This is a genomic window from Pseudomonas cyclaminis (assembly GCF_015163715.1).
Lineage (GTDB): Bacteria > Pseudomonadota > Gammaproteobacteria > Pseudomonadales > Pseudomonadaceae > Aquipseudomonas > Aquipseudomonas cyclaminis.
The window spans coordinates 1-40,707 of the sequence record NZ_JADDUM010000021.1; the positions used below are offsets into that span (position 1 = coordinate 1).

The 40,707-nt window shown below is 59.4% G+C and carries 40 protein-coding genes, 2 pseudogenes and 1 riboswitch; of the genes and pseudogenes, 27 read left to right on the forward strand and 15 right to left on the reverse strand.

Going from position 1 to position 40,707, the window contains the following annotated elements; all coding sequences use genetic code 11:
* The first annotated feature begins 72 nt into the window (after positions 1-72).
* On the forward strand, positions 73-459 hold the full coding sequence (copC, locus tag IQK56_RS02315; RefSeq protein WP_150675877.1) for a copper homeostasis periplasmic binding protein CopC: 387 nt from the start codon (positions 73-75) through the stop codon (positions 457-459).
* Positions 456-1,334, forward strand: coding sequence for a copper homeostasis membrane protein CopD (gene copD / locus IQK56_RS02320; RefSeq protein ID WP_193901523.1), 879 nt, complete (start codon positions 456-458; stop codon positions 1,332-1,334). Before copC ends, copD begins: the two co-directional genes overlap by 4 nt.
* Here the strand turns inward: copD and IQK56_RS02325 are convergent.
* The 3 genes from IQK56_RS02325 to IQK56_RS02335 all read right to left on the reverse strand — a co-directional run bounded on the left by IQK56_RS02325 (position 1,331) and on the right by IQK56_RS02335 (position 3,372).
* A complete protein-coding gene (locus tag IQK56_RS02325; protein WP_150762039.1) occupies positions 1,331-2,197 on the reverse strand; it encodes a DUF6279 family lipoprotein in 867 nt (288 codons plus the stop codon). The genes copD and IQK56_RS02325 overlap by 4 nt on opposite strands.
* A gap of 66 nt (positions 2,198-2,263) precedes the next feature.
* Positions 2,264-2,986 (reverse strand): TorF family putative porin, encoded by a 723-nt coding sequence (locus IQK56_RS02330; RefSeq protein ID WP_099584053.1) that lies wholly within the window; start codon positions 2,984-2,986, stop codon positions 2,264-2,266.
* Positions 2,987-3,192: 206 nt separating this feature from the next.
* Complete coding sequence (locus tag IQK56_RS02335; protein WP_003193095.1) at positions 3,193-3,372, reverse strand: hypothetical protein; 180 nt, start codon at positions 3,370-3,372, stop codon at positions 3,193-3,195.
* Between the two features lie 788 nt (positions 3,373-4,160).
* Between IQK56_RS02335 and IQK56_RS02340 the strand changes: the two are divergent.
* A pseudogene (locus IQK56_RS02340) lies at positions 4,161-4,586 on the forward strand (phage portal protein); the annotation flags it as partial.
* A 141-nt stretch (positions 4,587-4,727) separates the two neighbouring features.
* Here the strand turns inward: IQK56_RS02340 and IQK56_RS02345 are convergent.
* Together IQK56_RS02345 and IQK56_RS02350 are read right to left on the reverse strand one after the other, a co-directional pair.
* Positions 4,728-4,997 carry a hypothetical protein gene (locus IQK56_RS02345; RefSeq protein ID WP_150760423.1) on the reverse strand — a complete coding sequence of 90 codons (270 nt, stop codon included), beginning with the start codon at positions 4,995-4,997 and terminating at the stop codon, positions 4,728-4,730.
* 338 nt (positions 4,998-5,335) lie between these two features.
* Positions 5,336-5,599 carry a DUF3077 domain-containing protein gene (locus tag IQK56_RS02350; RefSeq protein ID WP_150760436.1) on the reverse strand — a complete coding sequence of 88 codons (264 nt, stop codon included), beginning with the start codon at positions 5,597-5,599 and terminating at the stop codon, positions 5,336-5,338.
* 757 nt (positions 5,600-6,356) lie between these two features.
* On the opposite strand from IQK56_RS02350, the gene IQK56_RS02355 reads away from it, so the two are divergent.
* The 3 genes from IQK56_RS02355 to IQK56_RS02365 all read left to right on the forward strand — a co-directional run bounded on the left by IQK56_RS02355 (position 6,357) and on the right by IQK56_RS02365 (position 9,285).
* Positions 6,357-7,193: a CvfB family protein gene (locus IQK56_RS02355; RefSeq protein WP_150675872.1), complete on the forward strand. Its 837-nt coding sequence runs from the start codon at positions 6,357-6,359 to the stop codon at positions 7,191-7,193.
* A 51-nt stretch (positions 7,194-7,244) separates the two neighbouring features.
* Positions 7,245-7,643: a DUF2177 family protein gene (locus tag IQK56_RS02360; RefSeq protein WP_122305451.1), complete on the forward strand. Its 399-nt coding sequence runs from the start codon at positions 7,245-7,247 to the stop codon at positions 7,641-7,643.
* Positions 7,644-7,842: 199 nt separating this feature from the next.
* Entirely contained in the window at positions 7,843-9,285 is a 1,443-nt protein-coding gene (locus tag IQK56_RS02365) for an NCS1 family nucleobase:cation symporter-1 (protein ID WP_099584056.1), read from the forward strand.
* Here IQK56_RS02365 and IQK56_RS02370 read toward each other — a convergent pair.
* Positions 9,197-10,402, reverse strand: coding sequence for an MFS transporter (locus tag IQK56_RS02370; RefSeq protein ID WP_150675871.1), 1,206 nt, complete (start codon positions 10,400-10,402; stop codon positions 9,197-9,199). The two genes, IQK56_RS02365 and IQK56_RS02370, sit on opposite strands and share 89 nt — an antisense overlap.
* Positions 10,403-10,506: 104 nt before the next feature.
* On the opposite strand from IQK56_RS02370, the gene ptrR reads away from it, so the two are divergent.
* The 4 genes from ptrR (at position 10,507) to IQK56_RS02385 (ending at position 14,713) form a co-directional block, all read left to right on the forward strand.
* Positions 10,507-11,400 carry a putrescine utilization regulator PtrR gene (gene ptrR, locus IQK56_RS02375; protein ID WP_122305454.1) on the forward strand — a complete coding sequence of 298 codons (894 nt, stop codon included), beginning with the start codon at positions 10,507-10,509 and terminating at the stop codon, positions 11,398-11,400.
* A 142-nt stretch (positions 11,401-11,542) separates the two neighbouring features.
* On the forward strand, positions 11,543-11,665 hold the full coding sequence (locus tag IQK56_RS31380) for a PA1414 family protein (protein ID WP_003193089.1): 123 nt from the start codon (positions 11,543-11,545) through the stop codon (positions 11,663-11,665).
* Between the two features lie 245 nt (positions 11,666-11,910).
* Positions 11,911-12,513, forward strand: a complete 603-nt coding sequence (locus IQK56_RS02380) for a peptidoglycan recognition protein family protein (protein WP_122305455.1) — start codon at positions 11,911-11,913, stop codon at positions 12,511-12,513.
* Positions 12,514-13,150: 637 nt separating this feature from the next.
* Positions 13,151-14,713, forward strand: a complete 1,563-nt coding sequence (locus tag IQK56_RS02385; protein ID WP_193862562.1) for a Rossmann-fold NAD(P)-binding domain-containing protein — start codon at positions 13,151-13,153, stop codon at positions 14,711-14,713.
* A gap of 61 nt (positions 14,714-14,774) precedes the next feature.
* On the opposite strand, the gene IQK56_RS02390 is transcribed toward IQK56_RS02385, so the two are convergent.
* From IQK56_RS02390 to speB, 4 genes are read right to left on the reverse strand one after another with little or no spacing between them, the layout of a single operon-like run.
* Entirely contained in the window at positions 14,775-16,157 is a 1,383-nt protein-coding gene (locus IQK56_RS02390) for a sodium:solute symporter family protein (protein WP_150760418.1), read from the reverse strand.
* Positions 16,158-16,179: 22 nt separating this feature from the next.
* Positions 16,180-17,694, reverse strand: a complete 1,515-nt coding sequence (locus tag IQK56_RS02395; RefSeq protein WP_122305459.1) for a purine-cytosine permease family protein — start codon at positions 17,692-17,694, stop codon at positions 16,180-16,182.
* Between the two features lie 21 nt (positions 17,695-17,715).
* Complete coding sequence (locus tag IQK56_RS02400; RefSeq protein WP_122305460.1) at positions 17,716-18,138, reverse strand: YybH family protein; 423 nt, start codon at positions 18,136-18,138, stop codon at positions 17,716-17,718.
* Positions 18,138-19,088 carry an agmatinase gene (gene speB / locus IQK56_RS02405; RefSeq protein ID WP_122305461.1) on the reverse strand — a complete coding sequence of 317 codons (951 nt, stop codon included), beginning with the start codon at positions 19,086-19,088 and terminating at the stop codon, positions 18,138-18,140. Before speB ends, IQK56_RS02400 begins: the two co-directional genes overlap by 1 nt.
* A gap of 183 nt (positions 19,089-19,271) precedes the next feature.
* Here speB and IQK56_RS02410 point away from each other — a divergent pair, with 183 nt between their 5' ends.
* Both IQK56_RS02410 and IQK56_RS02415 read left to right on the forward strand, forming a co-directional pair.
* Positions 19,272-20,165 (forward strand): LysR family transcriptional regulator, encoded by an 894-nt coding sequence (locus IQK56_RS02410; protein ID WP_003175387.1) that lies wholly within the window; start codon positions 19,272-19,274, stop codon positions 20,163-20,165.
* Between the two features lie 6 nt (positions 20,166-20,171).
* The gene (locus IQK56_RS02415) at positions 20,172-20,765 is read left to right on the forward strand and encodes a tRNA-uridine aminocarboxypropyltransferase (RefSeq protein ID WP_150760416.1); all 594 of its coding nucleotides are present in this window, start codon (positions 20,172-20,174) and stop codon (positions 20,763-20,765) included.
* 6 nt (positions 20,766-20,771) lie between these two features.
* Here the strand turns inward: IQK56_RS02415 and IQK56_RS02420 are convergent, their stop codons facing one another.
* Positions 20,772-22,181 (reverse strand): glycerophosphodiester phosphodiesterase, encoded by a 1,410-nt coding sequence (locus IQK56_RS02420; protein WP_150760415.1) that lies wholly within the window; start codon positions 22,179-22,181, stop codon positions 20,772-20,774.
* Positions 22,182-22,302: 121 nt separating this feature from the next.
* Here IQK56_RS02420 and cysM point away from each other — a divergent pair, with 121 nt between their 5' ends.
* From cysM to IQK56_RS02445, 5 genes and pseudogenes are all read left to right on the forward strand, one after another.
* Positions 22,303-23,205, forward strand: coding sequence for a cysteine synthase CysM (gene cysM / locus IQK56_RS02425; RefSeq protein ID WP_193862564.1), 903 nt, complete (start codon positions 22,303-22,305; stop codon positions 23,203-23,205).
* Positions 23,205-24,556 (forward strand): annotated as a pseudogene (gene rlmD, locus IQK56_RS02430) (23S rRNA (uracil(1939)-C(5))-methyltransferase RlmD). The gene cysM and the pseudogene rlmD overlap by 1 nt, the downstream one beginning before the upstream one ends.
* A gap of 121 nt (positions 24,557-24,677) precedes the next feature.
* A complete protein-coding gene (relA, locus tag IQK56_RS02435; protein ID WP_099584066.1) occupies positions 24,678-26,921 on the forward strand; it encodes a GTP diphosphokinase in 2,244 nt (747 codons plus the stop codon).
* On the forward strand, positions 26,921-27,754 hold the full coding sequence (gene mazG / locus IQK56_RS02440) for a nucleoside triphosphate pyrophosphohydrolase (RefSeq protein ID WP_150760435.1): 834 nt from the start codon (positions 26,921-26,923) through the stop codon (positions 27,752-27,754). Before relA ends, mazG begins: the two co-directional genes overlap by 1 nt.
* A gap of 25 nt (positions 27,755-27,779) precedes the next feature.
* On the forward strand, positions 27,780-28,325 hold the full coding sequence (locus IQK56_RS02445) for a DUF2058 domain-containing protein (protein WP_150675863.1): 546 nt from the start codon (positions 27,780-27,782) through the stop codon (positions 28,323-28,325).
* Between the two features lie 178 nt (positions 28,326-28,503).
* Here IQK56_RS02445 and IQK56_RS02450 read toward each other — a convergent pair whose 3' ends face one another.
* The 4 genes from IQK56_RS02450 to purM form a co-directional block, all read right to left on the reverse strand.
* Positions 28,504-28,692, reverse strand: a complete 189-nt coding sequence (locus tag IQK56_RS02450) for a hypothetical protein (RefSeq protein WP_003175379.1) — start codon at positions 28,690-28,692, stop codon at positions 28,504-28,506.
* A 271-nt stretch (positions 28,693-28,963) separates the two neighbouring features.
* Positions 28,964-29,677: a DUF3108 domain-containing protein gene (locus IQK56_RS02455; protein WP_122305467.1), complete on the reverse strand. Its 714-nt coding sequence runs from the start codon at positions 29,675-29,677 to the stop codon at positions 28,964-28,966.
* Positions 29,678-29,685: 8 nt separating this feature from the next.
* Positions 29,686-30,336, reverse strand: a complete 651-nt coding sequence (gene purN, locus IQK56_RS02460) for a phosphoribosylglycinamide formyltransferase (RefSeq protein ID WP_150675862.1) — start codon at positions 30,334-30,336, stop codon at positions 29,686-29,688.
* Positions 30,336-31,394, reverse strand: a complete 1,059-nt coding sequence (purM, locus tag IQK56_RS02465) for a phosphoribosylformylglycinamidine cyclo-ligase (RefSeq protein WP_122307942.1) — start codon at positions 31,392-31,394, stop codon at positions 30,336-30,338. The genes purN and purM overlap by 1 nt, the downstream gene beginning before the upstream one ends.
* Before the next feature lie 342 nt (positions 31,395-31,736).
* Between purM and IQK56_RS02470 the strand changes: the two genes are divergently transcribed.
* The 10 genes from IQK56_RS02470 to IQK56_RS02515 all read left to right on the forward strand — a co-directional run.
* Positions 31,737-32,777, forward strand: a complete 1,041-nt coding sequence (locus tag IQK56_RS02470; protein WP_193862566.1) for a DUF2066 domain-containing protein — start codon at positions 31,737-31,739, stop codon at positions 32,775-32,777.
* Between the two features lie 35 nt (positions 32,778-32,812).
* Positions 32,813-33,886 (forward strand): AI-2E family transporter, encoded by a 1,074-nt coding sequence (locus tag IQK56_RS02475; protein WP_032887781.1) that lies wholly within the window; start codon positions 32,813-32,815, stop codon positions 33,884-33,886.
* 203 nt (positions 33,887-34,089) lie between these two features.
* Positions 34,090-34,794 carry a DnaA regulatory inactivator Hda gene (gene hda / locus IQK56_RS02480; RefSeq protein WP_099584072.1) on the forward strand — a complete coding sequence of 235 codons (705 nt, stop codon included), beginning with the start codon at positions 34,090-34,092 and terminating at the stop codon, positions 34,792-34,794.
* Between the two features lie 213 nt (positions 34,795-35,007).
* Positions 35,008-35,652 carry a C40 family peptidase gene (locus IQK56_RS02485; protein WP_122307940.1) on the forward strand — a complete coding sequence of 215 codons (645 nt, stop codon included), beginning with the start codon at positions 35,008-35,010 and terminating at the stop codon, positions 35,650-35,652.
* A 144-nt stretch (positions 35,653-35,796) separates the two neighbouring features.
* Positions 35,797-36,333 carry a C40 family peptidase gene (locus IQK56_RS02490; protein ID WP_112196391.1) on the forward strand — a complete coding sequence of 179 codons (537 nt, stop codon included), beginning with the start codon at positions 35,797-35,799 and terminating at the stop codon, positions 36,331-36,333.
* A gap of 54 nt (positions 36,334-36,387) precedes the next feature.
* A riboswitch (cobalamin riboswitch) is annotated at positions 36,388-36,640 on the forward strand.
* 79 nt (positions 36,641-36,719) lie between these two features.
* Positions 36,720-37,331 (forward strand): cob(I)yrinic acid a,c-diamide adenosyltransferase, encoded by a 612-nt coding sequence (cobO, locus tag IQK56_RS02495; RefSeq protein ID WP_150760411.1) that lies wholly within the window; start codon positions 36,720-36,722, stop codon positions 37,329-37,331.
* Positions 37,328-38,692, forward strand: a complete 1,365-nt coding sequence (locus IQK56_RS02500) for a cobyrinic acid a,c-diamide synthase CobB (RefSeq protein WP_193862568.1) — start codon at positions 37,328-37,330, stop codon at positions 38,690-38,692. Before cobO ends, IQK56_RS02500 begins: the two co-directional genes overlap by 4 nt.
* On the forward strand, positions 38,689-39,339 hold the full coding sequence (bluB, locus tag IQK56_RS02505) for a 5,6-dimethylbenzimidazole synthase (RefSeq protein ID WP_150675859.1): 651 nt from the start codon (positions 38,689-38,691) through the stop codon (positions 39,337-39,339). Before IQK56_RS02500 ends, bluB begins: the two co-directional genes overlap by 4 nt.
* Positions 39,336-40,244, forward strand: a complete 909-nt coding sequence (gene cbiB / locus IQK56_RS02510) for an adenosylcobinamide-phosphate synthase CbiB (protein ID WP_193862570.1) — start codon at positions 39,336-39,338, stop codon at positions 40,242-40,244. The genes bluB and cbiB overlap by 4 nt, the downstream gene beginning before the upstream one ends.
* Positions 40,237-40,707: aminotransferase class I/II-fold pyridoxal phosphate-dependent enzyme (locus tag IQK56_RS02515; protein ID WP_193901526.1), on the forward strand; the 471-nt coding region annotated here is incomplete at its 3' end. The genes cbiB and IQK56_RS02515, both read left to right, overlap by 8 nt.

Sequence of the window (40,707 nt, forward strand, 5' to 3'; positions counted from 1 at the left end):
CGGCGTGCGCCTGTGGTTTTGAGCTTTTTCCTATACCTATAACTCGCCGCCTGGAGCGGCCTGGAGCCTTGCATGTCTGTGTTGAAAACTGCGTTAGCGGGCGGTGCGCTGTGGACTGGATTACTCTTCAGCCTGCCGGCCTCGGCCCACCCGAAACTGCTGTCGTCCATTCCGGCGGCCGGCGCCCAGGGCGCGGCGCCGGCCGTGATTGAGCTGCGTTTCTCGGAGAACCTGCTGACGCAGTTCTCAGGCGCCAAGCTGACCATGACCGATATGCCCGGCATGCCCAATTCGCCGATGCCGGTGAAGGCCAGCGTGGCAGCCAGCGCCGACCCCAAGGTGATGCTGATCAAACCGGCGTCCATGCTGACGGGCGGCACCTACCGGGTCGACTGGCGGGCAGTGTCATCCGATACCCATCCGATCACCGGTAACGTGGTGTTCAGTGTCCAGCCATGAGTGAACTGAGCCAAATATTGCTGCGCTTTGCGCTGTATCTGGACTTGATGCTGGTGTTTGGCCTGGGGCTTTTTGGCCTCTACGGCCTCAATGCTGCACAACTTCCTTTGTTGAATTTCAAGAAGCTGCTGGGAGGGACGGCGAGCCTTGGCGTGCTGCTTTCGATCGCGTCGATGTTAAGCATCACCCAGGCCATGAGCGGCGCCACGGATTGGCCGACGTTATGGCCGCACCTGCAGATGATGCTGACGCAGACTGACCTGGGCTGGACAGCGTGCCTGCGCATTGTGGCGCTGGTGCTGGTCACCTTTGTCAACCTGCCTCTGGCCACGCTGTTTGGCGGTGTCGCACTGGTGACCCTGATGTGGACCGGGCACGGCGCGATGCACGAGGGCGCGCCTGGGGTGTGGCACATGCTCAGCGACAGTGCGCACCTGTTGGCGGCGGCGGGGTGGGTGGGCGCGTTGGCGGCGTTTGGACTGTTGCTGATGCGCGCATCATTGGGAGATGCCCGCCGCGTGGAGGCATTGGCTGCCGCACTGGCGGGTTTCGAGCGCATAGGTGCGGGGTTCGTCGCCGTGCTGATCGTCAGCGGCGTGGCGAATTATCTGTGGGTGGTCGGGCCGAATCTGGACGGCCTCACCGGCGGTATCTATGCGCGCCTGTTGAGCCTGAAACTAGGCGTGTTCGGCGTGATGCTGGGGCTGGCGGCGCTCAATCGCTTCCACCTGACGCCGTTTCTGCAACGCGCCGTGGCAGCGGGCGACCCGGCGCCGGCCATTGCCGCGCTGCGGCGCAGCATGGCCCTGGAGTTCGGCGCCGTGGTGCTGATTCTTGCACTTGTGGCATGGCTGGGCACTCTGTCGCCTACTTAGGACTCGGCGCTCTTCAGGCATTTGAGTGCCTTGAAGTCACTGCGTACGCCGTCGATTTTCTGCATGAGTTTCAAGCGTTGCTGCGGCGTACTTTCTGCCATCACGTCGACAATCAGGCTGCGCGCCGCGGCTTCGGTCTGGGCGTAAGCCGCACGATATTGCGGGGTCCACAGGCTTTCGCGGTCCACCAGCAATTGCTGCATTTTCTTCGGGAAGTCGGTGCTGTGGCGTTGCTGCACGGCGTCGATAAATTGCGCCTGCCAATGGGCGCGGTTGCCGATCCATTCCTGATTCTGCTCGCCCAGGGCGATGGACCAGGCGGTGACACGATTCTGCTGGCTGGTGCTCAGCGGGCCCATCCAGGTGTCCAGGCGTTTATTCATGCGCTCGGCGCGGTCCTTGATTTGCTGAGCCAGCGGCGGCTTCAGGTAATCGTCTTGGCGTTTGCGCAGGTCCTTGGCCAGGGCGTCGTTCATTTCCTTGACCTGTTGATCATCCAGCCCCTGGAGCAGTTCGATGGCCGAGGGAGTGATCTCACGGGCGATTTCAGCAATGGCTTGTTCGGCTTCGGCGGTACGCGTCTTCAGCGCCGCGTCGGTGACCTGGTTGTCGTCGACCATCTGTTGCAGGCGATCGAGCCAGTCCAGGTAACCGGGCAGTTGCGTGGTGCAGTGCCAGGCCAGGTGCTCCTTGAGTTTGTCGTTGAACCAGCTCTTCTGCCCGGCGTTCATGTCCAGGTAGTCATTGAGGGTCCAAGGGATGATCACGTCCAGGTTGCGATAGGCCAGCCCCACGCGATTGCAGCCGGCGAGCGCCAGGCTCAGGGTCAGGAGTACCACCAGCAGTTTGAGCCGACGCAGCATGGGCGTGTCCTTGGGCAGAGAGAGTCAATGCATGTGAACCCGCGCCGGGCGCGACAGTTCAGCCCATCAATAAAACGAGCGCACGGCCTTCAAGGTCAACAGGCCGTCGCATTGCGAATTGTGTCCGGAGTAGGCCGAGCAATCGCCGCCGCTGAGGCTGGAATCGCTGTAGATCAGGTCCAGGTCGATGCCCTTCCAGGCACGGGAGAATTGCACCGACCAGTCGCTGAAACTGCTGATGGTGCCGCCGTCTACCGAAGCCGGCGTGCCCAACTGATGAGTGGTGTACTTCATGCTGACGCCGATGCCGAAGGGCTGGGTGCCGCCAAGATCGGCAAAGATTGTGCTGTCCTGGCGGTCCGGGTCGTTGCTGAAAGAGGCGCCGAAGCGATTGCCCAACAGGTTCAGGCCGCCATAGAACTCCTGGCTGTCGAGGGGGCTGAGCTTGGGGTAGCTGTAGTGGATCAAGCCGACTTCATAGCCGAGCGTCTGGTCGAAGGGGTGTTTGAAGCCCATGTAGGAATCGACTTCGAGAGTGCTCGCCGAGGACAGGCCCATGTTGGGCGAGAATTGGCCGAAGTACAGGCCACTGTCGTGGCTGAGGTCCAGGCCGCCGTGGAAAGAATCGCTGCCCGGCGAGGTCGGCTTGACCAGGCCCTGGGCCATGCTGCGGCTGGGGGTGGTGCCCAATTTCAGGTCGAAGTCGCCCAATTCGCGCTGGAAGATCTGCGCTTCGGCAAGAGGGCAAGCCACTAATGTGCTGACCAGAAAAATGCAGGACTTGAGCATGCTTCACTCCATGAAAAGCGAGGAGCAGTAATGGAGAACATCGGGCAGATGCCCGTGCTAGACGTGTGCAAGGATACCGACGAATGCCAGGCGATGAGGCCCGTTCGTCGATTAGCGCAATATTGAATATAGGGGGAGGGTGCTTCGGGCTCTAGTCCTAGCGCCTTGAAGGCAAGACGCTTAGGGACCAGGTGTGCTGCGCGGTATTACTTTTTACCCAGGCTGATCTGCTTGGACGGGCCGAAAGTCTGGCCGCTCACGCCCTTGGCAATTTGCTGGATTTCACCACCGGATTTGAGGAAAGCAGCGATTTGGCTGTTGATCGATTCGCTGGTTTCAACGGCGGGAGCTGGCTTTGCTTTGCTGTTGGATGCTTTTACGCGCATGGCGGCCACTAACCTGTAGAAAATTAACTTGGCCAGGCATCGTACAGGAAATACTTGACAATTGCTTGGCAAATATCCCCTTGGAATAAGTCTCACGCCCGGAAATGGCCACCGTTCATCTTTGAAATAAGCAGCTAACTTGCTGTTTTAGCTCGAAACCCGGCGGGTAGTCGGTGGCGGCGGCACGGCCAAATCAGGTTGACCGATCAGACGAGCGGGGCAGTGCCATTGGAACGCCACCCATCCCGTAATTTTTGCGGCGCGCGCATACGGTTTAGAAGGCGGCCCACGCAATAAGGGCATTGGAAAAACTTGGTAGCCTCAATATAGCCAAGGGCAGCAGCTTTATCTGCTGTGCTCTACGAATGCGGAGTATTGAAATTTCCAGATGCTTCCGTTCTGAATCTCTAACTAATATCAGCGTGCATCATTTCGTCACACTCAAAATGAAAATTAATCTGCACATCTTAGTGCTGTAAAAGACGCTGTTTTTTCTTAAAAAAGCTGCGGAGTTAATGGCTTTTGGCGCTCGAACGCTCTTTCTTGGGGCTCTTGCTGTCGGTTGGTAAGTCTCTGTCGACTCGTTCGATCCAGTACGTTTCTTCAAAGCCTCTCCCGGTCCTGCAAGATGCGAAATCATTAGTACCCCATACAAAGCCACAGCGGGCCTAGCCCTACTGCAAACAGCGCCCCAGCCTCTGCCGGTATAAGCACTCGCCAACCCCCCCCATACCCGCAGTCCGCAAGGGCCCGGATGACTGCCTCAAAGTCTCGGCTAGAAGTGGCGCTACTTACAGCGCAAAACCAACGTACTGGGCCAAGTGCTGGAACTGGAACACCTGCCCGCATTGAACATGCGCAGAAAGGTCGGCGGTGGCTTCGTGCTGCTGATGCCCGGCGGCAAGTACCTGCATTTTGAAGAGGATCAGGTTGAGAATGTGATGGACGACGACGTGGAACAAAACATCTATGGCGTGCCCGACTACCTGGGCGGCATGCACGCGGGATTCATCTTCTACACCAATAATCTGAACCTATCGGAGGCGGATGAAGAGCGCAGGCAAAGCCAGATCGGATCGAGCAAGGGCGTGGGGGGGGGTTCGGTCGTTGTTTGTGAACATTCCGGGGGGCGGGGATAAGGCGATTCAGATTATTCCGATGGGGGACCTATTGCGACGAAGGATGAGTTTGAGCGGATTAAGAACATCACGCGATGGACTTTAAAGTAAAATTATAATTCTATTGTTGAAGATCAAAATAGGAATTAAGGTGTTTTGTGGTTTAAACGCAGCTATTTTTAATAGCACGCTGGACTGCAAGTCAGCGTGCTCTCAAGAGAAATCTAATACAGTTGTTTAGCTTGTGCGACCGCCATTGTAATATTCATCCCAGATCCATTGGGGCGTGTCATCCCCAGGTGGTTTCGGGGTGTAAGTGGACGGCTCAATTGCAGGTTCTCCACTGAGGTGCAAGCTGCAAACACGAACGTAGTCTTCTTTTGTTTTGACATTTTCACGGTTGAGAATTTCCAAAGCTTCACTCACCTTCCGTATGTTTGTGCTTGGATTTTTAACCATCCCACTAGCTAACATATTCAAATCGCCGGTCACGAGTCCGATAACCATAATAACCTCCACATTTATTAAGGTAAGATGCCATTCAAAGTTAGTTCAAAGTTAAGGTATTGATACCTGTGATAAATGACAGTATTTAAGAACGGTTTGTTATTAGCATTGGTGCTTTCGCGTCATAAATGTTTGAACGCGGGTTAGGGGGCACACCCTTCACTTGGAAAGTACTGTGGAACTGGCGTAAAAAGCACTACGGGCGGCTAAGCGTCGCACTCTGAGTACGCCAGCTTTGAAGGCTAGCCGCCGCTCAAAAAACCTTACCGTTCAATTTTCCGAGCTCTGTAAGCTCGCGTCATTCAGGCGCCCGGAGCTATGCACCGGGCGCGAAGTGCTTACTGCGAATCCCGTGCACTTGGCTCGAAGGAAAAAAGCAGATTATCGATGATGGCCTTGCCCATTTCACCCAAGTAATGCGAGGCGAACGCGAATTTCTCTGCTCGGGAGTCGATGGCGGCCTCCAGCGAGAGCATTTTTGCGTAGTAGAGGACTTGCGATGCGTGTTCAAGGGCCTCCCGAATTGGGACGCCTGCGTTGACGCGGAAGAGTTTTAGATCGCTTTTGTTCTCTCCGCAGTCTGCGAAGGTTACAGAGCCGATGGTTTCGACTGGGGGGAGGGTTGCTCATTGCTGATCTCCTGATTTTCGGAGGTTCTGAGCGGGCGGTGCGGGTTGAATCGAGGTTTTTTCGTACGGCATTAGCGTGCTCCTTGGTACTACCCAAAAGAGCTGCCAGTCACGATTCCAAGCGTGAGGGTGGCAGCTGTACGCAGGTTGGAATCCGAGAAGAAGCGCCTCGGCAGGCACAAGGCCTCCCACGCACAGCCGCCAAAAAGCGCAAAGCCCAGGCACAAAAAAAGCGCCTGCTCATTGTTTGACGACGCTATAGCGTCTTCTTTCTCGGGATTCCACGCCCGGTCGCTGGTGCAGCGACGTGAAGGAGGTTGGCGCGATGGGATGAAGGCTGCAACTAGCTGTGGATACCTTGCTTAGGCTGGCGATCTTCGGTTCCCAATACTGATGGCGAGGGATCAGTAGCAAAATTTCCATTAGCTGCTGGGCCTTGAGCGCTTCCACTTTGAATATGACCATGCGTTATGCGCATTTTAGCCTTGGGCATTTGGCAGAGGTGGTGAACCTTAGCCCCTTGGCAATCGACCGTGGACATTTTGTGGAGGATAGCCGTTGGATTGTGAAGGACGAAGCGAACGATGAGAGTACAATCGCTGCATAGTGGCGATAGGATTTGTTTTATAACTGTATGAAATTAATGGAATAATTTCTATTTTTTAGGGTTTTCTCGAGTGCGCGCTGCGCTGTTTACGCCGAGAAGGCCGGTTTTTTGAGGGTATTGGAAATGGCTCTAGTCGGGCGCTACAACAGCTTACAAGTGGTAAAACACACTAACTTCGGTTTGTACCTGGATGGTGCGCAAGATGGCGAAATCCTCTTGCCTAATCGGTATATCCCCAAAGATATTCCCAGTGAAGATGAAGACTGGCTTAACGTTTTCATTTACCTGGACAGCGATGACAAACTTATCGCCACCACCGAGAAACCCAAAGTTCAAGTCGGCGAATTCGCCAGTTTGAAAGTGGTGGAAGTCAACAGCATTGGTGTATTCCTCGATTGGGGTTTGCCAAAGGACCTGTTGTTGCCGTACTCGGAAGAAAAACGCCAGATGACCGCCGGTGAATATTGCGTGGTGCACGTCTACCTCGACAAGCACACCAGGCGCATCACCGCCACCGCACGTCTTGATCGCTACCTGGACAAGACCCCGGCCAACTACGTCGTAGGCCAGGAAGTCGACCTGCTGGTGGCCGAAGCCACTGACATGGGCTTCAAGGCGATCATCAATAACAAGCACTGGGGCCTGATTCACAAGAACGAAGTGTTCAAGTTCCTGCGCCCGGGCAAGGAAGAGAAAGGCTTCATCAAAGAGATCCGCGCCGATGGCAACATCAGCCTGAGCCTGCAACCGGTTGGCCAGGAAGCGGCCTCCAGCCTCAATTCGAAGATTCTTGCCAAGTTGCGCGAAAACAACGGCACGTTGCCGGTCAGCGATAAAAGCGACCCGACGGTAATCAGCAACTTGTTCGGCGTCAGCAAGGGCAACTTCAAGAAGGCTATTGGTGCGCTCTACAAGCAAGGTCAGATTGTGATCCACGCGGATCGTATTGAACTTAGCTAAGTAGGGTTTGCTCTTCTGTAGGAGCAATGGGCTCCTACAGAGGTTGCGTCAATGTCCAAAAAATCTGTGTTCGCTTACCTCGGCACCTTGCTTGCTTTCCTGGTGCTCGACGGCCTGTGGCTCGGCGTCCTTATGGGCCCCACTTACAAATCCCTGCTGGGCCCGCTGATGCTTGATCAGCCCCGCCTATTGCCCGCAGTGCTGTTCTATCTCCTGTATGTCCTCGGTTGTGTGGTGTTCGTGGTCTTGCCCAGCATCAGTTGGCAGCGCGCAGCGCGTATGGGTGCGCTGCTGGGGCTCGTGGCCTATGGCACCTATGACCTGAGCAACTGGGCCACGCTGCAAGGCTGGGCTGCTGGGTTGGCACTGATGGATATGGCCTGGGGTACCTTTTTGACGGCGGTATGCTGCACGGTTGGGCATCTGTGTGCACATCGGGTGCACCGATGATTGTGTACAGGATTTATGTGCACCGTTGCTGAGCGTGGTCCCCACCACGAAGGTACCTTCAGCTCCTTTGAAACGCCGTTGTAGAGGGATTGTGTGCTATTGGCACGTATTCTGCTGACTGTCTCGTATACAAAACTTGCCGCCTTCCGTATGCATCCCCGCGACGGAAGCGCAGGCCGGTATGACGAGGAGCCCAGCGATGACCGAACAATTGCCCAAAGGCTACAGCCCACGCCTGTACAACCAGGATCTGGGCCCGCTGCCGCAGAAATGGAACTGGTACAACATCTTCGCCTTCTGGATGAGCGACGTGCACAGCGTCGGCGGGTATGTATTCGCCGCCAGTCTGTTTGCCCTCGGGCTGGCCAGTTGGCAGGTGTTGATCGCCTTGCTCGCCGGTATTTGCATCGTGCAATTGATCGCCAACCTGGTGGCCAAGCCGAGCCAGCAGGCCGCCGTACCTTACCCAGTGATCTGCAGGCTCGCCTTTGGTGTCTTTGGCGCGAATATTCCTGCGGTGATTCGCGGTCTTATCGCCGTGGCCTGGTACGGGATTCAGACCTACCTGGCGTCCAGCGCGTTGATCATTGTGGTTTTGCGATTTTTCCCACAGATGGCGGTGTATGCAGAGCCGCATTTCGCCGGGCTGTCCTACCTGGGCTGGTTTGGTTTCCTCAGCCTTTGGGTGCTGCAAGCGGCAGTTTTCTGGGCCGGCATGGAGTCCATCCGCCGCTTTATCGATTGGGCGGGGCCGGTGGTCTATGCTGTGATGTTTGCCCTGGCCGGTTGGATCGTATGGAAGGCGGGCTGGTCGAACATCAGCTTTACCCTGGCGGAAAAATCCCTGTCGGGCTGGCAAGCGTTCGGCCAAGTGATCGTGGCCACTGCGCTCGTGGTGTCGTACTTCTCAGGGCCAACCCTGAATTTCGGCGATTTCAGCCGCTACTGCCGCAGCATGCAGGACGTGCGACGCGGAAATTTCTGGGGCTTGCCAGTGAATTTCCTGGCGTTCTCCCTGGTGACCGTAGTGATCGTCTCGGGCACTTTGCCGGTGTTTGGCGAGATGCTCCACGACCCGATTGCCACGGTGTCGCGTATCGACAACAACATGGCCGTGCTGCTGGGTGCGTTTGCCTTTGTGACCGCGACCATCGGTATCAATATCGTCGCCAACTTCGTGTCCCCGGCGTTTGACTTCGCCAACGTCGCACCGAGCAAAATCAGCTGGCGCGCCGGCGGCATGATCGCGGCGGTCGCCTCGATCTTCATCACCCCATGGAACCTGTTCAACAACCCGCTGATGATTCACTACACCCTGGATATCCTCGCGGCGTTTATCGGGCCGCTGTTCGGGATCCTGCTGGTGGACTTCTACCTGATCAAAAAACAGAAGATCGACGTGGATGCACTGTTCGATGACAGCCCAAGTGGCCGCTATTACTTCGACGGCGGCGTGAACTGGACGGCGGTCAAGGCCCTGGTGCCCGCGACACTGGTAGGCGTCGCGATCACCTTCACCCCGGCGTTGCAGGGCATGGCCAACTTCGCCTGGTTTACCGGCTGCTTCCTGGGAGGGCTGTTTTTCCTGGTGCTGGCACGGCGCGAGCAGGTGCGCACGCAAGCGCCGCTGGTTGCCGGCTGACCAATATTCCTCCCGCCAGGAACAGGCCTGTGCCGGCAATTACCAATGCCGGTCGCAGGCCACCGCTGAGGTGGCTGCTCACCGACGCCAGCAAGGGCCCGCTCAATTGGCCGATGGCAAAGCTGGCGGTCAGCAGCCCGGTACTGCGCTGGTAGCCGTGGGGTGCCACCTCCCGCAAGCGCGCCATTACGAGCTGCATGCAGGCCAGGAATGGCCCACCGCACAACAGAACCCCCAGTGCCAACCCCCAGCCATTACCCAGCAAGCACGCGAACACCCCGGCCGCTTGCAGCCAGAGGGTGGTCATCAGCCAGCGGCGGGTAGTGTCCGGGTCTTTGCGACGCAAGGTCGCCACCCCCACGCCCACTGCTGCGAGCAGGCCGAAGCACGGCCAGAACAGATCGGCTTGCCAGGCGCCTTTGAACTGGGCGCTGGCCATCTGCGACAGGAAGGTGGCTGGAATGATGTAACCCAGTCCGAAGAGTACATAAATCCAGCACAGGTGCGTGATGCTGCCATTACTGCCCGCGTCGTTGTGGCTGGTGACAGCGGCGCTGGCGCAGGGCTGCGGCAAGAACGGCAGGATCGCGAGCAACATCACCAATGCCACCGCGCCATAGACCAACCATAAGGTGGCGGAATCTTGTCCCAGCAGGTTTGAGCCGAGCGCCAATAACCCGGTCAATAGAATCCCCAGGCCCGGCCCGGCAAATACCAGGGCACCGAGGCGCGGCCGTCCGGCGGCGAGTGCCAGTGGCTGGCTCAAACTGGTGATCATCACCAAGGCCCAGGCGCTCGCCACACCCGTGCCAAAGCGCAACAGCAGGTGCGGCCAGAATGCGTGGGCCCAATACGATGCAAAGGTCAGCAACACACATAACCACAGCCCGCCGTACAGACGACCGCGCACATGGCGATGGCCGCGGGCGAAAATCGAATCCACCGCGCCCACGAAATAGCCGAGGTAGTTGGCGGCGGCGATCAGACCGGCGCCGGTCAGGTCGATCTGCCCTTCGCTGAGCATATGGGGCATTTGCGGGGTGAGGGCGAAGCGGCCAATGCCCATGGCCATCATCAGGGCGATGGAGCTGGCGAGTAAGCGAATGAGGGGTGACATGGTCAGGTGTCCTGCTGAGAAACGAATGACCGTCAGCCTAAGGTGCATTGACTTTCTGTAAAATTGAATAATAGTGAGCAACTTGTTCAGTTTTGGAGAAAGGTATGGAGTTCAGTCAATTGCGGATTTTCCAGGCCGTGGCGCAAGAGGGCTCCATCACCCGTGCGGCAGAGCGCCTGCACCGCGTGCCGTCGAACTTGTCGACCCGTCTCAAGCAAATGGAAGAACAACTCGGCGTAGAGCTGTTCGTGCGTGAACGCCAGCGCTTGCAGCTTTCTCCGGCGGGCAAGATATTGCTGGACTACAGCACTCGCCTGCTGGCTCTGCACGACGAAGCCCACGGCGCGGTGCAGGGTGGGCAACCGGCTGGCGATTTTGTGCTGGGCAGCATGTACAGCACCGGCGCGGTACATTTGCCCAAGCTGCTGGCGCGTTATCACAAGGCCTATCCGATGGTGAATTTGCAGGTGCAGTCCGCACCCAGCGGTGAGCTGCTCGAAGGTTTGATCACCGGGCGCCTGGACGCCGCGTTTGTAGACGGCCCGCTGACCATCGCCACACTGGACGGCGTGCAGCTGTGCGAGGAAAAACTGGTGCTGATCTGCGAAGCCGATCACCCGCCCGTGCGTGGTCCCCAGGATGTTGCCGGCCGCTCGGTGTTCACGTTCCGACGCAGTTGTGCCTATCGTACCCGCCTGGAAAGCTGGTTTGCCCACGAGCGCGTGGCCATGGGACGGGCGATCGAGATCGAGTCGTATCAAGGCATGCTCGCTTGCGTGATTGCCGGTTCCGGGGTGGCGTTGATGTCCCAATCCATGCTCGACAGCCTGCCGGGCAAGGACAGCGTGTCCGTTCATCCGCTGACCGGGCAATTTGCCACTGCGACCACCTGGCTGATGTGGCGAAAGGGTATGCTCGGCGCTAACCTCAATGCGTGGATTGATCTGCAGCAGGTCGGTCAGCCGGAGGTCATGAAAGACAGTCGCGCCATTGCTTGACCGGTTCGTCAGCATTTGGATGGATTTGGTAATAGTTCGTTGTGGTTTCGTTCAAGCAATACGTAGGACTTAGGGCTACTATCAATGTAGGAAAGGGCGACAGAACATGCGCCTACCAGCATTACCCTCAAAGGGGGCAACCATGAAAGAGAAAATTCAAAACTGGCTCCATGATCTGGGCGTTGCACTGGGCTTGATCGAGCCTCCGCTGCAGCCGGTGCCGATTCGTACGGATGATGAGCAGCGGCGTCCACGTCGTAGGTAAGCCCCGCGGCGCTCACACGATTGCGGCGTTGATCGTGCGGGCGTTGATGGCGTTGATGAATCTTCGGAGCCTGTCGTGTGTTCCGCCCGTAGCATGCAGGCGCGGATTTCCTTGTCGTTTTTAATGCCTGAATCCATAGTGAGTCAGGCACCGCCGTCGGATATTTCTTCTTATCTTGTAATCCTGCCTTTTTCCTTATTTGACCTTCTATATTTTTGTTTCCAGGAGGACAAATAGGCGTTGAGATGTCGAGCATTGATAGCGAAGGAATGATGGTTTCCGATCAGGTTAAGCCTCGTCGGTTCCAGTCCATAGAACATGGCGATTTACGCAGCGTACGGGCATTGGTCGTCCATCAGACAGACGCGCCGACTGCACAGCACACTTTCAATGGCTATCGATCCAAGGGAAGTGGCGCTCACTTTTTGGTTGAGAAGGATGGAGTCATTTACCAGACCGCCAGTTTGAGAAAGCGCTGTTTTCATGTTGGGCGCTTTATTCGATCCAAGTGCCTGGCAAACGACAAATCAACGTGTGACACCACTCAAATCAACAGCATTCAGGCGCTCACCTGGACGCTGCAGATCAGAGCGCTGGATAAATACGAGCGTACCAAGAACTATCCGGATCGTTACCCCATGAACTCTGACTCCGTAGGCATCGAGTTAGTGGGGAAGCATCTGGATGCGGTTCGTTACGAGGCGATTACGGCGATGCAGAATCAATCCCTTCAGTGGTTGGTGTCCGAGTTGTATCGCCATTTCAGCCTGACGTCGGCAGACGTCTACACCCACCCGCAAATCTCATATAAACATCCCGGTGAAGCCAGTAGCGCGGTGTGGCAATGAAGTGTTGGCACTTGTCCTTGAGTCTGTGGGTATTGCTCGTGGGGTGCGCTGCCCAGTATCAGAACATTAAGGACGTTTCTATCGCAGGCTTCCAATCCGACGAGCCGGAACGCTGTCGACCCTCCGACGTGAGCCTTGATGAACGGCAGATAACGTCCTTTTTCGAGCGGGCCACGGGTATTGATGGCCGCACGCTGCATGACCACTATGAGTGGGCGCCTTGTTACCTTGAAGGCACATTGAACTATAGGGGAGAGGCATGCACGTGGCGCGTCAGGGCGGGGGCCACAGGCGAAATTCAGTGCGCGGCGCAGGAACAGTATTTTGGATGCAACACGTGTGGCGATTTGTTTTGAGTCTATGCCGGTCGGCCAGACTTTGAAGTGGAAATGTCGGAATTGGACTACTAAGTTGTCGGAATCTGCTGGCTTATTTGTTTGTATAGATAGGCGTAGGTTGAGTTTCACCAAGCAAAGATTTGTATCATTTGTAGCCCTGCACATTTCTACTCATTAGAACGTAGAGGTAGGAGATTTTCCGGAGATAATTCAAGTGCATTTCCTTAGTGCCCAGACTTTATTGAGTTTGTCTCCCTCGAAACTTTAGTGAGCAAGTCAGAATCGTTGGAGGCAAAATTATGAGGCTCTCTTCCGTTCCGCCAGTTGCCGCCTCACTTATCGCCATAAGCGACACTATTTTACATATCGCACCTGTGTCGAGAGCCTGGCGGACTGATGCCCCCAGCAACGTTGTGTTTCTTCCTCCGACATTAGCCAAGCAAGCTCTGCTCCTGCAAATTGGACTCCTGCGCCCCCAGGCAATCGTTGTTGGCGACCAGGCCATTGATGCAGACGTCATTGATCAATGGCGTATATCTCACCCGTTTGGAGAACTCTATTTAGTTCGTAGAGGTACGAGTCTGGATAAGATGCGGTTGGATTTATGCGAGTCCAACGGCATTCAAGTGGTCAATACGCCTGGGGTCAACGCGCCCCATGTTGCAGCCTATATCACCCACTGGTTGTCACTGGCCGATGGCTCCATACCCCATGACATCCGTGTGCTGGGATACGGCACTGTGGGCAAAGAGTTGGTCAGGCTGTTACTTGATCGAGAGCCGGATGTTCGGATTAAAGTGTTGAGCCCACGCGGTCTGGCGCCGGGAACTGTCAGTACAGCTTGTTCCGATAGTCGCGTGTCATTTGTAACAAACTGGTTTGAGGCGCTGCAGGACGCCAGTGCTGTCGCCATCTGTTTATCCCTGAATGATGAGTCCACCTATCGTATCGACCAGGCCCTCATTGAGTGTATGCACAGGCACGCTCGCTTGATCTGCGTCGCTAAGCCGGACGTGTTCAGCGACGATGCTCTACAGGTCCTGTCAGTGGCTGAAGATATCCAGCTTGTCCTGGATTACGGGCCTACGACACTGGATGCGTTTCGGATGCGCACACACGCGCTCGGTTGCAGTGTCGCCGCGTGGCGCCGACCCGCGACGCTGACTGCACAGGCGGCAACCAGCGAAGACTGTCATTGCGACCTCGATTATGCCGTCTCTGTTCAGTTGAGCCTGATGGCCTTGCGCGGCCTTGTGAGACGCAAGCTTGCACACTCACTGACGATCCCTTCCCATCCGGCATCCGCCAATGCGCCGCGCGTGTCGATCATCGGCAGGGGGATTAACGGCTTGCTCCAAGCCGTGATGTTTCGCTTGGCAAATTATCAGGTCACGGTCTATGGAGGAAATCAGGAAAGTGATGGTGCCACGCGTAACAACGTGAATACACGCCATCCACTTCCTGAAAGTCAGTATTTGGCCGTGGAATGCAATGGCGCAGGTATCGAGTTGTTCGAACGGTTTCTGGCCGACAATCCATCGCTGGCATGGCTCGTTGGTACCTACAGGGAGGGTGCCAGTAGCGTAGAAGCCGTCATCGAGATACAGGCGCTGTTGCAGCGCTCTGGTGTTCAGTTCATGCCTTGGCATTTGAGTCTGATGCAAACTTCTGAGTTGAGCAGAGAACACTTCGTTGTGACAGTCGGGGTGGAAGAGGAAGGCGTCTCGATAGTTTATCGGTCTGCGTATACGCCAATCGCCGCCGGAGGAACCTATGCCGCGGGCACAACCCAAGGATTGGTCTGGGCCTCCCTGGTCCAGGAAATCATTCAGGCACACCAAAACCTGTCCGTTGAACGATAAAAAAACGGGCGCGACATCCGACGTCGCGCCCGCTGAAGAAACCGTTTCAATGCTTTGGACGTCAAGCCACCGGAGTCGCCACCGCCTGCGGCCGACGCGACAACAAGCTCACCAGCACAAAACTCACCAACCCAACCGCCAGGCTGTAGTAAATCGGCGTGTTCGCATCCAGCCCATCCTTGAACATGAACACTAACGCCGTCACAAAGCCCAATGCCATGGACGTAATCGCCCCCGACGTGGTGGCGCGCTTCCAGAAGATCGCCCCAATCAACGGGATCAACATGCCGCCGACCAACAGGTTGTAGGCCAGGGTCAGCGCGCTGATCACATCGCTCACCACCAGTGCGATACCCAGCACCGCGATGCCGGTCAGCATCGTGAACAGGCGATTGATATTCAGGCTCGATTGTTTGCCGCCACGCAAACGCGGCAGCAGGTCTTCGGTCAGTACCGTGGAGGCGGCCAGTAAACCTGCGCTGGCGGTGGACATCATCGCCGCCAGTGCTGCGGCAATCACCAGGCCACGAATCCCGTCCGGCAGCGACATTTTAACGATGGCGGCAAATGCGTTGTTGACGTTGTCCAGGTCCGGAATCAACACATGGGCGGCCATGCCGATCAGGGCACAGGCCAGGCCATAGAGGATGCAGTAGAAACCGGCGAAGGTGCCCGCGTACTTGGCGACCTTTTCGTCGCGGGCGGTGAACACCCGCTGCCAGATGTCCTGGCCGATCAGGATGCCGAAGAAGTAGATCATGAAGTAGGTGATGATCGTGTCCCAGCCGATCGCGGTGAAGCTGAAACTGGAGGCCGGCAACTTGGCCACCAGTTCATCCCAGCCGCCGACGCGGTACAGGCAGATCGGCAGCAGGATAAACATCAGGCCGACGGTCTTGATCACGAATTGCACGATATCGGTAAGGGTCAGCGACCACATGCCGCCGATGGTCGAGTACACCACCACCACACCACCGCCCAGCAGCACCGAGATCCAGAACGGCAGGCCGAACAGCACTTGCAGCACGGTACCGATGGCCAGGATCGAGGTCACCCCGATCATCAGCGCGTAGGCCAACATGATCACCGCGCTGGCCTGGCGGGCCATGGGGTTGTAGCGTTTTTCCAGCACCTGGGTGACGGTGAAGATCTTCAGCTTCAACAATGGCTTGGCCAGGAACAGGTTCAGCGCAATGATCCCCATGCCCAGCGCGGCACACAGCCAGAAGCCGGAGATGCCATGCACATAGCCCAGGCGCACGGTGCCGACGGTGGATGCGCCGCCCAATACCGTGGCGGCCATGGTGCCCATGTACAGCGTCGGGCCCAGGTTGCGGCCGGCCACCAGGTAGTCTTCGTGGGTCTTGGCGCGGCGCATGCCGTAATAGCCGAGCACGAGCATGCCGGCGGCGTAGATGAGTACGACGAATAAATCCAAAGCCATGACGGCGAGTCTCCGATATTTTTTATTGTGCTGAAGGCGCTTGCAGTGCAGAAGGAGCTTGCTGCGGTGAGGGCGCTTGCTTTGGCGAGGGGCCATAGACGGCCGCCGGTTCCGGAAACAGCCGCAGCAACGTCAGATACACCACCGACGCCAACCCCAACGTCACCGGCAGGCTGATATCAATGCCCTCGGCCAAATTGCCCAGCGGCCCGACAAACTGCCCCGGCAAATTGACGAAGCACAGCCCCACCAGCGCACTCGGAATCCATGCTCCCAGCCCGCGCCAGTTCCAGCCATGGCTGAACCAGTAGCGCCCGCCGGTTTCACCACGGGTGAACACTTGCAGGTCATCCGGGCAGTAGAAACCACGACGCACGATCAGGCCGATGATCATCATCACCATCCACGGCGTGGTGCAGGTGATGATCAGCACGGCGAAGGTCGACACGCTCTGCACCAGGTTGGCGGCGAAACGTCCGATAAAGATGAAGGCAATCGACATCACCCCAATCAGCAACGTCGCCTTGACCCGTGAGAGCAGGCGCGGGAACACGCTGGACATGTCCAGCCCCGTGCCATACAGAGAGGTCGTGCCGGTGGACATGCCGCCGATCACCGCGATCAGGCACACCGGCAGGAAGAACCAGGTCGGCGCCACCGCCAGCAAGCCGCCGACGTAGTTGTTGGCCGCGATATAGTCCGGTGCCTTGATCGCGACGATGGTCGCGGTGGCCAGGCCGAACAGGAACGGGATCAAGGTGGCGATCTGAGCCGCAACCACTGCGAGCATGATGCGTATCTTCGGCGTCTCACGCGGGATGTAGCGCGACCAGTCACCGAGGAATGCGCCGAAGGAAATCGGGTTGCTCATCGCTACCAGCGCTGCGCCGATAAACGCCGCCCAGAAGCCGGTCTGGCCCATGGCGACGCTGCCCGCGAAGTGGCTGTCAAAGGCGGGCGCGAACGCGAAGATCCCCAGCAGAAACAGCAGGCTCGCCGCCCATACCGCAATGCGGTTGACCCACAGCATGAAGCGAAAACCGTAGATGCACACCGTCAGTACGAGCAGGGCAAACAGGCCATAGGCCAAGCCCAGGGTCAGGTCAGTTTCCGGCAGGCCTATCAGACGTTTCGCACCACCGACCAACGCATCGCCTGAACTCCACACCGACAGTGAGAAGAAGGCAATCGCCGTCAGCAATGACAGAAACGAACCGACAATCCGCCCGTGCACGCCAAAGTGCGCCCCGGAAGACACGGCGTTGTTAGTGCCATTGATCGGGCCGAACAGGCCCATGGGCGCCAGGATCACAGCACCCACCAGCACGCCCAGCACAATCGCCCAGACACCGGCCTGGAATGACAAGCCAAACAGCACCGGGAACGAGCCCAGCACGGCAGTGGCAAAGGTGTTGGCACCGCCGAAGATCAGGCGGAACAGATCCTTGGGGCTGGCGGTACGTTCGTGGTCCGGGATCTGTTCGACCCCGTTGGTTTCAATCTTGCGAATACTGTTTTGGTTGTTTTTATTATTCATGATCAGCTCCGATCACATTGGCTAAGGGGGCGGCAGCCCTTCCGGCACAGCGGACAAATGTTCGTGACAGGCCAGCCACAGGCCTTCTTGTTGTTCTGTGCGTAGCCCTTGCCTTTTGAAGACAATGGTCTCGCGTTCCTGGCTAAAGAATTGCTCCCCGTTCATGCGCAGCTCGGTGGCCACGTCATGCACAAATATCGCCACGTCACCCTGCAGGCTGACAAAGGCATTGCTCGAGGTGCACGACAGCACCTCGAATCCCTCTTCCGTGCGCCAGCTGTCCCACAACGCCTGGTAGGCATCGCGACTGAGCAGCGGTTGGGGGAGGGTGTAGAACACAAAGCTGGCGTCGGCCGTGAACGCGCCGAAGTAGGCAGCGCGATCATTGCGGGCGAAGGCCGCCACCAGGTCGGCGGCGGCTTGCAGCACCTCTTGCGTGCTCATCAGCGATGCGCCACGCCGGGCAGTACGCAGAGCATCTCGTACAACAAGTTGGCGCCGAGCAGTGAGGTGTTGCCGGTGGTGTCATACGGCGGCGAAACTTCTACCAGATCACAACCAATCAGGTCGAGGCCCTGGCAGCCCCGGATGATCTCGATCGCCTGGATGGTGGTCAGCCCGCCGATTTCCGGGGTGCCGGTGCCGGGTGCCCAGGCCGGGTCGATGCCGTCGATGTCGAAGCTCAGGTACACCGGGCCGCCGCCGACTTTTGCGCGCACTTCGGCCATCAACGGCGCGAGGGAGTGGTGCCAGCATTCTTCAGCCTGGACCACACGGAAACCCTGTTTACGGCTCCAGTTGAAGTCTTCGGCGGTGTAGCCTTGGGCCCGCAGGCCAATCTGCACTACGCGGTCGCAATCGAGCAGGCCTTCTTCCACGGCGCGGCGGAAAGTAGTGCCGTGGGCGATTTTCTCGCCGAACATATGGTCGTTGACGTCAGCGTGCGCATCAATGTGCACCAGCCCGACCTTGCCGTGTTTCTTATGAATCGCCCGCAGGATCGGCAGGGTAATGGTGTGGTCACCGCCCAAAGTCATGGGGACCACGTTGTGTTCGAGGATCTCGTCGTAGGCTTCTTCGATGATGCGCACGGCGTCGAGCAGGTTGAAGGTGTTGATCGCCACGTCGCCGATATCGGCCACCGACAGCGAGTCGAACGGTGCGGCGCCGGTAGCCATGTTGTACGGGCGGATCATCACCGACTCGGCGCGGATTTCACGCGGCCCGAAGCGGGTGCCGGCGCGCAGCGAAGTGCCGATGTCCAGGGGCACGCCGACAAAGGCGGCGTCCAGGCCCTTGGCCGATTGCAGGTGGGGAAGACGCATCATGGTGGCGATGCCGGCGAAGCGCGGCATTTCGTTGCCGCCCAGTGGTTGGTGGAAAATCTTGTCCACGGGATTGCCTCATCGTTGTTTTGTTTATTAGAGGCCGATTCTGCGAAAAGCCCGTGGCGGGAAGAATCGGCAGGGGCAAATACTTAGTTCAGATTTTTCTAAACTATTGCCTGGGGTAAACTGCGTGCAAATGTGGGGGGCAAGCCCCTCCCACGGGATGTTGTGTATGCCTCTGGAGACCTCATGGCCAACGCCTTGCCCGACCTGAAACTCCTGCGCATCTTCGTCAGCGTCGTGCGGCACCAGGGGTTTGCCAATGCGCAGCACGAACTCAACCTGTCCACGTCGGCCATCAGTACGTATATGAGCCAGTTGGAGTCCGCGTTGGGCCTGGTGCTGTGCCATCGCGGGCGTGGCGGGTTCAGTCTCACCAGCAAGGGCGAGTTGTTTCATCAGGAAACCCTGCGTCTATTAGCCGAGCTGGAAGGCTTCGAGCAATACGCCGCCGCGCTCAAAGGCGAGCTGCGGGGCACCCTCAAGCTTGGCGTGCTCGACTCCACCGTCAGCGACAAGGCCCTGCCGTTTGCCGAAGTCATCGGCGCCTACAGCCTGGAACACCCGGCGGTGCACCTGCATCTCTCGGTGATGAGCCCCTACGAGCTGCAACTGGGCGTGCAGGACAACCGCCTGGACCTGGCCATCGGCGCCTTTTCCAACCGCATGAGCGGGCTGATCTACATGCCGCTGTACCGCGAGCAGCATTGGTTGTATTGCAGCACGCGACACCCGTTGTTCAATGAACGGCGCATTCCAGAGCAAGTGATCACCCAGCAACGCATGGTCGGCCGCGGCTACTGGAGCCAGGCGGAACTGGCGCGCCACGGCTTCAAGCACAGCGCCGCCACGGTGGAAAGCATGGAGGCGCAACTGATCCTCGTGCTCTCCGGCGCCTACATCGGCTACCTGCCGGAGCATTACGCCCAGGCCTGGGCCGACAAGGGCGATCTGCGGGTGCTGCTACCTGCCACCTTTGGCTACCAGGCGCCGTTCTCGATGATCATGCGCCGTGGCCGCAGCCGCGAACCGCTGATCCAGACCTTCCGCGATTTGCTCAAAGCCCAGCTCAACCAGGCCTGATAAACCATGTCCAGACCCCAATGTTCCCGTTGCCTCAGGCCCGTCACCCATTGTTTGTGTGCGCTGATACCCAGCCTCGACAGCCGTACCCGCGTGCTGCTGTTGCAGCACCCGAGCGAGGTCAACCATGCGCTCAACACGGCGCGGTTGGCGGCGTTGGGCTTGAGCAATGCGCAATTGGTGGTGGGGGAGGTGTTCGATGATTTGGCGACGTTATTGAGCCCACCCGGTTATCAGGCTCGACTGCTGTTCCCGGCGGATGACGCCCAGCCGCTGCACGCCTATGCGCCCGGCGATCAACCACTGCTGTTGGTGGTGCCCGACGGCACCTGGCGCAAGGCGCGCAAACTGCTGCATCTCAACCCGCTGCTGGCGGCGTTGCCACGGGTAACCTTGGCCGAGGGCGGCGTTTCGCGTTATCGATTGCGCAAGGCGCCGGGGCCGGGGGCATTGTCGACGGTAGAAGCCATCGTCCAGGCGTTGCAGGTGCTGGAGGCGCCGGTATCGTTCGGGCCGTTGCTTAAGCCCTTCGAGGCGCTGATCGAAGGGCAGATTTCGGCGATGGGTGAGGCAGTGTTCCTGAGAAATCACGTGCGATAAGAAGTTTTATTCAGATACGAGCTTTGAATAGGCAATCGGTTTTTGTGCCCCGGTTTTTAGTATCGAACTATTGTTATGTTGATCATCGGGTTGATAGAAAAAAAATGCGTCGTCACCCTCCGGCGTTTTTTTGTATATCATTTGAATACCTATCCCACCCAGCAAAATGCTGGATTCAAGTAATACTTTTCTCGCGTCATCAACATTGTCACATTTGAAAAAAGTCTCGGCCTGCTTGCTCAGCTTGAGGAGTACATGGGAGAAGTCGCGATTGGCGCCGTATTGCCTGAAGTCGGATGTGGAAGCATGTATGGCTTTTTTCCCTGACACCGCAAGGTCGACGATCGGTGCACGCAAATCCCACAGAATCCCGTCGTATCCTTGAAAATCGTTGCCCTCAACGAGATTACGCAAATTGTTCATGGCATCGGTCTGATACTTCGCGTTGGGATCTTTAAGGGAAAAATCCTCCTTCACATTTTCCTTGCCGAACAAATCCGCCGTTTTTATACCGGGGGCAATGTTTATTCCACTCAAACCTCGCTGTTTGGCCTCAGCCTTCAATTCCTTGAGCGCCTCATGTTTGAACGAACAGAAAATGATATTTTCCGGTGCGAGTTTCTGCATGTTTTGCCCCCCCTGTTCTACGAGATCAAGCATGGAAGAAACGGCGGTTTCATCTTTTAATTCGATATTCAGGATGACCGGTTTTTTACCGTACGCAGTCAGTGTCTGGTTGGCATCATTGACCAGTTCGATGACTGACGACAGAGTTGGTGTGACTTCACCCTTGCGCCCGATAGGTATTTTTTGCAGTTCATCGACCGTTTTTTGTCCAACCAGATAGGACGCCTTGGTTTCGCCCTCGGGCAGTTTGGCGCCGCTTCGATCAGCGTCGAATGCGTTTCGCCAAATCTCATCGTCATGAGTGACCATCACGGTGCCGTCTTTGGCTTTGAAAATATCGATTTCAATCGCATCGGCGCCCTGAACAATGGCAGCTTTGATCGCCTGGAGGCTGTTCTCAGGATGAAAACGCTGTGGAAATGTTGAGCCAAACAAGCTGGTTGGGCCTGTCCCGCGATGGGCGGTCAGCATTAGGTTATGCCCGGTGCGTTCTTTGAGAAGTTCGCTGTGGCCGCGAGATTGAAGCATCTGCTGTACGTCGGCGGAGTTCAGACGGGTGGGGAAAGAGCTGTCTGTCGGAGTGGTCGAGTCTCGCGCTGGCCGAAGGCTGGCAGCGTCGGACGTTGCAGGCGGGAGTTGAGACGTTGCGAAGGAGGTCATGGTTTTACCCTGTTTTTGAATAAAATTGACGTCCCTGTTATCAACACGGCAATTGGTGTAGGACCAGTCGTTGTTCCGCGACGTCCTTATTGCCTGGGATAAGTGGTGGGCAATAGCGTTCAGTTCCATTGACGTCACAGAGGTGCAACGGCTTATAGCTTTAGCTTATAAGCACCGCACTTTGCGTGATATGGCCCGCCGGCCTTTCCCGGTATGATGTGCGCCCCGCAGTCTGGATTGCGAATACGCCATGACCTTGCAGTACCCTACAATCGCCGATTGCGTCGGCAACACGCCCCTGGTCCGCTTGCAACGCATGGCGGGTGAAACCAGCAATACCCTGTTGCTCAAGCTCGAAGGGAACAACCCCGCAGGCTCGGTCAAGGACCGCCCGGCGCTGTCGATGATCACCCGTGCCGAATTGCGCGGGCAGATCAAGCCTGGCGACACCCTGATCGAAGCCACCTCGGGTAACACCGGGATCGCGCTGGCCATGGCCGCTGCGATCAAGGGTTACAAGATGGTGTTGATCATGCCCGACAACGGCAGCGCCGAGCGCAAGGCGGCGATGACTGCCTATGGCGCCGAGCTGGTGCTGGTGACCCAGGAAGAAGGCATGGAAGGCGCCCGCGATCTTGCTGAGCGCATGGCCGCCGAAGGCCGTGGTCAGGTGCTGGACCAGTTCGCCAATGGGGACAACCCCGAGGCGCACTACACCACCACCGGTCCGGAGATCTGGCGCCAGACCCAAGGCACCATCACCCATTTCGTCAGCTCCATGGGCACCACCGGCACCATCATGGGCAACTCGCGCTACCTCAAGGAGCAGAACCCGGCGATCCAGATCGTCGGCCTGCAACCGATGGAAGGCTCGGCGATCCCTGGCATTCGCCGCTGGCCCGAGGAGTATCTGCCGAAGATCTACAACTCCACGCGCGTGGATCGCATCATCGACATGGCCCAGCGCGAAGCTGAAGACACCACCCGCCGCCTGGCCCGTGAAGAAGGCATCTTCTGCGGCGTGTCCTCCGGCGGCGCCGTGGCCGGTATGTTGCGTCTGTCCAAGGAAGTGGAAAACGCGGTGATCGTCGCGATCATCTGTGACCGAGGCGACCGTTACCTGTCGACCGGCATTTTCGACGAACCCAACTGATGGCCAAGCACGAGAGAGGCCTGCGCTTCCAACCGACGGGCGGCAGCCGGGCCCCACAGATTCCAGTGGGCAAGAAACAGCGCCTGACCATCGAGCGCCTGGCCAATGACGGCCGTGGCATCGTGTTCTTTGAAGGTCGCACCTGGTTCGTCAATGGCGCGCTGGCTGGCGAAGAAGTCGAAGCACGAGTGCTGGGCGCCCACGGCAAAGTGGTCGAGGCTCGCACTGAACGGGTGTTCAAGGCCAGCGAATTGCGCCGCCCGGCGCCGTGCGCCCACGTTGGTCGCTGCGGCGGTTGCAGCGTGCAGCACTTGCCCCACAACGAACAACTTGCCCTGAAACAGCGCATGCTCGCGGAGCAACTGTCCCGTGTGGCCGGTGTCGAACCGCAAGAGTGGGCCGCGCCGTTAAGCGGCCCCGAGTTCGGTTACCGACGCCGTGCCCGCGTGGCCGTGCGCTGGGATGCCAAGGCGAAAAAACTCGAGGTGGGTTTCCGCGCCGTGGCCAGCCAGGACATCGTCGCCATCGACGATTGCCCGGTGCTGGTACAGGCCTTGCAACCGATCATGCAGCGCCTGCCGAACATGCTGCGGCGTCTGAGCAAGCCTCAGGCCCTGGGGCATGTCGAGTTGTTCAGTGGCTCGTCCGTCGCCGTGTTGCTGCGGCATATGGCGCCGCTGTCGGACGCGGACCTGTTGATCCTGAAAGAATTTTGCAGTTTCCATGAAGCCCAATTGTGGCTGCATGGCGAAGGCCAGCCGGAACCGGTTGAGCCCGATCAGTCACTAGGGTTTCGATTGGACGCATGGGACCTGCAACTGGCGTACGGCCGGGGGATTTTGTCCAGGTCAACGCCGGGGTCAACGAGGCGATGGTTGCCCAGGCCCTGGACTGGCTGGCGCCGCAGCCCGATGAGCGGGTGCTGGACCTGTTTTGTGGGCTGGGCAACTTTGCCCTGCCGCTGGCAAAACAGGTGCGAGAAGTAGTGGCGGTGGAAGGGGTGCAGACCATGGTGGATCGGGCCGCACAGAACGCTGTCAGCAACAATTTGCATAATGCGCAGTTTTTTCAGGCCGATTTGTCCCAGCCTTTGACTGACGCAGATTGGGCCAAACAGGGCTTTTCTGCGGTACTCTTGGATCCACCCCGCGATGGTGCCCAAGAGGTTGTGCGCAAGCTCGCCACCCTGGGGGCCAAGCGCCTGGTGTATGTGTCCTGCAACCCGGCGACGCTGGCGCGGGACACGGTTGAGTTGGTCAAGCAAGGCTACCGGCTAAAACGTGCCGGGATCCTCGACATGTTTCCGCAGACAGCGCATGTCGAGGCCATGGCGTTATTTGAAGCGGGCTAGGATGCCCGTTTAATCCGACTGGCCTGCATTCTCCAAGGCCGTGATCTGCCAGGGAGTTTGCAGCAAAAGGTCGGCATGATTTTTGGCGCATCCAAGGTGCGTCGTAGGGAAGGTAAGCAAGATGGTACAGGTGAGAGCACACCAGCCGATCAACACTGACGGCAGTATCAACCTGGAGGCATGGCTGGATCATGCCATCAGTGTCGACCCGGCACTGGACCGTGAAGCCTTGAAAGCAGCCTGCGAGTTCGCTCGCGAGTCTGAGCAGCAAGACAATGCGGCCAAGAACCTGTGGGCCGAAGGTACCTCCAGCTTTCGCACCGGGCTGGAGATCGCCGAGATCCTTGCCGATCTCAAGCTGGACCAGGATTCGCTGATCGCCGCCGTGCTGTATCGCGGCGTGCGTGAAGGGCACATCCAGTTGCCGACCGTCAGCCAGCGTTTCGGCGCGGTGGTGGCCAAACTGATCGACGGCGTGCTGCGCATGGCGGCCATCAGCGCCAGCCTCAGCCCGCGCCAGTCCATGGTGCTGGGCACCCAGGGCCAGGTCGAGAACCTGCGCAAGATGCTGGTCGCCATGGTCGACGACGTACGCGTCGCCCTGATCAAACTGGCCGAACGCACCTGCGCGATCCGTGCGGTGAAAACCGCCGACGACGAGAAACGCAATCGCGTTGCCCGCGAAGTCTTCGACATCTACGCGCCGTTGGCCCATCGCCTGGGCATCGGCCATATCAAGTGGGAACTGGAGGACTTGTCCTTCCGTTACCTGGAACCCGATCAATACAAACAGATTGCCACGTTGCTGCATGAGCGGCGGCTCGACCGCGAGCGCTTTATCAGCGACGTGATGGGCCAGTTGCGCGCCGAGTTGCAAGCCACCGGTGTCGACGCCGACATCAGCGGCCGCGCCAAGCATATCTATTCCATCTGGCGCAAAATGCAGCGCAAGGGCCTGGCCTTCAGCCAGATCTACGACGTGCGTGCGGTGCGTGTGCTGGTGCCGGAAATGCGCGACTGCTACACCGCGCTGGGCATCGTCCACACCCTGTGGCGGCACATTCCCAAAGAGTTCGACGACTACATCGCCAACCCCAAGGAAAACGGCTATCGCTCGCTGCACACGGCGGTGATCGGTCCCGAGGGCAAGGTGCTCGAAGTGCAGATCCGCACCCATGCCATGCATGAAGAAGCAGAGCTGGGGGTGTGCGCGCACTGGCGCTACAAGGGCACCGACGTCAAGGCCGGCTCCAACCAGTACGAAGAGAAAATCTCCTGGCTGCGCCAAGTGCTGGAATGGCATGAAGAACTCGGCGACATCGGCGGCCTGGCCGAACAACTGCGGGTGGATATCGAGCCGGACCGGGTCTACATCTTCACCCCCGACGGCCACGCCATCGACTTGCCCAAAGGCTCCACGCCCCTGGACTTCGCCTACCGCGTGCACACCGAGATCGGCCACAACTGCCGGGGCGCCAAGATCAACGGGCGCATCGTGCCGCTCAACTACAGCCTGCAGACCGGTGAACAGGTCGAGATCATCACCAGCAAGCACGGTACGCCGAGCCGCGACTGGCTGAACCCGAACCTGGGCTACATCACCACGTCGCGGGCGCGGGCGAAGATCGTCCACTGGTTCAAGTTGCAGGCGCGGGACCAGAACGTCGCTGCCGGCAAGACCCTGCTCGAACGCGAACTGGGCCGCCTGGGCCTGCCTCAGGTGGACTTCGACAAGCTGGCCGAAAAAGCCAACATGAAGATCGCCGAAGACATGTTTGCCGCCCTCGGGGCCGGCGACCTGCGCCTGGCGCAACTGGTCAACCTGGCCCAGCAACTGGTCGAGCCGGAACGCGGCAACGAACAGCTTGAGCTGATCCCGCGCAAAGCCACCGGCTATAAGCCCGGCAAGCGCGGCGATATCCAGATCCAGGGCGTGGGCAACCTGCTGACGCAAATCGCCGGATGCTGCCAGCCGTTGCCGGGGGATGCCATCGTCGGCTACATCACCCAAGGCCGTGGCGTCAGCATTCACCGCCAGGACTGCGCCTCGGTGCTGCAACTGGGCGGGCGCGAGCCGGAGCGGATTATCCAGGTCAGCTGGGGCCCGGTGCCGGTGCTCACCTACCCGGTGGACATCATCATCCGTGCCTACGACCGTTCCGGCTTGCTGCGGGACGTGTCGCAAGTGCTGCTCAATGAGCGGATCAACGTGCTGGCGGTCAACACCCGCTCGAACAAAGAGGACAACACCGCGTTGATGTCCCTGACCATCGAGATTCCGGGATTGGACGCATTAGGCCGGTTGCTGGGGCGGATTTCCCAGTTGCCGAACATCATCGAGACACGGCGTAACCGCACACCATGATGTATTCGCTGGAAGACCTGCTGCACCTGATGAGCCGCCTGCGGGACCCGAAATACGGGTGCCCGTGGGACATTAAGCAAACCTACGCGACCATCGTCCCGCACACCCTGGAAGAAGCCTATGAAGTGGCCGACGCCATCGAGCGTGGCGACTTCGATCACCTGCAAGGTGAGCTGGGCGACTTGCTGTTCCAGGTGGTCTATTACAGCCAGCTGGCGCGGGAAGAAGGGCGTTTCGAATTTGCCGGTGTGATCGACGGCATCACGCGCAAGCTGATCCGACGCCATCCTCACGTGTTCCCCACCGGCGATCTGTACGCGCCGCTGGATATCCCGCAGTTGAGCGAGGAGCAGGTCAAGAAACGCTGGGAGCAGATCAAGGCCGAGGAGCGTGCGGAAAAATCCGACGCGCCGGAGCAATTGTCCCTGCTCGATGATGTGCCCACCGCGCTGCCGTCCTTATCCCGTGCCGCCAAGTTGCAAAAGCGCGCCAGCCAGGTTGGTTTCGACTGGCCATCGGCCTTGCCGGTGGTGGACAACGTGCGCGAAGAGCTGGATGAAGTGCTCGAAGCCATGGCCGACAACGACTCGGTGGCCATTGCCGATGAAGTCGGTGACCTGCTGTTTGCGGCGGTCAACCTGGCCCGTCACCTCAAGGTCGACCCGGAAACCGCGCTGCGTGGCGCCAATGCCAAGTTCGAACGACGTTTCCGATTTATCGAACAGGCATTGCGCGACACCCGTCGTCCCATAGAAGATTGCACCCTCGAAGAGTTGGACGCCCTGTGGGGCGAAGCCAAACGTCAGGAAAAGAACGTGTCCAGCTGCGGTTGAGCAGTTGCCTAAGTGAGTAAGCACCATGAGCCTTTCCCTTCGCGACCAGTTGCTCAAAGCAGGTCTGGTCAACCAAAAGCAGGCCAAGCAGGTCGGCAAAGATAAACAGAAGCAGCAGCGCCTGGTCCACAAAGGCCAGATCGAGGCGGATGACACCCAGGCTCGCCTGGCCATTGAGGCGCACGCCGAGAAGGTCAAGCGCGACCAGGAGCTGAACCGCCAGCATCAGGAAAAAGCCGAGGCCAAGGCCCGCACGGCCCAGGTCAAGCAATTGATCGAAACGTCGCGCCTGCCCAAGCTGACCACCGAGGACTACTACAACTTCGTGGATGACAAGAAGGTCAAGCGCCTGTCGGTCAACACGCTGATGCGCAACAAGCTGAGCAACGGCTCCCTGGCCATCGTGCACCACGGTGGCGGTTACGAGGTGATCCCGCGTGAAGCGGCGCTGAAAATCCAGGAGCGCGCCCCGGAGCGCATCGTGCAGCTCAATATCCTCACCGAAAGCCAGGTTCCGGATGAGGACGATCCATACGCGGCGTACCAGATCCCGGATGACCTGATGTGGTAAGGCGGTAGCAACCAATTGTGCTGAGCGGGCTTGCCTGTGGTGAGCAGGCTTGCCCTGCGTTGGGCTGCGAAGCGGCCCTGAAAACCAAACGCCGCATTCTCTCTGAAAGAATGCGGCGTTTTTAGTGGGGCGGCTTCGCCACCCAGCGCGGGGCAAGCCCGCTCACTACAAGGTAGCTTCAGGAGCTTTGTGCCTGGCGTTTCATCTCAAGCGATTCAAGCTCGTTTTTATAATTATGAGCGTCGCTCTCATTGTGAAACATGCCGACCAGCAGGTCTTGCTGGTGTACATCCCAGATGTGAATCCCATGGCCCAGTGCTTCGTGGGACATATGTTCGTCGTCGCGTTCAGTCACTTTTACAGTCATCTGCTTGCTCCAATCTCTGGTAGGGCCTGCGGCAAGTCGTCGCAGGCCTTTTTTATACGATTTGTTAGCTTGCTAAGTAAACCGCTTTTGCGGTTTATGACAGAAGTTTCATGTTGGGCGACCTCCCACATTCGACCGCATTCTCATGCCGGAACCCGGCCCAGTGTGGGAGGGGCTTGCCCCCGATAGCGCCAGAAGCTTCAAGGCAAAACCTCCAGGCGAAAAAAAGCCCCGCATTCCGCGAGGCTCTTGTTCAACAACATCCGCGCACTCAGTTGCCTTTGACAGCCTTGCCGTCAACGGTACCGTCCTGCAGCATGATGTTGTACTCCTTGCCATCAGTCTCAACCTGACGCAGGGCAACCAGGATGCCGCCCTGGTCCTTGGCAAACCACATCTGGGTGATGCGCTTGCTTTGGGTCGGGTCACGCACGCGCTCGACCTTGATCGCGTCGATGGAGCCTACTTTGGTCTGGACCTTTTCCGGGCCGATCACGCGGAAGTCGTAGGTGTCGACGTCGGTGCCTTCCACCACGTTGTAGCTCATGCTCTTCTTGCCGGCCGCCACATCGCGTTGCAATGCCAGCTGGTAGGTCGACTTGTCGAGCATGCCGCTTTGCAGGGGCACGTTGACCGGGTCTTTGTTTTCAAAGCCGGTGACTTTCTTGGCGGTCTGGTCGAAGTCCAGGTTGATCTTCTTCGCCTTGCCCAGGCCGCCGCGTTCGAAGGTGTAGCTCTTCGGTTGCAGGGTGTCCTTGTCAAACAGGATCACGCTGGTTTCGGTCAGGCTGGCGATCATCATGGAAGCCTTGAAGTTCAAGGTCCAGGTGCCGTTGTCATTCTTGGTCAGGCTGCGTTCAGCCGAACCACTCATGGGCAACTGTTTCCAGTCGGCGGTGTAGCTGACGGAGAAGGGGTGAAGGTCTGCCGCTTGCACGGCAGGCAAGGCGAACAGCGCAAAAGCGAAGAGCAAGGCGCGACGCATAAAATCTCCTAGGTTCGAATCAAGTGGCCGCTGGCCGCGAGTAACTGACCGTCCAATAATGCACCCTGGTCACCGAGAATCAACCGCCCCTCGGCAAACCAGCGCACAGCCAGCGGGTAAATCCTGTGTTCCTGGGTATGAACCCGTTGCGCAAGTGTCTGCGCCGAGTCGTCAGACTCTACCGGAACCACTGCCTGTACGACCAGAGGCCCGCCATCGAGTTCCTCGGTGACAAAGTGCACGCTGCAGCCATGCTCACTGTCACCGGCGTCGAGGGCGCGCTGATGGGTGTGCATGCCTTTGTATTTGGGCAGCAGGGAAGGGTGGATATTCAGCAGGCGCCCGTCGTAATGCCGTACGAAATCAGCGCTGAGAATGCGCATGAAACCAGCCAGTACCACGAGTTTGGGATTGAAGGCGTCGATGAGTTCGACCAAGGCGCTGTCGAAGGCCTCGCGGCCCTCGAAAGCCTTGTGATCCAGCGAGCGGGTATCGATACCCGCGTCCCTGGCGCGTTGCAGGCCGTAGGCGTCGCTGCGGTTGGAGATCACCGCCGCGATGCGCACCGGGCTGTCGCCGGTGCGCGTGCTGTCGATCAGGGCCTGCAAGTTACTGCCGGTGCCGGAGAGCAGCACCACGACATCACAGGTCTGGGACATTAATGAGCCTTGAGGTTCTTCAGTTCAACCTGGGCCGCGCCTTCCGGTGCGGTGGCGATCTGACCGATGACCCAAGGCTGCTCGCCGGCTTCACGCAGGACGTTCAGCGCGGTTTCCACGTGCTCTTGCGCCACGCAGATCACCATGCCCACGCCGCAGTTGAGCACGCGGTGCATTTCGGTTTCGTTGACGTTGCCTTTCTCTTGCAGCCAGTCGAACACAGCCGGGCGAGTCCAGCTGGCCACGTCGACAATCGCCTGGGCGCCTTTTGGCAGCACGCGCGGGATGTTGTCCAGCAGGCCGCCGCCAGTGATGTGGGCCATGGCCTTGACCGCGCCGGTGTCCTTGATCAGCTTGAGCAGTGGCTTGACGTAGATGCGGGTCGGGGCCATCAGCAGGTCGGTCAGCGGCTTGCCGTCGAGTTGGATGTTCTCGATGTCGGCGCCGGACACTTCGATGATCTTGCGGATCAGCGAGTAGCCGTTGGAGTGCGGGCCGGAGGACGGCAGGGCGAGCAGGGCGTCGCCGGCAGCCACTTTGGAGCCGTCGATGATGTCGGCTTTCTCGACAACGCCGACGCAGAAACCGGCCAGGTCGTAGTCTTCGCCTTCGTACATGCCTGGCATTTCAGCGGTTTCGCCGCCGACCAGGGAGCAACCCGACAGTTCGCAACCCGCGCCAATGCCGGTAACCACTTGGGTAGCGGTCTCGACGTTGAGCTTGCCGGTGGCGTAGTAGTCCAGGAAGAACAACGGCTCAGCGCCGCATACCACCAGGTCGTTGACGCACATGGCAACCAGGTCGATGCCGATGCTGTCGTGCTTGTTCAGGTTCAGTGCCAGGCGCAGCTTGGTGCCCACGCCGTCGGTGCCGGACACCAGAACAGGCTGCTTGTAGCCGGCCGGGATTTCGCAGAGGGCGCCAAAACCGCCCAGGCCGCCCATGACTTCGGGGCGCGCAGTGCGCTTGGCGACGCTCTTGATGCGTTCGACCAATGCTTCACCGGCGTCGATGTCTACACCGGCGTCCTTGTAGCTCAGGGAGGGTTGCTTGCTCATGATCCAGGCCTTTAGGGGGGATTCAGGGGTAACGACCGAGCGGGCAGGCGCTTTTGGTAAAAGGCCCAGCCGGGGACGGTCTGCGAAGGCGCGCGATTTTATCAGGCTTGAGGGGCAGCGGCCATCCTCGGGCGACGGGCAGGGCCATATAGGTTAAAAAAATGCTAATCGCCTCAGCCGTGGTGCGTATTAAGGTATAGCCTTGAACCCGCTATCGTTATGACAGCATGAAAACTTACCAGGACCCTGTGAATGTTTTGCCGGTCGCCGTGGTCACAGCCATGGCAAACCGAGTTCACGCGGTCTGTTCCAGCCGCTAAATTTGTCGTTCGGGAATCTTCCATGCGTCTGTGTAAATTCTTCTTTGTGGGCTGCTTGTCGTTGGTCAGCCTGGCGAGTCATGCCGAAACCCTCAATGGCCTCTATCAAGTACTTGAACCTGTCAGCAGCCAATCGCCCCAGGAGCGCGACCAGGCGACCCAGCGCGCTGTGCAGACCCTGGTGATCCGCCTGACCGGCGACGCCAAGGCCGCCGATGGCGCAGGCCTGGCGGCGATTCGCAAGGATCCGCAGCAAATCATCACCCAGTACGGCTACGACGCAGGCCCGCCCGAGAGCCTGCAAGTGGACTTCGACCCCGTCACCACTGACCGTGCGCTGCGTGATGCGGGCCTGTCGATCTGGGGCAGCAATCGGCCGTCGATCCTCGGTTGGTGGCTGAACGACTCCACCGAAGGCAGCAGCCTGGTGGGGGATGGCCAGACCGTCGCCCAGGCGCTGCGGCGTGCCGCGCAACACCGTGGCTTGCCGTTGCGTCTGCCGCTGGGGGATCTGGATGAGCAGGTCGTCGCCACGGCGCCGAACCTGGAGAGTGCCGATGCCACGCCGTTGCGCGCCGCGTCCGAGCGTTATGGCGCTGACGCCTTGCTCGCCGTGCACGCACGTCAGGAAGGCAATCAATGGCAGGCCAAATGGCGTCTGTGGCTGGGTGAGAAGAGCGATCAGGGCACTGTCCAGGGCGCCGACACCGGCGCGGTCGCCGATGCCGTGATGCTGGCGGTCAGTCAAAAACTGGCGCCGCGTTTTGCGGTCAAGCCGGGTGTGAGCAGCGAACAATTGCTGGAAGTGCAGGGGATGACCCTGGAGCGTTATGCCGCGCTGGGTCATCTGCTGGAGCCCTTTGGTGGCCAGCCGCAGTGGGTGGATGGCAACCGCATTGTGTACCGGGTCAACGGCAGCGCCGATCAGTTGCGCACCCAGTTGAGCCTGGCCAAGCTGCAGGAGATTCCTGCGGGTGAGGCGCAGGCCGCGCAGCCGGTCGCTGAAGGCGCGCAACCGGCTGTCGCACCTGAGCCTCAGGCCCAACTGCGTTTTCGTTGGTAACAGTTCTTCCTTATATAGAAACAATGGAGTGGCTTATGGCGGATACGCGTCGTTGGGTGTGGCTTGGCGGGATCGTCCTGCTGTGCGTTTTTGTGTTCTTGCTGCATTCGATCCTGACGCCGTTCCTGGTTGCGTTGTTGCTGGCCTATCTGTTCGATCCGGTGGTGGATCGCCTGGAGAAAGCCGGCCTGTCGCGGACCTTGGGCGTGGTGGCAGTGTTTGCGCTGTTCACCTTGATCATCACCGCGCTGGTGTTGGTGCTGGTACCGATGCTGGCCAAGCAACTGTTTCGCCTCTATGAACTGGCGCCGCAGATGCTCGACTGGTTGCAGCACACGGCGATGCCGTGGGCCCAGGCCAAGTTGGGGCTGTCGGACGGTTTCTGGAAGTTCGACAAGGTCAAGGCGGCGATCAGCGAGCATATGGGGCAAACCACCGATATCGTCGGCGTGATCCTCAGTCAGGCCACGGCGTCGAGCCTGGCATTGATCGGCTGGTTGACCAATCTGGTGCTGATTCCCGTGGTTGCGTTCTACCTGCTGCGCGACTGGGACATCATGATGGCCAAGATCCGTAGCCTGCTGCCGCGTGATCGTGAGGAGCGCATCGTGTCCCTGGCCGGTGAATGCCATGAAGTGCTGGGTGCATTCGTGCGTGGCCAGTTGTTGGTGATGTTGGCCCTGGGGGTTATCTACGCCGCCGGCCTGATGGCCATCGGCCTGGAGCTGGGCCTGTTGATTGGCTTGATCGCTGGTCTGGCCGCCATTGTTCCTTATATGGGCTTTGTGATTGGTATCGGTGCGGCGCTGGTGGCAGGTCTGTTCCAATTTGGCGGCGACCTGTACCCGATGCTCGGGATTGTCGCGGTGTTCATGGTCGGCCAGGCCCTTGAAGGCATGGTGCTGACGCCCTTGCTGGTGGGCGATCGGATCGGGCTGCACCCGGTGGCGGTGATCTTTGCGATCCTGGCGGGCGGCGAGCTGTTTGGTTTTACTGGCATCTTGCTGGCATTGCCGGTGGCGGCGGTGATCATGGTGCTGGTGCGCCATATGCACGATCTGTACAAGGATTCGGATGTGTACACGGGCGTCGAAGACCCCGACCTTTAACCGCTGCGTCACAAACCCGGCTCCGGCCGGGTTTGTCGTTTATGGGGTGGTGGCGTCAAACAATCCGCGTAAAACCGGCAAGTTAACGCAAACCTTTGATTTTGCTTGTGGTCTGCTGCATTGTGCGCCCGGCTTCACGGGTATAAACTTTGCAAACTTTACACAGAGGCCACTAGCGGTTCGATGGGAGCCGTTCAGTCAGCATGAAACCGATTCAGCTGCCCTTAGGTGTGCGTCTGCGTGATGACGCCACCTTTATCAATTACTACCCAGGCGCCAATGCCGCTGCACTCGGCTATGTCGAGCGGCTCTGCGAAGCCGACGCCGGGTGGACTGAAAGCCTGATCTATCTGTGGGGCAAGCACGGCGTGGGGCGTACTCACCTGTTGCAGGCCGCTTGCCTGCGCTTCGAGCAGATCGGCGAGCCGGCGGTGTACCTGCCCTTGGCTGAGTTGATGGACCGCGGCATCGGCATCTTCGATAACCTTGAGCAATACGAGCTGGTGTGCCTGGATGACCTTCAGGCGATTGCCGGCAAGGCCGACTGGGAAGAGGCGCTGTTTCATCTGTTCAACCGCTTGCGTGACAGCGGTCGGCGCTTGTTGATCGCTGCTTCCACCTCGCCGCGCGAGTTGCCCGTCAAGCTGGCCGACCTCAAATCGCGCCTGACCCTGGCACTGATCTTCCAGATGCGCCCGCTGTCCGACGAAGATAAATTGCGCGCCCTGCAATTGCGCGCCTCCCGTCGCGGCCTGCACCTCACCGACGAAGTCGGGCACTTTATCCTCACCCGTGGCACTCGCAGCATGAGTGCGCTTTTCGACTTGCTCGAACAGCTCGATCAGGCCTCTTTGCAGGCCCAGCGCAAGCTGACCATCCCCTTCCTCAAGGAAACCCTCGGCTGGTAGCCCGCCCTTTGTTTTCAAGGGTTTTGGCAAATTCCAGGCGTCAGAAAACCCGCGTTTGGGCCGGTTTGGCCACGCGAAAGGCGTCTATAGGGTGTTAAGGGCTTAGATGTCATAGTCCAAACAAGAAGTCACATAGATCACGATTGAATTTGCAAATCGATGTGATAGAGGGCATAGTCTCGGCTTCTTTACACATCAGCCACGGTCGTGCCCATGCTAAATCGCTTCGCACCCCTCGTGCCTCTCGCACTCGTTACCCTGTTGTTTGGTTGCGCCTCCCACCCTCAACAGGTGGTTGAGCAGCAAAAGCCTCAACAACATTCCCAGGCAAAATTCGTTGCAGCGCAGTCTTCCACTGTCTATCAGGAAGCGCTTTATAAAGAAGAGCAGGCAACCGAGAAAGAACTGGCCGACTTCTCCGGCAACAAGCCTTACCAGCTTCCAGTTCTGGCCGACAGCATCCTCGAACGTGGCATGTCCCTGATCGGTACCCGTTACCGTTTCGGCGGTACCTCTGAAGCCGGTTTCGATTGCAGCGGTTTCATCGGCTATCTGTTTCGTGAAGAGGCTGGCATGAACCTGCCACGCTCCACTCGCGAAATGATCAACGTGAAAGCACCGTTGGTCGCACGCAACAACCTCAAGCCCGGTGATCTGCTTTTCTTCAGTACTGCAGGCCGTGGGCGTGTCAGCCACGCCGGTATCTACCTGGGCGATAACCAGTTCATCCACTCCAGCAGCCGTCGCAGTGGCGGTGTTCGAGTCGACAGCTTGGGCGACAGCTACTGGAGCAAAACCTTCATCGAAGCCAAGCGTGCACTCGCCATGGCCCCGACGACCGTTACCGCTAGCAAGTAAACTTAAAGTGATACTTGAAGTTTGACGTGTAAGCGCTAGAATCCCTGGACATTGTTGTAATCCGTTCGCGCGAGCCTTGCTTGCGCGTTCTGGTTTTCAGCGTTCGGCAGCGAAAGCCGCATCCAGACCAGGATTGTTTTGCACATGTCGACGTCAGCCCGCCTTGTTCTCCTCGTGTGCGCCGCGCTGCTCAGCGCTTGCGCCAGCCGTCCACCGCCCGCTCCTGTCGCGGTCAAGCCCAAGCCGGTGTTCAACTACTCCACCCAGAATTTCTCACCTGCTGCCGAAGACGTGCTCTTCCGTGCGCTGGGCCTGGTCGGCACGCCTTATCGCTGGGGCGGCAACACGCCGGACTCGGGCTTTGATTGCAGCGGCCTGATCGGCTTTGTGTTTCGCGATGCCGCCGGGATTTCCCTGCCGCGCACCACCCGCGAACTGATCGTGATGCGCGCCCAGGACGTGAGCGAGCAGAACCTGCAAACCGGCGACCTGCTGTTCTTCGCCACCGGCGGTGGTTCGCAGGTCAGTCATGCCGGGATCTACGTGGGCGAAGGCCGCTTTGTCCATGCGCCGCAAACCGGCGGTACGGTGAAGCTCGATACCTTGTCCAAAGCGTATTGGCAGAATGCCTACCTGAGCGCCAAGCGCGTGTTGCCAGGCAATCTGGCGCGAAATCCTTAAAAGCCGCTGCAAGCCTCAAGGTTGAAGCTTGCAGCTAGCCCCCCAACCCACTAACCTTCGCCGCTTGTTCCAGGTGCTCTGTGGCCCATGGGTCGACAGAGTGAAACAGGGAAGCCGGTGAGTGAGCGCGCTTGTACACAGCGCCGCCGCAATTCCGGCGCTGCCCCCGCAACGGTAAATGAGTCAAGACGCTGCTTTTGCCACTGTATCGCTCGCGATATGGGAAGGCGCAGCGTTGGCCTGCGTGCTCTCCATAAGAGCAGCGCCACTCATGAGCCCGGAGACCGGCCTGGATCATCCAACAGCATCACGGTGGGCGATGCTTGGCTGTCTGTTTTTTCTTTTTCCTGCCCGCCGTTTTTGTCCAGCCCCAACGGAGAGCTGCCATGACCGATACCCCCGACCGCGACGAACGCCACCTGGCGCGCATGCTGCGCAAAAAAGCCGTGATCGACGAGCGCATTGCCAATTCCCCCAACGAATGCGGCTTGCTGCTGGTACTTACCGGTAATGGCAAAGGCAAGAGCAGCTCGGCGTTTGGCATGCTTGCCCGCGCCATGGGCCATGGCATGCAGTGCGGCGTGGTGCAGTTCATCAAGGGGCGCAACAGCACAGGTGAAGAGTTGTTCTTCCGCCGCTTTCCCGAGCAAGTGCGTTTCCACGTCATGGGCGAAGGTTTTACCTGGGAAACCCAGGACCGCCAGCGCGATATCGCCGCCGCCGAGGCCGCTTGGACGGTCTCCCGCGAACTGCTGCAAGACCCAGCCATCGGCCTGGTGGTGCTGGACGAACTGAACATCGCCCTCAAGCACGGCTACCTCGACCTGGACCAAGTGCTCAGCGACCTGCAAGCCCGCCCTCCGATGCAGCACGTGGTGGTCACCGGCCGTGGCGCCAAGCCAGAACTGATCGAGATGGGCGATACCGTCACCGAAATGGGCATGCTCAAGCACGCGTTCCAGGCCGGTATCAAGGCACAGAAGGGCGTCGAACTTTGAATCAGCCCCGTCATTGCCCAGCCGTATTGATCGCCGCACCGGCGTCCGGCCAGGGCAAAACCACCGTCACCGCTGCGCTGGCGCGTTTGCACCGCAACCTGGGGCGCAAGGTGCGTGTGTTCAAATGCGGCCCGGACTTCCTGGACCCGATGATCCACGAGCGCGCCAGCGGGGCGCCGGTGTATCAATTGGACATGTGGATGGTGGGCGAACAGGAAAGTCGCCGCCTGCTGTGGGAAGCAGCGGGGGAGGCCGACCTGATCCTGATCGAAGGCGTAATGGGCCTGTTCGACGGCACGCCCTCCAGCGCCGACCTGGCGCGCCACTTCGGCGTGCCGGTGCTGGGCGTGATTGATGGCACCGCCATGGCCCAGACCTTTGGCGCCCTGGCACTGGGCCTGGCGCGCTACCAGCCGGACCTGCCATTCGCCGGCGTGCTGGCCAACCGCGTCGGCACGTTGCGCCATGCGCAGTTGCTTGAAGGCAGTCTCACCGAAGGCCTGCGCTGGTACGGCGCGCTCTCCCGCGAGACCGGAATCGAGCTGCCGAGCCGTCATCTGGGGCTGGTGCAAGCCAGCGAACTGAATGACCTCGATGCACGCCTGGATGCCGCCGCCCAAGCCTTGGGCAGCAGTTGCGAAGTCGCCTTGCCGCCACCGGTGACCTTCGCCGCGCCTGAAGTGATCGACGCCGAGCCGCTGTTGGCCGGTGTCCGCATTGCCGTGGCCCGCGACGAAGCCTTCGCCTTTACCTACGGTGCCAGCCTCGACCTGTTGCGGGCGATGGGCGCCGAGCTGACGTTTTTCTCGCCGATCCATGACCCCGCATTGCCTGACGCCGACAGTCTCTATCTGCCCGGCGGTTACCCGGAATTGCACCACCAGGCGCTGGCGCAAAACACCTCGATGCTTGATGCCATCCGTGCGCACCACGCGGCGGGTAAACCGCTGCTCGCTGAGTGCGGCGGCATGCTGTATCTGCTGGACTCGCTCACCGACGTCGACGGCCATCGCGCCGAACTGCTTGGCTTGTTGCAGGGGGATGCGGTGATGCAGAAGAAACTGGCGGCACTGGCCCTGCAAAGTGTCGAGTTGCCGGAAGGCACATTGCGCGGGCATACCTATCACCATTCCTTGACCACCACCGCGTGGGAGCCCATCGCTCGCGGCCTGAGCCCCAATGGAGGGCGCGGCGCCGAGGCGGTTTACCGACAAGGGCGCATGACTGCTTCCTACGTGCACTTTTACTTTCCGTCGAACCCGCTTGCGGTGGCCGCATTGTTTTTGCCTCTCACAGGGGAATGCATTCGAAATGTGGGAGGGGCGGTGCGACGATTCGACTTGCCCCAGATGAAGCCATGACAGACAACGCCTTCCCCGAGTCCGACCGCCAGGCCGTCTACCGCGCCATCGCCGAGCGCCGCGACATGCGCCATTTCAGCGGCGGCACGGTCGCCCCGGAGTTGCTCCACCGCATGCTCCAGGCCGCGCACCAGGCCCCGAGTGTGGGCCTGATGCAGCCGTGGCGTTTTATCCGCATCAGCAACCGCCACCTGCGCGGGCAGATCCAGCAACTGGTCGAAGAAGAGCGCGTGCGCACCGCCGAGGCCCTGGGCGAGCGCTCCGATGAATTTATGAAACTCAAGGTCGAGGGCATCAATGACTGTGCCGAAGTCCTGGTGGCGGCGTTGATGGATGATCGCGAGCGCCATATCTTCGGCCGGCGCACCTTGCCGGAAATGGACATGGCTTCGCTGTCCTGTGCGATCCAGAACCTGTGGCTGGCCGCTCGTGCGGAAGGCCTGGGCATGGGCTGGGTGTCGTTGTTCGAACCCCAGGCCCTGGCCGATCTGCTGGGCCTGCCGCCCGGCGCCAAACCCCTGGCCGTGTTGTGCCTGGGGCCGGTCGCCGAGTTCTATCCGGCACCGATGTTGCAGCTCGAAGGCTGGACCGAACCGCGTCCGCTGAGTGACATGTTGTATGAGAATACGTGGGGAGTGAGTCAATGAGTGTGGCCTTGCTGTGTGTCGCTGCAGTGGCGCTGGATGCGCTGTTGGGCGAGCCCAGGCGCTGGCATCCGCTGGTGGCGTTCGGCAATTTCGCCGGGCGCATCGAGCAGCGTTTCAATAGTGGTGGTCGTGGCTGGCGCAGCCACGGCGTGACCGCCTGGTTTATCGCCGTGGTGCCGTTGACCCTGCTGGCCACCGCCTTGTCGTGGGCGCCGTATATCGGCTGGGTACTGGAGATCCTGGCGCTGTACTGCGCCCTCGGCATGCGCAGCCTCGGCGAACATGTGATCCCGGTGGCCCAGGCGTTGCGCAGTGATGACCTGGATCAAGCGCGCACACGGGTCAGCTACCTGGTGAGCCGCCAGACCAGCGAGCTGGACCGCACCGAAGTTGCCCGCGCCGCCACCGAATCGGTGCTGGAAAACGGCAGCGACGCGGTATTCGCCGCGATTTTCTGGTTTGTCGTCGCGGGCGTGCCGGGTGTGGTGCTCTACCGCTTGAGCAACACCCTCGACGCCATGTGGGGCTATCGCAATGAACGCTTCGAGCGCTTCGGCTGGGCCGCAGCGAAAATCGACGACGCGCTCAACTACATTCCTGCACGCCTGGTGGCGTTGACCTACGCGGTACTTGGCAACACCCGCCTGGCCCTCAAATGCTGGCGCACCCAGGGGCCGACCTGGGACAGCCCCAACGCCGGGCCAGTGATGGCGGCCGGCGCAGGCGCGTTGGGTGTTGAATTGGGCGGCGCCGCGATCTATCACGGTGAAGTGCACCAACGCCCGCAATTGGGCGAAGGCCCGGCGGCGGATGCCGATTCCATCGACCGAGGCTGGCAACTGGTGCAGCGCGGCGTATGGTTATGGCTGCTGATCCTATGTGCGGGGGCGCAATTCTATGCTTGAACACGGTGGCCGGTTGCGTAAGGCGTCCATTCAATATGGGATCGCCGAGGCCGATTGGCTCGACCTGTCCAGCGGCCTCGCGCCCTGGCCCTGGCCGATCCCGGAGATTCCCCTGCGGGCCTGGGCGCGGTTGCCGGAGACGGACGACGGCTTGGAGCAGGCCGCCAGCGAATACTACGGTGCCGCGCATTTATTGCCGGTGGCCGGTTCCCAGGCGGCGATCCAGTTGCTGCCGCGCCTGCGCCGGTCCGGCAAAGTCGGTGTGCTCTCGCCGTGCTACGCCGAGCATGCCGAAGCCTGGCGCCGCGCCGGGTATGTGGTGCGCGAAGTGCAGGAGCAGGAAGTCGACTTCTTCCTCGACGGCCTCGACGTTTTGGTGGTGGTCAACCCCAACAATCCCACGGGCCAGAGCCTGACGCCCCAGCGCCTGCTGGACTGGCACACACGGCTGGCCCAGCGCGGC

Excerpts from the sequence above, each read along its gene's own strand:
- copC (WP_150675877.1), top strand. The coding sequence starts at position 73 with ATGTCTGTGTTGAAAACTGCGTTAGCGGGCGGTGCGCTGTGGACTGGA.
- copD (WP_193901523.1), top strand. The coding sequence starts at position 456 with ATGAGTGAACTGAGCCAAATATTGCTGCGCTTTGCGCTGTATCTGGAC.
- IQK56_RS02325 (WP_150762039.1), bottom strand. The coding sequence starts at position 2,197 with ATGCTGCGTCGGCTCAAACTGCTGGTGGTACTCCTGACCCTGAGCCTG.
- IQK56_RS02330 (WP_099584053.1), bottom strand. The coding sequence starts at position 2,986 with ATGCTCAAGTCCTGCATTTTTCTGGTCAGCACATTAGTGGCTTGCCCT.
- IQK56_RS02335 (WP_003193095.1), bottom strand. The coding sequence starts at position 3,372 with ATGCGCGTAAAAGCATCCAACAGCAAAGCAAAGCCAGCTCCCGCCGTT.
- IQK56_RS02345 (WP_150760423.1), bottom strand. The coding sequence starts at position 4,997 with ATGGTTATCGGACTCGTGACCGGCGATTTGAATATGTTAGCTAGTGGG.
- IQK56_RS02355 (WP_150675872.1), top strand. The coding sequence starts at position 6,357 with ATGGCTCTAGTCGGGCGCTACAACAGCTTACAAGTGGTAAAACACACT.
- IQK56_RS02360 (WP_122305451.1), top strand. The coding sequence starts at position 7,245 with ATGTCCAAAAAATCTGTGTTCGCTTACCTCGGCACCTTGCTTGCTTTC.
- IQK56_RS02365 (WP_099584056.1), top strand. The coding sequence starts at position 7,843 with ATGACCGAACAATTGCCCAAAGGCTACAGCCCACGCCTGTACAACCAG.
- IQK56_RS02370 (WP_150675871.1), bottom strand. The coding sequence starts at position 10,402 with ATGTCACCCCTCATTCGCTTACTCGCCAGCTCCATCGCCCTGATGATG.
- ptrR (WP_122305454.1), top strand. The coding sequence starts at position 10,507 with ATGGAGTTCAGTCAATTGCGGATTTTCCAGGCCGTGGCGCAAGAGGGC.
- IQK56_RS31380 (WP_003193089.1), top strand. The coding sequence starts at position 11,543 with ATGAAAGAGAAAATTCAAAACTGGCTCCATGATCTGGGCGTTGCACTG.
- IQK56_RS02380 (WP_122305455.1), top strand. The coding sequence starts at position 11,911 with ATGTCGAGCATTGATAGCGAAGGAATGATGGTTTCCGATCAGGTTAAG.
- IQK56_RS02385 (WP_193862562.1), top strand. The coding sequence starts at position 13,151 with ATGAGGCTCTCTTCCGTTCCGCCAGTTGCCGCCTCACTTATCGCCATA.
- IQK56_RS02390 (WP_150760418.1), bottom strand. The coding sequence starts at position 16,157 with ATGGCTTTGGATTTATTCGTCGTACTCATCTACGCCGCCGGCATGCTC.
- IQK56_RS02395 (WP_122305459.1), bottom strand. The coding sequence starts at position 17,694 with ATGAATAATAAAAACAACCAAAACAGTATTCGCAAGATTGAAACCAAC.
- IQK56_RS02400 (WP_122305460.1), bottom strand. The coding sequence starts at position 18,138 with ATGAGCACGCAAGAGGTGCTGCAAGCCGCCGCCGACCTGGTGGCGGCC.
- IQK56_RS02410 (WP_003175387.1), top strand. The coding sequence starts at position 19,272 with ATGGCCAACGCCTTGCCCGACCTGAAACTCCTGCGCATCTTCGTCAGC.
- IQK56_RS02415 (WP_150760416.1), top strand. The coding sequence starts at position 20,172 with ATGTCCAGACCCCAATGTTCCCGTTGCCTCAGGCCCGTCACCCATTGT.
- IQK56_RS02420 (WP_150760415.1), bottom strand. The coding sequence starts at position 22,181 with ATGGAACTGAACGCTATTGCCCACCACTTATCCCAGGCAATAAGGACG.
- cysM (WP_193862564.1), top strand. The coding sequence starts at position 22,303 with ATGACCTTGCAGTACCCTACAATCGCCGATTGCGTCGGCAACACGCCC.
- relA (WP_099584066.1), top strand. The coding sequence starts at position 24,678 with ATGGTACAGGTGAGAGCACACCAGCCGATCAACACTGACGGCAGTATC.
- mazG (WP_150760435.1), top strand. The coding sequence starts at position 26,921 with ATGTATTCGCTGGAAGACCTGCTGCACCTGATGAGCCGCCTGCGGGAC.
- IQK56_RS02445 (WP_150675863.1), top strand. The coding sequence starts at position 27,780 with ATGAGCCTTTCCCTTCGCGACCAGTTGCTCAAAGCAGGTCTGGTCAAC.
- IQK56_RS02450 (WP_003175379.1), bottom strand. The coding sequence starts at position 28,692 with ATGACTGTAAAAGTGACTGAACGCGACGACGAACATATGTCCCACGAA.
- IQK56_RS02455 (WP_122305467.1), bottom strand. The coding sequence starts at position 29,677 with ATGCGTCGCGCCTTGCTCTTCGCTTTTGCGCTGTTCGCCTTGCCTGCC.
- purN (WP_150675862.1), bottom strand. The coding sequence starts at position 30,336 with ATGTCCCAGACCTGTGATGTCGTGGTGCTGCTCTCCGGCACCGGCAGT.
- purM (WP_122307942.1), bottom strand. The coding sequence starts at position 31,394 with ATGAGCAAGCAACCCTCCCTGAGCTACAAGGACGCCGGTGTAGACATC.
- IQK56_RS02470 (WP_193862566.1), top strand. The coding sequence starts at position 31,737 with ATGCGTCTGTGTAAATTCTTCTTTGTGGGCTGCTTGTCGTTGGTCAGC.
- IQK56_RS02475 (WP_032887781.1), top strand. The coding sequence starts at position 32,813 with ATGGCGGATACGCGTCGTTGGGTGTGGCTTGGCGGGATCGTCCTGCTG.
- hda (WP_099584072.1), top strand. The coding sequence starts at position 34,090 with ATGAAACCGATTCAGCTGCCCTTAGGTGTGCGTCTGCGTGATGACGCC.
- IQK56_RS02485 (WP_122307940.1), top strand. The coding sequence starts at position 35,008 with ATGCTAAATCGCTTCGCACCCCTCGTGCCTCTCGCACTCGTTACCCTG.
- IQK56_RS02490 (WP_112196391.1), top strand. The coding sequence starts at position 35,797 with ATGTCGACGTCAGCCCGCCTTGTTCTCCTCGTGTGCGCCGCGCTGCTC.
- cobO (WP_150760411.1), top strand. The coding sequence starts at position 36,720 with ATGACCGATACCCCCGACCGCGACGAACGCCACCTGGCGCGCATGCTG.
- bluB (WP_150675859.1), top strand. The coding sequence starts at position 38,689 with ATGACAGACAACGCCTTCCCCGAGTCCGACCGCCAGGCCGTCTACCGC.
- cbiB (WP_193862570.1), top strand. The coding sequence starts at position 39,336 with ATGAGTGTGGCCTTGCTGTGTGTCGCTGCAGTGGCGCTGGATGCGCTG.